Here is a 50660-nt window from a genome sequence, read left to right on the forward strand (position 1 = left end):
GCCTGATAATATTCAAGAATTTGCTCAGGTGGTAGGTGAATATCAGTGCTAAACAATAAAGCATTTTTGATTTTGCCCTTGGCTTGAACCTCAGAGATACAAACCAAACAAATTGGGCAATTTAAACAACAACTCCACGCAATCAATGTATATAAGGAAACTCCCGGTTTTAGGTCTTTAACAAAATTAAGACGACTCAAATCATGGCAGTCAACCTTGCCATCATATTTACGTGGAGCTCCCAGTTTCTTTTGTTCACCTGTATAGAGATAGCGTAGGGACGGCATCACTTCTTAACTTGCCAATAAAGTCTAAATTTAAGTCCCGCACAGCCTCCCAGAATTTAGAGCGATAGTAATAGCCATCAGCCACAAAATAACGTACAGAAGTTGGGAAGTAACAACGAGTATTCTTTAGATGTTGTGCATAGTCATCAACTCTTGTGATTTCAGGCGTTGAGCTTTGAGGTTCCTGTTTTTTCCGAGATTTCTTAGACCAGCAATTATTCGGATTTTGTGGGAGTTTTTTCACCGGCTTTATTTGAGTACGTGACGGAGTTTGTTGTACGCTTAAGCTATAAGATAAACGACTCTCAATTTCGACAATAGAAATCACAGAAATTTCCAACCCCTGTTCCGATTTGCCAGATAGACCCTTATAAAAATAAGCTTTGCCGTCAGTTTTTTTGCCACTTTTTCTTAAAAAAAAACAATCAATAACAGCAATGATTGTGTGTTCAGGATTTAAGGCAACACGCGAGAAAATATTGATTAAATTGTGGAAAGTTGAAGCTTTTGAGAAAGTGACGACGGTAGGTTTTTTCGCTCAAATAACTATAACGACTGAGATTCGTGAAGTTGATCTTGCCATAGGCTAGCAAAATAGTTGAGAATAAAGTGATTAAAAACTTCTTTTGGGGTTGACTAATCCCTGGCATTTGTTGTAAGATGGATTCCATAATTTTCATAAGGCAATCTGTTGAGCTTGTGTTTTTTTTATAGCTTATTTTATAGCTTAACCTAAAAGAGCGCCTTTTTTTTCTGTTCATTTTGGGTTCCGATTGCACTCACTTTTTTCACTTCTCTATTTTATTGCGATCACATTCCTCTTTAAAAACTGTCCGGAGTATTGTTATGACCTAGACTAGAATTATTCCCGAATCCTAGGAGCGATAGAGTACATCCTAGGCTTACCATCCTAACTGTCCTGACTGTTGCTATAAGTTTGAATTAAACGGAGATTTTTATTGATGAAGTATAATCGATTTCAAGAATTAGATATGATGAGAGGCTTTGCCGCCTGTTGGGTACTGGGCATTCATTATTGGTCTTTCAATATCATCCCTCCATTTTTTGGATACACCAACTTTTTGGAGTATCTAAAAGTAGTGGGTCGAGCCTCGACGCTAGCCAAATTTTTTCCCCTCCCATTTAATGGTGTGGGCAATATAGTTTTTGATTTACTGAATATATTTTTCTTGCTTGGATATCAGGGAGTTCATATTTTTTTCATTCTCAGTGGTTTTGGACTGGCTTATTCAAGGATTTTAAAACCTGATGAAAGCTGGAGCATTTTTATGAAAAAAAAGTTTTTCCGGCTCTACCCTACTTACTGGATACTTTTAGTTGTATCTTTGATAATTCCTCGGTTAAGGTCTGATTTATTTTTCGGCTATTTTGATTGGTTCTCCTTGTGGAGAAGTTTTCTCATTCTCGATAAAGCAATACCATTTTCTTGGTTTATGTTTCCACTAATTCAATTTTATTTGTGTTTCTTTTTGCTCTTTAAATTTTTACAAAAATTTTCTGTCTCACAGTTTATTTGGGCTGCTTTGTTAATTAAATTAACCTATGCATTTTTAATCTTAATGATAGGCTTTAACCTATTTTTTCCAATAATAGGCGATTTCGGTTATCCCGGCTATTTAGCAATTTCAAGGTTATTTGAGTTTTGTTTGGGAATGGCAATGGCAAAGGTTTATGTAACTAATCCTAATCTATTAATTAATTACCTAACGAAACCAATCACAATAGCCCTAGCAATAATTTGTGAAATAGTGGGTATTATGGGTTCGTTAAAGTTTGCTAATCAGATAAAAATTTTAGGCGTAGCTTTTCCTTTTGGAATGTCTTTTTATGATGCATTTATTGGATTTGGCATATTTGTGATTGTGTTTAATGTGTGTAGAAACTTGAGCAAACTATCTGACTTAACAACGAGATTTTTAACATGGATTTCTCATATTTCCTATGAACTATACTTGACGCAGTTTATAGGCTTAATTATTATAAAAAAGTTTTTTATTGTGCTTGTTCAAGGTGAACCTCCTCTTTTGAGTGCTAGTCGTGCTATTTTAGTTTATGTATTAATGATTCAAATTTGTATAGTTATGGCTTTTTTATTACAATACCTAACAAACTCGATCACAAGTCGATTTAGATTAGCGATGGGTTCCTTTACCTCGGTCATAAAATAACCTAAATTAGTAGTTAATAATCACGTGTTATCAAAAACTAGACTTCTGAATTTGTTGCTCGGGTTTTTAATTGCCCTCAGCCTAGAGTTGTTCAGCGGAACGACAACTTTTGCTCAAAACATCGAAACAATTAAAATTTCCGGTACTGCTGCGGGTGTCAGCACTCGCTACATCGGTGCAGTCGAGGGCAATATCAATTTCGACATCAAAGATTTGCAAGATTTGGGAATTAATACCTACCGCATTTACGGCGGGATGTCCCGGTGGGAAGCCGAAGACGACGACGGTAAATACGGTTGGCCATCTATTGACGAAATTAAGACAAATCCAAATATAATTAATTCGGCGCATTGGGATCAGATTATGACTAATCCGCCCCAGGGTAGCGATTATTGGTGGTCGGGCCAACCCGGTACTGTTTGGCAAGGCAATGCCAGGACGATTTTTAATACTCTAAAAGAAACAAATATTCGCCCAGTTGTCAGTATTCGTAATGTTGATAATAACTGGCGGCCGAGTTGGGCGTTGCAACTGAATCCGCCGCGCACAGGAGAAGATTGGAACGAGTGGTGGGAACAGGTTTTTGCTACGGTTTATTGGCTGAATGTTCGCAATGATTACCGCGTTGATGATTGGGAAATTCACAACGAACCGGATAATCGCGATCAGGGTTGGGGCGGGACTAGGGCTGACTATTTTGAATTGGTTAAGGTGGCAAAAGATGCGCTCGACTTTGTTTATAAAACTTATTTGCCTTCGCGCACTTACCGCATCCACGGCCCGAAAACCGTAGGCGGCCGCAATTGGCCGGCTAGTGCTTTGCAGGAAATACCGAATTATTTCGATACAGTCAATGTCCACAACTACGATGCAGATATTTCTAACTACACCCGCAAAGTGCGCGGCTGGATGAACGGTACTGTCCGCGCTAACTCGCAGCTTTGGGTAGGATAATGGGGAACTTACGAAATTAGCTACGGCGATTTATCTTTAGCTTTAAATTTGATTAAGAATTTGATTCGAGGTTCCCAACCGGGGGATAATTATATTTACGGCAGTCACATATTCTGTTTGTACGACTGGGGAAAGCCGGGACTGCCAGAAGGTTTGCTAGGGGACGGGGGAAAACGGCGCGCGGGCTACTATGCTTTGCGGATGGGAATTAGGGCTTTGCAGGGCGGGAGAGCTAGCTTTTTTCCTATCACTAACAGTTCGGATTTAATGGCAGTTGCAACTCTTGATGCTAGCAAGAATGTTTACTTGCTGGTTGTGAATGACCGACCAACATCTTACACTGTTAATGCTGATATTTCGGAGCTGATAAAAACTGGTAATGGCACGGTGCGGGAGTTCAGTTCTCAAAGAATGGATGAGGTTGTTGGTAGCTTAAGGCTCAAGGGTGGCAATGCGAGTTTTGCACTGGCAGGGAACAGCGCTATTCTCATCAAGTTCGATCGCCAGAATTGAAGATCAAATCCTCTGGGTCATAATTGGGATAAGATAGAATTAGTTATGCTCAGAATTATTTATTTTCTGCCTGTTGGGCCCTGGAACCCTGGAACCCTTGAAGCCTCGAACCCCTAATTGCACAGTTGCAATACCTAAGTCGTCCTGTTGTGATTCCCCTCCTGTCGCTGGTAAATTGGTAGCGTGCAGGTATCTTGCCTCAAACAGAATGCGAGCGAGAGTTCCGTTGAGGGGCAGAAAGTAGGGTGCAGTCTAGACAATCGCAGAAATTCTTGCTCGTAAACCCGCAGCAGTTAGGCTAGGCGAGGAATTACCCGCCCGCTTTCATCTGGGCCCTTTGGCAGATAGCATTGGTTCTGAAAGTCAGAAGCCGTCAACGATCAGGATATGGCACGGAATTAATTTTAAATGCCAAGATGCTGGAAGTAGGGGTGAGTTGAATCGTACAGAAACTTTGAGCGCGCTTGGAAATCTCGCGGGTAAAGCCTCTCAATCAACCTGCTGCCCGCGATCGGGTTTTTCCAACAAATATCACTTTTATGCCCCCTGATGTTTATTCCCTCCCTCAGTCAGGTCATCAACCGCAACCCCCTCACTGTCACGCCTGAGACGCCCGTAGAAAAGGCGATCGAGCTGATGAGTAGCACAGGAGCCAGTTACGTCCTCGTGGTAGAACCGCGCGGGAATTCTCAACTCGGAAATCCCATGAACGGGATTTCCCCACAATCGCGGGAACAGTCGGGTTTCTACAACGGCATACGGCCTGCGCTACACGCAGGAGGCAACGGGCTGCGTCTCAACGGCTCAAAAGCTCCCTATCCGAGCAGCCAGACAGTGCTGGGGATTTTTACAACGCGAGATGTCGTACAGCTAAATTCGATCGGCGCTGCTTTGAGCGGATTTGCGATCGAGCAAATCATGATCAGAACCGTAACTGTAGCCCGAGAATCGGAAATTCCCGACTTTTTTGCCTTAGCTAATCTGCTGGAGAAAAATCAGATCAGCCATTTGCCCGTCGTCAGCGAGGCTGAAGAACTTGTCGGTTTAATTAGCTCTCAAAGCTTGGTGCTTTTGTTGCAGGGAATTGGGGAACCGACACCAAAAGCAATTAGCAGCGCTTCGCCACCTGCGGCTTTCGCGTTCCCTCCGCCGCTGCCAATTGTGCATCAGAAAGTAGAGCTACCCGCAAGTTTAATTAAACTTTATCAAATCCCTCAAATAGCAGGCTCACGAATAATTCACGCTCCTGCTAATTCTTCGGTTCGCTATTTGGCGCAACTGATGTTTAGACACAATGTTAGTTATGTATTAATCACTGAAACCCCCGATCAACACTCGACTGGTGCTGCTCACAATTCCAAATTTACAAATCCCAACATTCACAAACTGGTTGGGGTGGTAAGTTCGCGGGATATCGTGCAGTTACAGGCCCTGGGAAGAGACTCTAACAAAATTAAAGCGGGAGCAATTTGCAGCAGTTCGCCGCCACTGGTGCGATCGCACTCTAGCCTCGAAGCAGCCGTCGCGCTGCTGCAAAAACACTACTGCCAGTTGCCTTTATTAGTCATCAACGAAACAAATCACCCGATCGGGATTGTCAATCCTAAAACTATCCTTTTACAAGCGCTGGATTCAAAATCTCTGCATTCTGGCTTAATCGCTTTGCAGCGCCAGCTAGAATCTAGCAACGCTCAATACAAAAAACTCTCAGCAGAAATACAGCGGACAGCAGCAAATAGCCACGAGATGGCTGAAATTTCTCACCACAGTTTCGTAGAGCGGCAAAATCTCCCCCCTGCAGTCAACAATCAGGGGATTTGGGACTGGAATCTCGAAACAGATGAGTTTTTTTATTCGGCGCGGTGGCAAGAAATGCTGGGCTACCAAGAAGGGGAAATCTCGAATCGCCGATCGGAATGGTGGAGTCGCATCCACCGAGATGATATTGACTCCGTAAAGGCAGCTTTAGAAGAACACTTCGCCCAAAAGACACCGGATTTTGCGGCAGAATATCGGATGTACTGTAAAGACGGCAGCACTGTCTGGGTGCTGAACCGAGGTCAAGTTTTACGCAGCGCTACTGGCAAACCGCTGCGGGTAGTAGGAACTCATACAGATATTACTGTAAACAAGCAGTTTGAAGTCAAAAACCGCGAGCATGATCGAGAACAATTCCATCTATTTGACTCTTTGAAAGCAACAGTAATTTTCCACATAGATGCGGCGGGACTTTGGAAATTTCTCAACCGCGCTTGGACGGAAATTACGAATTATGCGGTTTCCGAAAGTTTGCAAACTAATTTTTTAGAGTGGGTGCATCCAGATGAGCGCGAGCAATGTGCAAATTTATTGGAGTCTTTGCTGTCCGGGAAGTCGGAATTTGAACGGCGAGAACTGCGATTTAAGTCTAAGTCGGTTTCGGAGAAAAACTCCTTGGGAATTCACAGTAATTCCGGCTTTGTTTCCGTGGAACTATTTGCCCAAGTCCGGCGGAATTCCCAAGGCGAAATAGCGGGAATTTTCGGGACTTTGCACGATGTCTACAACCGCCTCGAAGGAGTTGAGGAACTCCGGGAAAGCGAGCGGGCAATTCGATCGCTCTACGAGGTAATGGTGAGCTCGGAAGGCTCTTTTGACGATCGAACGATGCGGTTGCTGGCAATGGGCTGTAGTCAGTTTGGGATGGATATCGGGCTGTTGGGCAGGGTTTTGGGCGATCGCTACGAAGTGATTGCGGCTTATGTACCGGAAGATTTTCCCTTTGGATTTGCTAAAGGAGACGGTTTTGCTTTGAGCAGAACCTTTGAGCGAGAGGTTTTGCGATCGAGCGAACCTATTTCTGTCGAATCAGCCGGCACTACTCAGTGGCGCAACCACCCTGCTTACAGCGTCCGCAAGTTGGAGGCTTTTGTGGGGACGAGGGTAATAGTGCAAGGGCGAGTTTATGGTACTTTGAGCTTTACCTCCCGCACCACTAAATCTCCTTTTAAACCGCTGAATTTTGAAATTTTAAAGTTGATGGGCAATTACATCGGCGCTGAAATTGCCCGCGAAGAGCGAGAGCGAACTTTGCAACGTCAGTACCAGCGTGTTTTACTACTCAAACAAATTACTCAAAAAGTGCGATCGACCTTAGACACTCAAGAAATTTTTCAAACTACCGCCACCCAAATCGGCCGCGTATTTGGTGTCAATCGCTGTACAATTCACACCTATCTTTCCGAACCTTATCCCCATCTTCCTTGCGTCGCGGAATACTTAGAACCCGGTCACGAATCCGCTTTAGATTTAGAACTTTCTGTCACTTATAACCCCTACACAGAAAAACTCCTCGCTGAAGATATAGCCCTGGCATCTCCCGATGTTTTTGCCGATCCTTTGCTGGAATCTTCGGGGCCGATGTGCCGCCGCATCGGATTAAAATCCATGTTGGCTGTTCGCACTTCCTATCAAGGAGAACCGAATGGAATTATTACTTTGCACCAGTGCGATGCAACTCGCCAGTGGAATCCAGACGAAATTGAACTATTAGAAGATGTTGCCGCTCAAGTTGGCATTACCTTAGCTCAAGCACAACTTTTAGAAACCGAAGTGCAGCGACAGCGACAGTTAGCAGAGCAAAATGAAGCTTTGGATCAAGCGCGACAAGCGGCGGAAGTTGCTAATAGAGCTAAGAGCGAATTTTTAGCGACTATGAGTCACGAAATCCGCACTCCGATGAATGCGGTCATCGGGATGACGGGGTTGCTGCTGGATATGGAACTAACTCCTGAACAGCGGGATTTTGTGGAGACCATTCGTACCAGCGGCGATGCTTTACTGACTATTATTAACGATATTCTCGACTTTTCTAAGATTGAATCTGGAAAATTGGATTTGGAACGCAGCCCCTTCGAGCTGCAAAACTGTATAGAAGAATCTCTGGAATTACTGGCTCCGAGAGCCTCAGAAAAAGGTTTAGAGCTGGCTTACTTTATTGATGATTCTGTTCCGAAAAACATTTTAGGAGATGTCACGAGACTGCGCCAAATTTTGGTAAATCTGCTGGGCAATGCAGTTAAGTTTACAGAATCTGGAGAAATAGTTGTGTGCTGTACGGCTAGGCAAATTGAACCGGTAGCTGCTAACAGTTCGCCCGATAAAATTAATATTCTAGCGCCACAACCCCTAGCAATTAACCAGGGAGAGTTGGCACGTAGCAAACAATACGAGATTCAATTTGCTGTCCAAGATACGGGAATTGGTATTCCGCCAGACCGGATGGATCGCCTGTTTAAAGCTTTTTCGCAGGTGGATGCTTCGACAACGCGACATTACGGCGGGACGGGTTTGGGACTGGCTATCAGCCAGCGTTTGAGCGATATGATGGGCGGTACAATGTGGGTTGTCAGCCAGGTTGATCCCCGAAGTTCTAAGTCTCAACCGGGAGTTTCTGCGATCGGACAAAGTATCGCTGGAAGGTCGCCTGCAGAATTTACTCCGCCGTCGATATCGGGTTCGGGTTCGATTTTTTATTTCACAGTGACTGCTGAAGCCAATGACATCGTGGCTGAGGAAAAAAGACCCGAATTTGCCGCTGGTAAGCGCTTGTTAATTGTTGAGCATCATGCCATTAACCGGCAAGTTTTGATCCGGCAGGCAGAGTCTTGGGGAATGATACCCGTGGCTGTAACTTCTGGTGCTGAGGCTTTGGAAATCATCAAAGGCAACTCGCCACTCGATTTAGCTATTTTGGCGATGAATCTACCAGATATCGACGGTGTGGCTTTGGCTGTGGAGATTCGGAAATTTGAGCTGAGCAATTTGTCGGGCGAGGAGGGTCTAAATCCGAATGTCATCAAAGTTAAAAACCCTCGCAAAATAGCACTACCTTTGGTGCTGTTTACTTATTTAAGTAAGGCGGAAGTTTGGAAAAAACTTGAAACTACAGAAGTACATTTTTCTGCTTTTTTAACTAAGCCTTTAAAACAGTCCCAGTTTTATAATGTGTTGCTGCAAGTTTTTGGATATGTTACTGGCAGAAGTAGCAGGGGAGAAGTTTCAAATGTGGTGACTTTGACTTCGGGATTGAAGTATTTTGAAAATTCTCAAGAACAACACCGCGTGCAGCGGACGCCTGCTGTTTTGAGGCAGGCTGCGGGGAATTCTGCTGGACAGGATGGAACTAATTCTAGTCAGATTCGGATTTTGCTGGCTGAGGATAATGTGGTGAATCAAAAAGTCGCTACGCATTTACTCGACAGGATAGGATATCGGGCTGATATTGCGGGTAATGGGTTGGAGGTTTTGGAGGCGCTGAAGCGGCAATCTTACGATGTTGTGCTGATGGATGTGCAGATGCCGAACATGGACGGGTTGGAAGCGACGCGCCGCATTTGTCAGGAATGGCCTGCTAACAAGAAGCCGAGAATTATTGCGATGACTGCTAATGCGATGCAGGGCGATCGCGAAAAGTGTCTGGAAGCAGGTATGGACGATTATATTACTAAGCCGGTACGCCGGGAAGAGTTGGCGATCGCCTTGAGCAAGTGCTCACCTCTGAATCGGGATGAATTGGATGCGGTAACAGAGGAAAACAATCAAGATATTTCTGATGACATTGACAGTGATACTGCGGCATCTTCGAGCGTTCAACCGGGAGCAGATTCGCCGATTGATTTTCATATTTTGCAAAATCTCCGCGAGCTAGACGATGATGAAGACCCCGATTTTTTGGGGGAGCTGATTAAGATATATTTGGTAGACGCACCGCAACATTTAGAAACTATTAAAGAGGCTATTTTTCTCGGCGATGCTGATAGTTTGAAGCTGGCTTCTCACACGCTGAAGTCGAGCAGCGCCAATTTAGGAGCCGTGTCTTTTTCTGCTGTTTGCAAGGAGTTGGAGTATATGGGTCGCGCGGCGGTTGAGTCTGGAGGGGAACAGGTTTTTGATGTGAGTACGGCGCGCGATCGCCTGTTGGAAGCCCAAGCGGAGTGGGAAAAGGTGCGGGCGGCTTTTGAGACGGAATTGGAAACGGGGAAGTTGCGATCGCAAATAGGGTAATTTGTTATATCAATTCCGGTTGTACTCCTCCGGAATTGTTGACTGTTGACTGTTGACTGTTGACTGTTGACTGTTTGAACAATACCGATGCAACCGAAAACGATATTATTTGTTATTTGTTGGTTTTTGGTTGTTAGTTGTCAGTTTCAATGCCCAATGCCCTGTTTGGCCAATGCCCTGTTTGGCCAATGCCCAATGCCCATATTTAACTTTCACCTAAATATGCTTTGCGAACAGTTTCATTTGACTGCAAATCGCTAGCAGTACCAGCGACTACAACCTGACCGGTTTGGATGACATAGCCGCGGTGGGCTACACTTAAAGCCATGCGGGCGTTTTGTTCCACCAGCAAAATAGTTGTTCCTTCAGCATTAATATCGCGGACGATCGCAAAAATTTGACTGACTAACATCGGTGCCAATCCCATACTCGGCTCGTCCAATAATAACAAGCGGGGGCGCGACATCAAAGCGCGGGCGATCGCCAACATTTGCTGTTCCCCGCCGCTGAGAGTTCCTCCTTTTTGACTAATTCTTTCTCGCAAACGAGGAAATAAATTTAATGCTTTTTCCATATCGGACTTGATACCGAGAGTATCGTTGCGGAGATAAGCACCCATTTCTAGGTTTTCTTGCACCGTCATGCGCGGAAAAATCAACCGCCCTTCGGGACTTTGAGAAATTCCCAAACGGACGATCGCCTCTGTAGATAGTGCTTCTAAAGGCTTTCCCTCAAATAATACAGTGCCTTGGCGCGGGCGCAGCAGTCCTTGAATCGTGCGGAGAGTGGTCGTTTTCCCCGCCCCGTTGCTGCCGATTAATGTCACAACTTCTCCCTGCGAGACTGTTAGCGATACCCCTTTGAGAGCGTGGATATTTCCGTAGTAGGTGTGTATGTCTTTAATTTCTAACATGATTACTCTTTCTGCTTTGTGCCTTTTTATATTATCCAGACTAATTATAAATTTTTATTGCATTTAGTGAAAATTAACTTTTTTAGAGTAAGCAGTAATTTTACTTAGAAGAAGACTCAGCGTTAGCTCCCATACCATCTATTTTTAGTAGTGGGGCGATCGACTTTACATAATTTTTACTTAAACACAAGCTTTCTTGACAGTAGCTTTACAAAAATCTCTAAGTATATAGCTAGTATTGATACGTAAGCGCAACCAACCGCTACAAGTTACCAATAACAGCACTTAAAATTTTAAAAATTTAAGGAGATTTACCATGAAATTACATCACAGTACCGGAGCGATCGCATTTTTATTAGCTACTCCTTTAGTAACCGGCTTGACTATAGGTATAGCGCCCAGCCGTGCTGCCATAATAGCAGGTTCTGCCGCCGAAGTAACCATGTACAACTTCAGTCACAGACCGAATGAGAATGGTACATTTACTAACACTTACACTCAGACAATAGCTAACAGCGGTTTAGTCATTAGCAAAGCGAAAGCTGAGGCATTTTTTATATCTAACTGTCACGAATTGCTTGCAGAAAATCTCTCGCAAAGTAAAGTGCAAGGTGACGGCAATAACTATTCTGGTTTAGCCCAAAGTCAAGCAGCAGTGATCGGTGACTTCTCTATCAATGCGGAAGAAACTTTTTCCTTCACAGTTGAGACTATTTTACATCTTTTTACATCTGTTAGTAATCGGCAATCAGAACGGGCTAGCGCCAAAGGAGGTATATCTTTTTCATTGATTGACACTGTTTCTAACATTCTTTTAGACTCATTTCAACTTGCGCTCGGTTTACACTCTTTTAAAGCCCCGGAATTAAGTTCGTCATACAACCTCGCGGGAAACTTTAATCCCACACAAATTAACTTTGGTTTTCTGGATCAAGGTAATACAAAAAGCCTGAGCTTGTATACTTCCGGAGTGTATTCGCGGACTTTTGATAACGCCACTAACTTAAGATTAGTAGAAGTTAAGAACAATATAGTATTGGCAGAAGCAGAACCAGTTCCAGAACCGACTACTATATTAGGGACGGCCATGTTTTTCGGTTTCTTGGCAAAGGGGAGAAAACTTAAGAATCCATTGTCGGAAGTTAAATCCAAAGTTGAGAAATGATGCCAAACATCTAAGTAGGTCAACTATCACTGTTGGATACCCGACTTCTTAAAAAAGTCGGGTATCGGGTTATTCTATATTATCCATTGCCATCTTCTTCTTTTCCCAAATATGCCTCAATCACCCGAGGATTTGCGCGAACTTCTGCCGGAGTTCCCTCGGCAATTTTAGTACCGTACTCCATAACACTCACGCGATCGCTAATTCCCATCACCACTTTCATATCATGTTCAATCAGCAAAATACTCAACTTCAACTCATCGCGAATCCGGTAAATAAAGCGAGTTAAATCAGCCGTTTCGTTCGGGTTCATCCCGGCAGTCGGTTCGTCCAAAAGCAACACTTTCGGATCGGAAGCCAAAGCCCTGGCAATTTCCAATCTCCGCTGGTCGCCGTAGGAAAGGTTTTTTGCCAACTCCGGCGCTTTAGAAGCACCTAAACCGACAAAATCAAGCATAGTGAGCGCTTTTATTTTAGCTTCCCGCTCCTCCAGATTCGCAGTGGGAGGGCGGAGGATTGCACCCAACAAACCTGTTTTCAATCGGCAGTGTCTACCTACTAAAACATTATCCAGCACAGTCATGTTATTAAACAAGCGGATATTTTGAAAAGTTCTAGCAATGCCGAAAGTTGTCAGGCGATCCGGAGGTAAACCCGTGATATTCTTCTGTTCCAAAAGCAACTGGCCACCACTCGGTTTGTAGATACCTGTCAGCATATTAAAAAAAGTAGTTTTGCCCGCACCGTTGGGGCCGATCAAACTGGCGATCGAGCCTTTTTCCAATGTTAAACTAACCTGGTTGACGGCAGTCAAACCGCCGAATCGCATTGTAAGTTGCTGTGCTTCTAATAATGACATTTTGGTTATGTTTCCTAATATTTTAGAGGAGTGCAAGCGGGATACTCGCGAGCTTTCACGCACGCGAGTCAATTTGGGATATTTTAGGACATATTCTCTAGGGTACAGACAAAATAGAACTTAAAAAGATTAGATTCTAGCGAACGGCCAGGGCGATATTGTGCGTGTAAATCGGCAGTCGAAAAGTTTTCAATAACATTGAGATTGAGTTCGTCAGCCAAAGTTGCAATGTTTTCAAACCCAGTAATCCACGGTGCATACATACTTTCGTATTTATCTATGTAATCATTGATATCTTGGTAGCCCGTCGTTCTCAAAATCACCTTTTCCGACATATAATCAAAGGACACTCGAAAATTAGGAACCTTGTCCCGAATTTGTTCTAATACAAATATTACATCTTTTTTGTCAAGCAAGGTAGTGTTGCCTTCCCACAAAAAATATGTCGGTCGCTCGAAATCAACTTCGCTCTGTTTCAGCAAGGAGATTAAACCGTCTTTTACGTAATCGCCGGGAAGGTAGCGAACATTGGCAGTAACTTTGTTAGCTTTGAGAGTTTCTTCTTTTAATTGAAGAGTAGCGCGATCGTCTATTTCAAAATAAGTGACTTTTTCGCCATTAATTCTAGCAGCGCGAGTATCCAAACCCGAACCTAAAATAACTACTTGCTTGCAACCTCCTAAAATTTGATTAGACAAAACATCATCAAAATATTTAGTCCGCAACTTAACCATTTCTTTGGCTGCGGGAGAGTTTTGAGATATTTTGGCAGCTATTTCTTTTGTTTCCTCATTCAGCCAGATTTTTACTACATGATCAGTGTAAAGAGGAATTGCCTCTTCATTCTCTTCTGCTCTAAATTCCGCAACGATAAAAGCAGTACCAGTTACATTTTTCATGGCTAATCTTTCACCCTTACTAAGTAGTTGGTTACAAATAAACATTAGATGGGGACGGGGTTTTTACACCCCTAAACTCCCTTGCATCCTAGATTCTTAGCTAAACCCGCCTACAAAATACTAGGGTTTTTGCCCTTACCTACTTATTGACTTCTCGCATCTGCTAAAGACTCATTGCTCGCTTCAGCATCCGAATGCAGTTCAGCTTGGTGTATTTTATCAGGAATCAGTCCCTCCGGCCGCACGAGCATCATGACAACAAGAGTTAGGCCGAATAGAAATAAGCGCATTTGAATCGGGTCTAAACTGGTTGCCAGAAAGTCTCGCAACTGGGGAATTGCAATCCTGGGGAGTACAAAAGTATTCAGAAAACCCTTGAGGACTTGCGCTAATTGTGGCAGATAAAGTCGATCGGCAGACATGATAATGATAGCCCCCAAAATCACCCCGGTCATGTTGCCCAAACCGCCTAAAATCACCATACACAGGATGATTACCGACACAGAGAAATCGAAAACGCTGGGAAAAATTGCGCTGATATAGGCGGCGTAAAACGCGCCTGCAAAGCCCGAAAACGTCGCTCCCATCGCAAAAGCCGAAAGTTTGGTTTTGACGAGGTTAATGCCCATCGCACTAGCCGCTAATTCATCTTCGCGCATGGCATTCCACGCCCTCCCCAAGCGGGAATCTCGCAGCCGCGAGATCATGAAGTAAGCGAAGACAACTAACAGTAAAATTAGGTAGTACCAGGGAAAGTAGTTGCCTGTGCTGAAAGTGCCGACGATGGGGAGAGATGGACGCCCGATCGGGTTTATTCCCGCTTCGCCGCCGGTGAGGTTAAAAGGTCGATCGCACCCAACCAGACACAGCACCAATTCGGGTTTACCCAAAACAGCAGCAACAATCTTCGAGACGGGTTCGTCGATGCGAATCGCAGTTAAATTCCTAAAGACAACCGGGATAATTTCGCCAAAACCGAGGGTAACAATCGCCAAATAATCGCCCTTGAGCCGCAGTGTCGGAATACCCAGGATTACGCCCGCGATCGCAGCTACACCGGCGGCGATCGGCAGTACCACCCAAAAGTTCCAAGCAATATTTAACTGTCCAGAAGATAGCAAAGCTGTCGTGTAAGCGCCGATCGCAAAAAACGCCGCATATCCCAAATCCAACAAACCCGCAAAACCCACAGTAATATTCAAACCCAGCGCCAGCATAATAAAGATTTGAATCTGTACTACAGTAGCAATCCAGCCAGTCTGAGCCTGAATGTCGATAAACGGAAACAGAATTAGAATAAAAGCTAATGTCACCAGAGTTGCCAGCCGCTGGCGTTCCCCCTGCAAACCCTGCAAAGCACCCATTAACGTAGCTGTCAAAATTGCGATCGTCAAACTGCAAATCCCGTACAGCAGCGTCGTCGGCAAAGCAACAGCAGATTGACCAGACAAAGGTCTAATCAAAACCCCTTCTACCACACTTGCAATTAATAGCCAAACTCCCAATCCTAATCCCCCTAAACTGCCGATAGTTGCACCCATTTTCGGGCTGTACACCTTCTGCTCCCGACAGCTAATAAAGCCCGCCGCCGTACCCATTAGCCAGCCGATCACGGTGCCGCTCCAACCGCCGAATAACAAAACAGTGAAAGAGGCTATCGCCCCTAAAATACCAGTCGATTTTATCGCATTAATTATTTTTTTTGACATAGGAAGAAATTATTAGTCATTAGTTATTAGTCAGCAGTCAGTAGTTAGATGCAAGAATGCTAGGAATTGCAGTTATAGATGCGACTGACACAGGCAGTGCCAATTTCTGCCTCAAGCAACTCGATCGACGGCAGGTTCGGGAAACTGCTGAGCGGGCTAGCTACAGTTTAGAGTCTTTTGAGAGCGATTGTTTCACCACAGCGATCAAAACTTCTAATATACTGGAACTGTTACCGGAACACACTTCAAACGGGCGATCGCTATATGGTACAAGCACCTCAAAAAACTATCACCCTCGACGAGTTTTTGCAACTCCCAGAAACCAAACCCGCTAGCGAATACGTCAACGGTGCGATTTTACAAAAACCTATGCCACAAGGAAAACACAGTACAATTCAGGGAGAACTCATCACGAGGGTTAATGCAGCGGGCCAACCTCACCGGATTGCTTGGGCATTTCCAGAACTTCGCTGCACCTTTGGCGGACGTTCTATTGTTCCCGATGTCGCAATTTTTGTTTGGAATCGCATTCCCCTAGACGCTGACGGGGAAATTGCCAATACATTTAATGCTCACCCAGACTGGACAATAGAAATTTTGTCCCCAGCCCAAAGTCAAACCAAAGTCACAAACAATATTTTGCACTTTTTGAATGCCGGTTGCCAGATGGGGTGGTTGCTCGATCCCGATGAAAAAAACATTTTAGCCTATCCCGCCAGGCAGCAGCCTATTTCCTTGCAAGAACCAACAGATATACTTCCGATGCCCAATATTATGCCGGAAATGCAGTTGACTTTAGGCGAAGTTTTTGGCTGGCTCAAACCAGGGAATATTTAATTTGGCGTACAGTATTGCAGTCAATTGAGAAGCACTATCTTATTACTTGAAAATAAAAATTTACTGCTACCGATCGCCCCATTAAGTATTTTTTCAGTAGTATGATGACGGCGAAGGCTGACTATTTTTCATCCTTAACATATAGTTTAAGCTTTTGCAGCAGGGGTAGTCGGCTTCCTCTCCTTACATAATTCTTCACCCTAGTATGCACGACAATCAACCAATTATGGCGTTGCTTAATCAGGGTATGAAAAAAATAAGTTGAAAATCCAGAAGCTTTGTGGATACTGGTTTCTATGATTGGCATATTTAGTCTTTCATACCGTAAATCAGCAACGCCGAATTTTCAAGCACAAGTCGAGATCAGACAATTAAAACAAGAATTATGCAGGAGAGAACCTGCAACCTTTTGGGGGAGCAGGCTGTGAAGGCTCCCCCTCTTTGCTGGTTAGCGTACTCCACTTGACCAAGATATCTTCCAAGATGTACAGTTAATTAGCTAGCGCTGCCCTTGTCTAGGTTCCACTAGCTTACCGCGTAGTTTTACAGGTCAGAGATTTTTTTATCTCATCACAGCCAACATGAAAATTCCAATTTATAGGAACACCACTTATCTCCTGATATCAATTCTTGTAGTGGCAGCTATTTTCCGATTGATTAATATCAATCAGCCATTTATTGATAGCTTTAGTTGGCGGCAGTCAAGCACAGCCATGATGGCCGAAAATTTCTATCGCAGAAATGGGAATATCTTCTACCCTGAAGTTAGCTGGGATGGGCCAGGGCCTAGCTATAATGGACGGGAATTTCAAACAGTTACTTATATTACAGCCCTTCTCTATACTTTATTGGGACAGCATGATTGGGTGGGACGCAGCGTCGTTGTCCTGTTTAGCTTGTGGGGAATATTTGCCTTCTATCAGTTAGTTTATCGTATTTGGGATCGGGATCGCGCTCTTATGAGTGCCGCAATTCTCGCAATTTTTCCAGGCCATATATATGTGGATCGGTCTTTCCTTCCCGACCCGGCAATGGTGGCATTAGTTGTAACAAGCTTCTGGATGCTGATTGCTTACCTACAAACTGACCGCTGGTACTATTTATTGCTTGCCACCCTCTTTGCAACTTGGGGCTTTTTAACCAAACTACCAGGTTTAATCATTGGCATTCCGATGCTCTATACAATATTTGTTGTCCTGGGTAATCGAGGATTACTGCGTCCGAAAAAGCTGATAGTAATTGGAGTAGCTGCCATTTCCATCCTCCTGCCCGTAGCTGCCTATTATTTGTGGGCGAGGCATCTTGCTCTCACCTATCCGCCTTACCACTTTGCTGGCAGCGGGAACTGGCTTTGGGATCATGGGTTACGGGAATGGTTACAAAAGAAATATTTTATCCCTGAACTTTATCATCTTATTTCTCGGCGGATTTGGACATATCCCATCATGCTCCTTGTTGCTATTGGTTTATTCGTTCCCCCTAATTATAAAGTTTCTACCCAAGAATCAGAGCAGCAGCCAAGTAATGTAGCCGCACGAGTACCAGGGATGTTTCATTGGTGGATACTTGCTTTTGCGATTTATTACTTCATTGGCGCTCAACAGCTCGTCACAAATTACTCGAATTTAAATATTGTTAACCCAGCCGCCGCCGCTTTAGCAGGAAATGGCCTGATAGCACTTGCTTCATTCGCCAAGCGAGCCGGAGGTTCATCTTCAGCATTAGCACTCATAACGGCAATACTACTAATCATTTCTGGAATTGGTTATAGACAGTTAAACGTATGGTGCTATTCTCCTGTGGCAAAAGATGGCTACGAACTAGGGATAGCTTTGCAGCAAATAACTCAACCAAGTGACCTTGTTGTTACTATAGCTAATCGTGGAGGTGGCGATCCCGTCGCTATCTATTATAGTCGCCGACGTGGCTGGGTTTTTCCTCCGGCTATTTATTGGGGTTCTCCTCCTTCGAGTCCTCAAGAGAGCAGGATAAAGAATAGTATTTATTGGAAATATCCCATAACAGATGATACTTTAATTGCCATCTTGGAAGATTTGATTACCCAGGGAGCCGATTGGATGGGAATTGTTAAATATGGCAATAATCAAATTGCCAAAGATAACCCTAAATTGGTTGCCTACATTCAAAAAACATTGGAACTCTATCAAGAAACACCCAACTGGGTTATTTATCGAAGGCCTCCCAAAATTAAAACAACCAAGCGCTCGAACCAGGGTACTTTGGGGTCTTATTTGTCGGGAGTAGATTATTGAAATGGCATGAGTGAGTGGGTCACTGGACAATCCATATAAGCTGTTTTGCATTTAAAGTGTGATACAAGCATTACCGCTGAGGGGGTGACAACTAGAGTCAAAACATTGATAGAATTAATGACATAGCCCTCATACCCCTCGGAAAAAATCGTAGTTTATTGCGCCTAATTCCGATTAATGAGCGTAATAATGTATTGACTTGCATTCCACGCCAACTCCCTCCGCTTCGCTGCGCCCCACATTTACCCTATAATCCCATCCAAAAACTACTATGGCGAGGTATCGAGCGCCCGTATTCAGTTAACCTACCCACATATTTTTGACTTCCCATTGCCTTGATTTTTTGACCTTGAATCCCAGCACAACTTTAAGCAACGGCGTTTGGCGCCATCTGCGAGGGGTTTTTTCGCTCCCGATATCCCAATAATCCGCCTAAATAGTTCCTAACTCCCGTTTTTGAGCTTGATGACCAAAGATATCGTCAAATCTTTGACACCATTTATCAAAGCAGGGGGGCATCGCGGCGGGGGTCGTCTCTTTCATTGCTCATTATTTAACGTTATATGCTTGCTGATACTTTTAATTCAGACAATCCCCGACAATCGGCGAAAATCTTCAGATAGCACACTCATCAGATACGTCTGAGAGTATGGTGGTATCCCACAAAGCTTTAAGAAAAATTCCTAAAGCGCCATTGAAATCGCGAGGTATTTCATAACCGCAGTTGGGACATCTCAAAGTTTTAGAGCCACCTAACTTTCTCTGAATATGACCGCATTTTGTACAAGTTTTGGAAGTATATTCTTCCGTCACTCTAACCAATCTCGAACCGTAACGATTACAGAGATGTTCTAAGGTTTGCGAGAACTGATAAAATGCCCAAGTCATCATCGCCCTCGCCGACTTGGAATTAAGTTTGCGACTACCTCTTGCCACCATTTGAGAAGTTTCAAAAGTAGGTAGGTAAATAACATCGTAATTCCGTGCTAAATAGCTCGCTACCTGCTTGTGAATTTCCGACCGCAGGTTTTTGATTTTAGTTCTAACTTTCTCCATTGCTTGTTTTAGCCGATAACGCAATCGAGAAAACTGACCGCCCTTTGAGCATCCAAATTTTGACTGCATCTTATCCAAATGCTGGCACAATCGCGCAATCTTCCCAAAGTCATGCTTTCCAAATTCAGTAAAAGAATTGCCATCAAATCCAGTCAGGAAACAGCGCAGTCCGGGGTCGAGTGCGATGGTCTTGCCGCCATTTTTGGGTTCTGGAACGTCCATATCTATAGGCATATTTACGAACCAGCGTCCCTTATTGTAGGTGACTTCTACTGCCTTGTCATAGTTGATTAAGCAGGAATCCTGCCCAGTCCAGAGAGGTTTTTCTAGACCTTTGCTAGCATTGAGCATTAGATGACCGTTCTTATAGTCACCCGGAGCGAACTGAATAGTCTGTTTTTGGGCTCGAATTGACCTGAATCGAGCTAATTTCAATCCGACTAAAGGATTGGGTTTTGCCTTTTTTCCTTTACCTAACTGAGCTGGCTGTTTGTCGGTTTTCTTCCAAGCTGTATAAGCCTCGAAAAGGGCGTTGTCCAAACTATGTGCTATTCCCAATTCTTTGCACCATTCCGGGATGATCTCGCAACAAGCGAGTTTTACAGTAACTCCGAAAAGCTTGCTTACCAGAAGTTTTTGAGACTGGCTGATTAGTCTTTTTGTCTACAGTGTAGTAGGTGAACTTTCCTTGATGCTGATTCAGGTAAGCGATTGCATTGTTATACACTTTGCGATTGGCGTGAATTCTCAACATCCAGACTTTCTTCGTCTCCCCCTTTGGGTAAACTCGGTACGTCAAAGTCTTCAATGATTTGCTTTTTATACTTTCTGAGTCCGTACAATCGGCAACGGTCGCCGTGGATGATGGCGAGTATATCTTCAACCATTTCTCTTTCTGGACTAAGTGAACTATTGTTGAGAACCAAAATCTTACACCCGCCCCGCTCTGCGAACCATGAGATAATATCGAATCCGAACCGGCATAATCTATCTTTTGAGGCAACGACAACCATTCCGATGTCGCCCGTGTAAATGTATTCCAGTAGGGTGATAAGACCTTTTCTTTTGAAGTTAAGACCGCTCCCAATGTTTTGGATAATTTCACATCCGGGGTAGCGAGACAGAAGAAAGTCAGCCTGTCGGAGAAGGTCGGCTTTTTGACTTCGACTGCTAACTCTGGCGTAGAGGATGGTTGGTTTAGTAGATGGAATATTGACAACTGAGTCTCCGTCGTAGCGTCGCTGTCCTGACGGCGTTCGGTATGCTTTGATTTTCCCTTCTTTTTCCCACCTTTCAAGGGTTTTTGAACATACTCCAAGTCGTTGAATAGCGATTCTTGGTGGTACATATGTGGACATATTGGGTTTTTTGAGTGAATTATCTCAGTCTCTATCAATTGTCTGCCTTATGGCGGGAAATGTCTAAGAAAAACTCGTCCTGGAGATTACTCTTCAAGCATTAGAACTCATTTAGCTCGTATTTTTTGTTTAAGTCCCGATAAGTATCTCTTGCCATTATTTCAACCGTGCCACTTCAAACCTTCTCCTGAACATTCTCGCCCAACAAACCCCCTGGCCGAAAAGCCAAAATCACCACTAAAACCCCAAACACCCAAGCATTAGTCCAGCGGCTCGACAAATACTGATCGCTTAAAGACGACAGCAACCCAATCAAAACCCCTCCTAACATCGCCCCCACAATATTGCCAATTCCCCCCAAAACCGCCGCCGTAAAAGCCCTCAAACCCGCCGTAAACCCCATCGTAAAAACAATAGTATTGTTGTACAGACCAACCAGAATTCCAGCCGAACCCGCCAAAGCTCCCCCAATCAAAAAAGTCAGAGCAATAATCTGATCCACATTAATTCCCATAATTTTAGCAGCATCGCGGCTTTGAGCCGTTGCCCGCATCGCCTTTCCCAGACGAGTGTATTGCACAAAAACATGAAGCAAAACCATCAATACCACCGCCACCACCAACACAATTAAATCTTTCGTAGTAAATACAATACTCGTTTGAATTCCCAAAGCTTTGAAAATATCCACTCGCGGTAACAAATCGGGAAAACTTTTCGGCGCCGCCGAATTAGAACCCATCACTGGAATAAAAGCTTTCAATCCTCCCCAAAATAACCCCATATTTTGGAAAATAAAAGAAACTCCGATAGCCGAAATTAAAGGAGCTAAACGGGGAGCATTTCGCAAAGGTCGATAAGCATACTTTTCCACAACAATATTCAGCCCAGCACAAAACACCGAACATACAATTAAAGCAACTAACATCACCGGTATAGCAACAGCTAAAGGTGCGCCATCTTGAATCCCAAAAGCTCCGAACACGGTTAGGGAAGCAAAAGCACCCAACATATACAAATCGCCGTGAGCAAAATTGATTAACTCAATAATGCCATAAACCATAGTGTAACCCAAGGCAATAATTGCAATCAGCGCGCCGTTGACCAGACCAACTAATAATTGTTGAATCAAAACTTCAGGATTGCTGAGTATTTCTCCAACGATTTTTGGCAAATCAAATCCTGCGATCGGGCCTAATAGCAAAACTATATAAACTACACCTAGATATAAGAGAATACTTTTCCAGTTCTTCATGTTTTTGAGTAATTGGGAATTGGGAATTGGGAATTGGGAATTGGGAATCGGGCATCGGGCATGGGACATTGGAGGGAGAAGGAAAAAGGCATAATTTTTTATTATCCCTTCTTCCTTCTTCCTTCTTTCCGAGATCCGTTACAGCCGTTATAAAATCCGTTGCCTAACTTCCCTCTGCCCTCTAATTAATTATTCGGTCTTGAGCGCATTCACGAACTCCCACTTGCCACCTTTAACCACATTTCCTGACATTGTAGTCAAGCTTGTGTCGCCGTTGGTGTCAAAACTCCAAGTGCCGAGTACCCCGTTAAAATCTTTAGTTGCCAACACAGCTTCGCGGATAGCAGCGCGGTCATTTTTGCAAACTTTATTAATTGCGCCGATCGCAACTTTAGCAGCTTCATAGGCATAAGCTGCATAAGCTTCCGGTTCAGCATTATATTTTGCCTTGTAACTTTCGTACCACTTCGCACCCACACCCGTCAATTCTTGAGGAGGCAAGCCGCCAAAAGTAGCGTAAATTCCTTCGGCATCTTTGCCCGCCGCGTCAATTAAAGCTTGCTCTTTAATGCCGTCGGGCCCCATGAACTTAACTGCATCAGCCGCCATCCCAACATTTCTCATGTCTTTAATTATTTGTCCGGCATTGCTCTGAGTAGTGCCACCGAAGTAAATCATGTCGGGATTTAAAGCTTTGATTTTATTCATTAACGCCTTATAGTCGCTAGCTTTAATATCAATTCCCTCTCTTCCGAGGACTTGAATTCCCAACTTTTTAGCAGTGGCTTCAAAAACATCAGCGATGCCTTTGCCGTAGAGTTCTTGGTCGTCGAGAATGTAAACTTTTTGCACCCCTAAAGATTTCGCCCAGTTGCCAGCTACAGCACCTTGAAGGTCGTCAGCGGGGACAACGCGGGTGAAATTACGAGTGCCAGCGGGATAATAAACGTTGGGTTCTTTGGCTTCGCCTTTTCCTGGTTTAGTCAGTCCCGGATAAGTGTTGGCCGGACTGATCATGACAATGTTAGCTTGGTTGAGCACGGGAATGGAAAGTTTGGCTGCACCGGAGTTATAGTGACCGATGACGGCAACTACCGAACCGTCAGCGACGGCTTTGTTAGAGTTCGAGGTTACTTGGGCCGGGTCCCATTTGCCGGCGGCGGCGGTGGCGTCATCGAAAACTTCGTATTGGATTTGGATTTTGCCGTCGCAAGCTTTCGAGTTGGTTTCGGCGAGGGCTTGTTGGATGCCGTTGACCATTGTTTGAGCTTGACCCAAGGCGCTGCCTGTCATCGGGAGCATGGAGACAATCTTGACAGTATTTGGGTCGCCGGGGCTGCTGACTGCGACGGGAGTGGCTGCGGGACTGGTTCCGGGGCTGCCTCCGGGAGTTGTGGCGGTGGGTGCTTCAGGATTTTGACAGCTAGCGCACAGAGAGGCTATTCCGGCGGCAAAAAGTAATTTCCGCAATCCTACGACGGCGAGATTGTGTGTTGAGTTGATTTTTGGGGGTGTGGCACTTTTGCCGCCTGACTTCTGGGAAAAGTTCATAGGTTGGTTCGTTTGTTGGTTGCGTTTTAGCATATTTCCACTCTCTAAGTCTGTAAGTCAAGAGTTAGCACAGATTTTCAAGTTTTACGTGAACTCTTAAAGATACACCGCTGCAACAAGCTTCTTCTCTCGTTCCCGTGCTCTTGGTGGGAAGGCGTACTGGGCCAGCAAACGAGGCAGAGCCTCGGTCAATGGGTTTCCAGGATCTTCCGGAGAACCAGTTAAAACCTGTTCAACCAGTTAAAAACTAAAAGGGAAAGGAAAATACAGATTTCCTTTCCCTTTCTCAAAGCTCCAGCGTCAAATCAGCTTGATTGCGAAATCAAATCCGAATCGCTTTTTTCTTTTGAGCGATCGACACTAAAATCTTCATAGTACGATCGCTCAGTATTCACATCCCACAAATCGTGCTTTTCGCCGAGAATATTTCTCACAGCCAGGATTCCCGTCAGCATGGAATGGTCTTGGTTGTTGTATCGGTGCATACCGTTTCGCCCGATCGTCTGCAAATTCTCAAATCCCTTCAAAAAACCTTCAAGTACCTGCAAGTGTGCTCGATATTCCCCATCATAAACTGGATAAGCTTTAAGTTGCCGTATGACAACTCCATCTTCAACCTCCGCAGTTGTTGCTAAACCCAAACCAACCAACTCGCGAGTTGCTAATTCGATAAGTTCCGCGTCCGACATTTCCCAAATCTCGTCGCCTACGCTACAGAAATATTCCATTCCTAAACAACTTTTGCTGACATCTGGAACTAAAGCCGCGCTCCAATTTTTAAAGTTTTGAATTCGTCCAACTTTGACTTCGGGGGAGTGAATGTAAATCCAGTTGTCAGGAAACAAATCCTTGCGATCGACAATCAGCGATACAATCAAAAAATCTCGATATTTTAGCGATCGCGCCGCGTGCAATACCTCTTCTGGCGGCTGCGGTTTCATTCTTGCTACCAGCGCCGATATCGGCATACTCGTAATGAAATTATCAGCCGAATATTGAACTAATTCTCCGTTTTGCTCTGCAGTAATACTTTTAATCTTATTACCTTCACGCTCAAAGCTAATCACTTTAGTATCGAGATAAACTTTGCCGTCTTTATTCTCCACAGCTTCCGCGAACTTTTCCCACATCATCCCCGGCCCCAAAGCCGGATAATCAAATTCTTTGATTAATGTTTTAGTGTCGTTGCTGCCAAACAAAGCATTAATAATTGCAGTCGTCAGCGACAATCCTTTAATCCGCTGCGCTGCCCAATCTGCTTGAATTTCCGAACAAGGAATGCCCCAAACTTTTTCAGTGTAAGTCTTAAAAAATGTTTTATACAAGCGTTCGCCAAAACGATTGATCACCCACTGTTCAAAAGTTTTTTCTTCCGTAAGTGGCCTAATTCTCACTTTCAGATAACTCAAAATAATCAGCGTACTCTCAATTATGCCCAAGTTAAAGAGAGTATTGAAGGCACTAATCGGATAGTTAAAAAATTTCCCTCGATAAAAAATTCGCGACAATCGTGGCACTTTAATAAACTCATTTCCCAGCACCTCTTGCCACAACTGCTGCACGGCTTCAACTTTAGTATAAAAGCGGTGGCCGCCAATGTCGAAACGATAGCCTTTGTAGGTTTCGGTGCGAGCTATTCCCCCAACTTTATCACCTTTTTCTAGTACAACAGGGATGATGCCTTGTTTGACTAGCTCGTAAGCTGCCGTCAAACCCGCCGGGCCTGCACCGACGATCGCCACAGGATAATGTTTCACTCAGCCTACCTCCAGCTTTTTTATCCAAACTATACAGTTATTTATAACTTGTTAAAGGGATAGATGCACCCGTGAATACCCTGAGAAACTATCGATCTACCTGATGTTTAAGCACAAATTACCTTGATTTATTGAGCGGATACCGGCAAGCTAACTTTGCCAGTCACAGGCTTTTTTTGGTATAAGTAGCGACCAGTGCCGATCGCGAATGCCAGTCCGCTGTAAAAGTAGAAAAGCCAGTGCCAAGGAATTGTTTTCAGGGCAAATACGATACCGTGTTTACGGTAAAAAAATCTGTAAAGTGGTGCATTAATTGCTACCAGGGGTATTGCCAGCAAACCAGCCAGTAGCAGAAAGTTCAGCGACCAGCACGTCCCCAAAATTGCCAGCAGCACTGCATAAGTTAAAATCACGCTGATGCGGTTTGAAACTTGCAAGTTGAGGTCGTTATTCAATTTGCGATCGCGCCAAATCAGTTCTGTCCAAGGCAGTGCTCGGTAGAAAAAGTCAGCTTTCACCATACCCATAGGTTTCCACTGCTTTAAATGTTTCACCTGCAATGTTTTGCACAGCCGAATGTTATAACCTGCTTGTTTCAAACGGTAGCCGAACTCAATATCTTCGATCGAAGCTTGGCGGTAACTCTCATTAAAGCCACCCATCTGCAAAAAAATTTCCCGGCGAATCACTCCGCAAGCGCCCCAAAAAGTCGAAGCTTCTTCGTTACCTGTTTGGTGCACGTAGTGGTGCAGCAAGTTCCTGTACTGCGATAGAAAATCAGGATCTCCCGGATCATCGTCGTAAGAGCCAATGAAAGCAGCTAAGTAGGGATTATTTTTGAACACCGATATCGCATAGCCCACAGCTTCTGGACAAACAGCGACATCAGCATCCACAAAAAACAGAATATCTCCCTTTGCAGCTTGGGCACCCAAATTCCTTGCCCGCGCTGGGCCCCCGCATTCTGGAATTCTGATCACTTTGGCGCCGAATTCCTTGGCCAGACGCCAAGAACCGTCGCTTTCGCCATCTGCTACTACAATAATCTCGATCGGCCTGGGCACAGCTTGAGCCAGTTTTGACAAACAGGTGCGGAAGTAAGAGCCCCCGTTGTGGACTGGGATAATAACGGATACAGTGGGGTCGGCGGTAGAAATCATTACCTAAAGTGTTTAAATTGCAGGGGCTACAATTTGCTGGAATTTTATTGATGCTACTTTACGAGGGGTAAAATCAGCTCTACTTTTTTATTTATAACTCGATTTCTGTTTGTCTTCAACTAGATTTTTTCTGGTATTCTCGATTTGATTTTCCCCATTCTTACCTTTATTTTACGCCATATCTTGCTGAGAATGACCTGATTTAGACAACCGCTTTACAAAATCTTTAAATATATCATTGTTTGTGTAAACTTGGGAAAAAGCCCCAGCAGCATTTTGGTGAGGCTGTGTTGCAATGCACAAGACTTTGATTTTATAAGTAGGTACACCGTATAAAATCAAACATCGTTTATACGGACACCCGGAAACTGTCAGGACTTGCGCGGTACAATTGCTTTTACAGACCTCATCCGCGAGTGACTTTTGCACCAAGTCTCGATCGCGACTGCGGGCTAAATGCACATTTTATGACTTTTGGCAATATATTTTAAATATACCTCTTAAAATTTCCGACGCTGTACGATCGAGCTTTAGTAATTTGCTAACATACCCTTAGCTAGCTCCCTTTGAACCAAAACTTTTACATAAACCCTTTTTTATATTACATGAACACCTCCCAAAACACTTTAAATCAGCCATTAGTTTCAGTCATCATACCAGCTTTCAACGCTGAAAATTTTATTGCTAAAACCTTAGAGTCTGTCTTATCTCAAACTTATCAAAACATAGAAGTTTTAGTAGTTGATGACGGCTCTACAGATACAACAGCCGAAATCGTCCAATCTTTGGCTCAAAAAGATAGCCGAGTCAGCTTATTCCACCAATCAAATGCCGGCGTCGCCGTCGCCCGCAACCTAGCCATTGAAAAATCAAAAGGCGAATATATTGCTCCCATCGATGCCGACGATATTTGGTATCCGCAAAACCTAGAAAAACAAGTTAAATGCCTGAATTCCTCAGCACCATCTGTCGGAGTTGTCTATTCCTGGTCAGTTGATATAAATGAAAAAGACTTGCTCACAGGTGGATTTTATAACTCCACCATCGAAGGAGAAGTTTACACAGCATTAATTTATAAATATTTTATAGGCAATGCCAGCTCATCTCTAATCCGCCGCGTTTGTTTTGCCAAAGTCGGCGGTTACAACGGCCAACTTAAACTAGAAAACGCTCAAGGCTGTGAAGACTGGGAACTTCACCTCCGCATAGCCGAACATTATCAATTTAAAGTCGTACCAGAATACTTAGTTGGCTATCGGCAGATTGCCAGCAGTATGTCTAGCAACTATGCAGCAATGGCCAAATCTCACTCTTTAATTATGGCAGATGTTCGACAGCAACATCCCGAAATTCCCAGCAGCATTTATCGCTGGTCTAGCAGCAATTTTTACATTTACTTAGCTGTTAAAAGCAACCGCAGCGGCAATCACCGCAGTACATTATCTTGGCTTTATAGAGCTTTCAAAGAAGATTTATCAATGGCACTTTTGCGACACAATTTGTATCTGCTGTCAATAGAAAGTATATTAAAAATAATAGTTACACCGCGACCTGCATCAGGGTTAGAGTTAAAACCAGCATCTGAATCGAGTGAAGGAACGACACTGGCTAGGATTGAGACGCGGACGAAGGCTCACAGAATGTTACCCTCGCAAGTATATGAAAGAATGCGATTCAACAGTTTAGAAAATCTAAAATCTAAATAAACCCAACATTGAAAAACCCGGTTTTTTGAATAAACCGGGTTTTAGAGGAAGCTAGAGGGTGTTTAATTGTGCGTGCTTGGTCGATCCACAATTAGGAAAGAGGGTTAAATAAAAAAATCTAAATTTTCCATTCTTCCTTCTTCCTTCTTCCTTCTTCCGACTGCCATCGGACTGACATCCGTTACATCCGTTACATCCGTTACAGCATCCGTTGCCGAACTTTCTTCTTCCTTCTACTTAATCTTTCTAAGCGTGAGAAGCTGTAGGAGTTTTAGCTTGTGGCTGCTGGCCGTCTGGCGACAGGGATTCCCCTTCAATAAACGAGCGCAACATCCAAGCCATTTGCTCGTGCTGTTCCATCAAACCAGTCAAAAAGTCTGCGGTTCCATCATCCTTAAACTCTTCACCGCACTGTTCAACGTGTTTGCGGAGATTGCGAATAATCAGTTCGTGGTCATCAACTAAACGCGCTACCATTTCCGTAGCCAAAGGCAAATCGCCGATATGTTCTTGAATCGAGCCGTACTTCAGAAAACCCTCAGCAGTACCAATTGGATAGCCACCTAAAGTTCTCACCCGTTCAGCCATAGCATCGATATTTAGTGTTAACGCCTGATAGTGTTCTTCCCACAACTGGTGGAGCGATCGAAACTGCGGGCCCACTACATCCCAGTGATACTTTTTGGTTTTGATTAACAGCAGATAAGCATCTGCCAGGTCGTGATTCAATAGTTCGATAACGCCTGCACGTTGCTCGTCAGATAGACCTATGTTTAACTTACGCATTGAAAATTGTTCCTTCAACTCTAACTTTACTATTAGAACAAATTTCGGCAGCCACTTACATCAACCCAGAGGACGATCGAAGACGATCGCACTTTAGTAAAATATCTGCTTTTCAGGTGAAAGTAATAGCAATATTGATACCCTTAGATAGATGCAATGAAACTTCTTGTTCCGCAGCGCCTTTGTTTGGCGATCACACCGATTGGGCAGCAGGGGAGCCCCCGCTCAATCCGGCTATAAAAAGGCTGCACTCTGATTGTTAGTAATAATAAAGGAATTTATGCCGAAGTTAACGAACATCACACACACTTAATTGTGCGATCGGGTTTAAATGACGGTATAAGGGACTTGCAATTAAATATAACCCCATTTATCCTAGAAGGCTAGGAAACAGATTTTGGGACATGAGGGGTTCTGATCTGTGTGATTGGGATGCTAGAAATGATATTGAGTCAAACCGTTAAATCGACGTTGAAGGATGCTGCCAAGAAACAGACGGGCTCGCGCAGTCGAAACTTTATGGCAAAAGTGGCGGAAGACCCAGCTCAAATACAGCCGTGAAACCCTTTGTCCCATCTGGTAGACCGCCGGAAGAAGTTGTGTGCTCGCTTCACCTTCAGAAAGACTTGCGCTGCTGTGACCACCACAGCACGCTTGCCCAAGGTATCAACGGCAGTTTAGCGTTTTAGGCCCCCATGAAGGCTTTATCAAATCCGACACTCTGATGAACCATCGTTGCAATGGCAACTGTTTAAACCTGGTTTGTGGCCGATGGCGCCTCCAGGACAGATAAAAAAAGCAGTCCTCTGTGTTGGCGCGAAGGAGGAGAAAGAGGGCATTGCAGTTTGTCCTATCTGGGGAATACGGGGTAAAGTAGCAGTAGGAAAGATTTATCCATACTTTGACTAACTGTGGTACTTTCATTGTTAGCTGTAAACCATCATGCGGGAAATCTGCCAGAGCGTGGAAACCATATTTCAACTGCTGTTAGACGAACTTAAAAAGTCCACTCGCGCGTCTGAGCAGAACTGCCAAGATGTAGCAGGGCGACTCGCAGCAGAAGTCAACAGGATATGCACTGAAAGCCAGCGGATTCAAGCCTCTGGAGATATAGAAGGTTCAGCCCAGAGCCTCGCTCAGCACCGCTTGCAACAATGCCTCCACTATTACAATTTAGGCTCCGGGCCCGGGCGAGTAGAATTGCACAGTACCCTCAGCGCGATCGTCTATCGCTACATCACCCCTCCGCAGGTGCAGTCTAGCTATCAGGCGCGAGTAGAACTGATCAAAGATTTTTTGCAAGGATTTTATCTGGAAGCTTTAAAGGCATTCCGGCGCGAAACCCAACTGCCACCCACCTACAGTCCCCGCACTCGCTTAGAACTAGCAGAGTACATGGCCTTTGTAGAGCGCTTTGGCAAGCGGCGCATTCCTTTACCTCGGAACCGCAGCCAGCAACTAATTATTTTACGGGCCCAAACCTTTTCCCAGCAGCAGCCGAAAGAAACCTCCGTAGATATGGAACAAGCCGCCGACGGAGGGGCTTCAGATTCCGATCAAACTTGGAACGACACCTCGGTGTACTCAGTGCGGGAAGCGATGGCCGGACAGGGTTCGGCGGCAATTCGCCCCCAAGGCGACGAGTCAGAATCTCTGCGGCAAACCGTGATTGACGAATTAGTAGCTTATTTGAAAGAGCGCAACCAACAAGACTGCGCCGATTACTTCGTGCTGCGCTTGCAAGACTTGCCGACTAATGAAATAGAGTCGCTTCTGGGCATAACTCCCCGCCAAAGAGACTATTTGCAGCAGCGCTTCAAGTACCATTTGCTCAGGTTCGCCATGTCGCACCGCTGGGAACTTGTTCACCAGTGGCTGGAAGCAGACTTAGACCGCAATTTGGGTTTGCTGCCTTCTCAGTGGCAGGCGTTTGGTGAGCAAATTGGCCCAGAAGGACAGCGTTTGCTAAAGTTGAAACAACAAGGTCTGTCAGAGTCAGCGATCGCGCAAACCCTCGGCAGCACGGTAGCCCAGGTACAGAAACGGTGGTTTAAATTGCTGGAACTTGCCTGGGAATTGCGAAATCGTTCAGATTCCGGAGAAGGGGCATCTAGTGATGAATAACGAAACGAACAGGGATGCAGAGGCTTTCGATCGCCATTTTTTAGACTGGATATTGCAGGCGCCGATCGCGAATGCCTCTAGCGAAGATGAGGAAAACCTCAATCCATCCCCTCGCTCAGAAGAGTGGGGCGACACAGAAGACAATTCCGGGGTGGAATACTGGGAATGGGACGAACCAGACCCGCTGGACTATCAAGTGGGGGCGCACAGCAATGCACCCGCACAACCGCAGACAATTGGAGAAATACCGACCGTGCAAGACCGTTTTCAGACCTTGTTAAAACAAAGGCTTAGAGCCGAAATTGAATCTAACCCGCCGCTGTTCCCCTGGGAAACAGAATTCAAAAGCTACGACCACGATTACCCAGACGATGTAGCCCCGCAATGGGTTCCCCCCCTACACCTCTGGACTCCCCAACTACAAAATATCAGGTGGGGCCGCCTGCCAATTCCGATCGCCCAAGGGGTTTTTGCTCAACTGCTAGAACCTTGTCAGGAACTGGTAATGTCGTCGCTGCGGCAAGGATCGAAGTTAGTTCGCGCTGTAGATAGCTTATTTCCGGGCCAGTCTCACGAACTCAACGAGTTAGCTGGTTTAGTGCTCCGAGGTGCTTTACGGGGACTTCTAGATTTAGAAGATTTCCCGAATTACGAAGCAGCGAGTACCGATCAACAAATGGTGCTGTCGCTGTTGGCCGCCAAGGAAATCATTGAGTCTCTAACTTTGGATTGTCCTGTAAATCAACCGCCGGTTTCGCGGGAGTGGCTGACTGCTTTGGGTGCGCTGACTCTGGAGGCTCAATACCTGTCGAACCCCAACAGAGAACAGCCAATGCCGTGTTTAAGAGTTGAGTGCCAATTTCCGGGGGCAGGAAGTTTGGAACTCAAGGGAGGAGATGCCGAAGCAACTGCACATCGTCCGAATTCCGGGCATTTAAGTGTGGAGTTGTTTGACCCACAACCTAACAAGACTTATGCCCTAGAAGTTCGATTCCAAAACTTCGAGACCAGACCTTTGATGTTTGCTATTCGTCCAATTTTGGCCGGACAAGATAGCAACTAGAAAGGTGTAATTAGAGTAAATAAGGTAGGTGTTTACTCTCTGGTGTGACCTCACACAAAAACAGATGCAATTTCGCGACTTCTGTCGTGGAAAACCAAAAAAATTAGATATTAGGTAAAACCCAGATTCATCTGTGAAGTTAATCTGTGGATTCAGTCTAAAATCTAATGAGAGAGAAATAAGATTTAGATATTTAGGTAAAACCCAGATTTATCTGTGGAGTCAATCTAAAATCTAAAATCTAAAATCTACAATCTACAATCGTTTGACAGGGAAATAAGATTTAGATATTTAGGTAAAACCCAGATTTATCTGTGGATTTAATCTAAAATCTAAAATCTAAAATCTAAAATAGTTGGATGGGTGCACATGACAACTGATAACCTGCGAAATATACCTGTGTTGGGTAAGCTGTGGGAGCAGATTGAGGCGATGCCTCCGCCGGTGATTGAGGATTCTTTACTGCTGCGAATCCTAGTTCAGTTGTTGGTAATTGTGGGGATTGTAGCTACTGACGTTGCTGCTGAAGAAGCCCAGAACCTGTGGGCTGTGCCTGTTAGTATTGTGGGAGCAACTTGGAGTTGGTACCGCCGCCGCGATCGCAATGTAGCTGCTAAGTTCTGCATAGCTATTGGAATGCTGGTGGCGCTGTTCGCTTTTTTTAGCCGCTTGGTGGGAGAATTGAACGATACGCGGTTAGTTTTGGCGCAACTGTTAATCCAACTTCAAGTGCTGCACAGTTTCGATTTGCCTCGCCGCAAGGATTTGGGCTATTCGATGGTAATCGGGCTAATTTTGTTAGGGGTAGCAGCGACTCTCAGCCAAACCTTGACTTTTGCGCCGCTGTTGTTGGTGTTTTTGGCTTTAGCGCTTCCGACTTTGGTTTTGGATTATCGATCGCGCTTGGGATTTGTGAAGCCAGAAGCCATTGGCGAAAAAGCACAAGGTAAAGGAAAAAATGATAGCCTGTCGCTATTTGCGGCTACTTTATCACCAAAGAATTTTGCTTGGCTGCTGCTGATAACTGTCGGGTTGGGGCTGACTATTTTTGCGTTTTTGCCACGCCTCCCTGGCTATCAGTTGCGGACTTTTCCGGTGAGTGCTCCTATTGAATATCAGGGGGACTTTGACTCCCGCAGCATTCTGAATCCGGGGTATGTTAGAGGGGGAAATGAAAAAGGAACTGGCGGAGGAACGGGGAGAAACCCAGACTCTGGGCCAGGAGAGGTGGACTCTACTTTTTATTACGGTTTCAACCAGCGCATCAATCAAAATTTGCGGGGGGAAATGAAACCTCAAGTGGTGATGCGGGTGCGATCGCAGGCTGCGGGTTTTTGGCGGGTGTTAGGCTTTGACAAATACACCGGTCAGGGTTGGGAAATTTCTCGCAACGAACAAGCTCAAAAGCTTACTCGGCCTAGGTGGTCTTATCAATTTTATCTGAATCCTTTTCCCAATGCGCCTCGGACTCAAGAGGTGATTCAAAGTTATACTATTGTTGCTCCATTGCCGAATTTGATTCCGGCTTTAAACAAGGCGAAAGAGCTTTATTTTCCGAGTCCAGAGGTGGCGATTGATGCGGAGGGGGGTTTGCGAGCGCCTGCGGAATTGGGAGAGGGTGTGACTTATACGGTGATTTCTAATGTGCCTTTTCGAGATCGCTCTTTGTTGGGGAAAACTGGTACTAATTACCCGAAAAATATTCGCAACTTCTATTTGGATGTGCCGCCGAAAATTGCCCAGAAGGTGCGAGAAAAAACTGAAGAAATCTTGGCGGCAAGAACTAGAGTATCTCAGTCGGACAGACCGATCGATTCTCCTTACGAAAAAGCTTTGTACTTAGCTCAATATTTGAAGCAAAACCCTAATTACAAAATTGAAAAAGCTTTGCCTTACTTAGAGGAAAGTGAAGATTTAGTCGAGGGTTTTCTGTTTGGCTATAAAAACACCCAGGGCGGCAAAAAAGTTACAGGGGGATATCCCGACCACTTTTCGACGGTATTGACCATTATGCTAAGGTCGATCGGGATTCCGGCCCGAATGGTGGGGGGTTTCGATACGGGAGAATTTAACCCGTTTACTGGTTACTATGTTGTGAAAAATACCGACGCTTTTTTGATGACGGAGGTATATTTTCCCAATAATGGCTGGTTTGCTTTTAATCCGATTCCCGGTTATCCGCTGATTCCGGCTTCGGTGGAGGACAACCAGACTTTTAGTGCGCTGGAATCGTTTTGGAAGTGGATCGCGGGTTGGCTACCGACTCCTGTCAGAAGCGGGCTCGATTCAGTCATAGGTTTTGTAATTGGCTGGATAACTTTGATTGTGGGCTGGTTTATGGGACAGTTTTCTAGGGGCTGGGTAGGGTTATTTACTGGCTTGATTGCTGCGATCGCCTTTGGCTTTATTGGCTGGTTAATTTGGCAAGTGTGGCGCAAGTGGCGCCACCGCCGCTGGCTGGCGAAGTTGCCGCCGGTGGAGGGGGTTTATCAGGAAATGCTGAAGGATTTGGCGAGTAGGGGTTTTGTGAAACCTCGCGCTCAAACGCCTTTGGAGTATGCTGAGGCTATGCGCGGTAATCATGCAACTGATGAAGCTGAGGTGATTGATGAGGTTTCGCAGGCTTACGTGCGCTGGAAGTATGGCGGCGAAGTGGGTAATTTGAACCAGTTGCGGGGGTTGGTGGAAAATTTGAGGCGATCGCACTTGCAGAAACTCAAAAAGCGGTGGTTTTAGGCGATACCGATCGCTTAGATGCGGTGATTAAGCGGGATGAACAGGTTTATAACCGCTTTCGGTCAAGTCATCGGTTTGGTAAGTTGTCGGGGGAGGAGTTTAAGCGGAGGGTGGAAGTTTGGGAAAAGAAGGTTTTGCAGTTACCAGTGGCTTCTAATCTTTCTAGTAAGGCGATGCTGAAGACTTTGGGGGAGGCGACTGGGGGTTATGTGGGGCTATTGGATATGATTCTTAGGGAGACGGCGATTCGGGCTTTGAAGAGGGGATTATCAAGGATTGATTTGGAGACTCTCAAGGAAGTTGCGGCGGAGTACAAGTGATGGAAGCGATCGATATCCAGCCTTGGCTGTTTCGGGTGGAACCGTTGGAGGGTGAGAGTTTGAGCCATTTTTGGGGGCGGTTTCGACGGGCGAATAAGTTAACGCCGACTCGGTTGGGTAAGATGGCGGGGCTGGGAGGTGCGATCGCCCGTTGGGAAAAGTTTCGGTTTAATCCGCCTCCTTCTCTTCAGCAGGAAATGTTACCGCCTCCTGGTGTGGGCATGAAGTTAGAGCCTCCAAGGTTGTGTGGGGCTTGTTATGCCCAGTCGCCTTGTTATAAGATTGAGTGGCAGTTTAAGACGGCAACGGGGTGCGATCGGCACAAGTTACGCTTGCTGTCGGAGTGTCCCAACTGCGGGGCTAGGTTTAAAATTCCGGCTTTGTGGGTGGATGGGTGGTGTCAGCGTTGCTTTATGGCGTTTGAAGAAATGGCTAAATATCAAAAACTTACCCAATAAGCTGTTAAATAGTATTCAATAAGCTGTTAAATAGTATTGATGTACCAATGCAATAGGCTTCAAGTTGGTCAATCTCGTGTTGTCAATTGAAGCCCCGATCGAGAACCAAGACCCGTGAGCAACTTCCAAGCAACAGCCGACTTTATCTGGAAAATCGCTGACCTCCTCAGAGGGAACTATCTGCGGCGGGAGTACCCTGACGTAATTCTGCCGATGGTGGTTTTGCGTCGGCTCGATCAGGCAATGGAGAAAACGCGCCAAGCGGTGCGCGACGAATGGAATAAGTATCAGGGCCAGCTAGATAATTTATACCCCAGGCTGAAATTGGCTGCTGGAGATTCGCCTATTTACAACACATCGGAGTATTACTGGAAGCGTTTGCTCGGCGATCGCCCTAACCTAGCACAAAACCTGATTAACTACTTAAATGGCTTCAGTCCAGATGTGCAGGACATTATTGAAAAGTTCGATTTCCGCCGTCAAGTGTCTCGTTTAAACACAGCAAATCTGCTGCCCAATCTGTTTGATGAATTTAATAAGATCGATCTACACCCGCCGAGAGAGGACGGTACTGGAGTTGACAACCTGGAAATGGGGCGTATTTTTGAACACCTGATTTATCGCTTCAATCAAGACAACAACGAAACAGCAGGAGAACACTTTACGCCCCGTGAAGTAATCCGACTGATGGTAAGGTTGCTGTTTCCTGAAGATGACCCGACGCTTCATCCTGATAACATTCTGACAATTTACGATCCTGCCTGCGGAACTGGTGGGATGTTGACTGAGGCAAAGGAATACATTCACGATATCCAGATAAGAAAGTATCAGAAAATTGGGCAAGTTCATCTTTTTGGACAGGAAATTAACCCGACTGCTTTTGCGGTAGCTAAATCAGATTTTTTGTTGAAAGGTGAAGACCCGCGCCGGATTACTTTTGGAAACAGTTTTAGTGAGGATGGGTATCCTGCAAGCCGTTTCCGCTATATGCTCTCAAACCCCCCTTTTGGTGTGGATTGGAAGAAGGTAGAATACATCATCAAACGAGAGTACGAAACTCAGGGGTTTGATGGTCGTTTTGGAGCAGGATTACCGCGTATTAATGATGGCTCACTGCTGTTTCTTCAGCATATCTTGAGTAAGCGCTCAAAGGAAGAACCCAGTCGCATTGTAATTGTCTTTAATGGATCGCCTTTATTCACGGGTGATGCGGGGAGTGGAGAGAGCAATATTCGTCGCTGGATTATTGAAAATGATTGGTTAGAGGGTATTGTCGCCTTGCCGGATCAGTTGTTTTACAACACGGGCATCAGTACCTATCTTTGGGTACTCAATAACCGCAAGAGTAACAAGCGGAAAGGAAAGATTCAGCTTGTAAATGCGGTAAATTTTTATCAAAAAATGCGGAAAAGCTTGGGTAACAAGCGTAATGAAATTACGGAAGAACAGTATAACGAGATTGCTAACATCTATCATGCCTTTTCAACGGGTGATAATTGCCTGATTTTTGATAATGAGGACTTTGGTTATCGGCGCATTAAAGTAGAACGTCCTCTACGATTGAATTTTAGTGCTGCGCCAGAAAGACTTGCCCGTTTGCCGGAACAGTCTGGTTTTGCAGCATTGGCAGAAAGCAAGAAGAAGAAAGAGGAAGACCAAAAAGCAGATATTGAAGCTGGTAAAGCTTTGCAGGAAAGGATTATTAATGCACTAAAGCAATTACCAGGAAAGGTGAGTACCGATCCGAAACAGTTTTTACCGCTACTGGAGAAAACGCTAAAACCTTTCAAGTTAAAAGAATCTGTTAAAAATGCCATTCTTAAGGCTTTGACAGAACGGGATGAGAATGCTGAACCCGTGCCAGCGAAAAAAGGTGAGGGATATGAACCAGATCCAGAATTAAGGGATTATGAAAATGTACCTCTGCAATGGGCACCGTCTATCTATGACGAAAATGTCCCGCTTAAGGAGAATGTGTACGATTACTTTGCCCGTGAGGTGAAGCCATATATATCGGATGCGTGGATTGATGAGAAATTTAAGGATGAAAAGGATGGAAAAACGGGTTTAATAGGCTATGAAATTAGTTTTAATCGTTATTTTTATAAATATCAGCCGCCAGAACCCCTAGAAGTAATTGAGGAAAAAATACTCAAGCTAGAAGAGGAAATTGCTGCTTTATTGAAGGTGCGGGTATGACAAGGTACAAACCCTATTCAACTTATAAGCCTTCGAGTGTGGAATGGTTAGGCGAGATACCGCTTCATTGGGAAGTTATCCGTCTCAAGCATATTTGTTGGCGTGCAGCTAATTATGGCGCTAATAAATCTTCTGAAAGTTATCTAGAGGAGGGTGTACGTTTTTTACGAACAACCGATATTGATGACTTTGGCAACCTATCATCTGATGGAGCAGTCTTTTTAGAGCATTCTCAAGTTGCAGATTATAAACTAGATGATGGAGATATTTTAATTTCTAGAAGTGGAACTATAGGACGTTCTTTTCTTTACTCAAAAGACAAACATGGGGAGTGTGCTTTTGCTGGGTATTTAGTCCGTTTCTCTTTAAGAGCCAAATATCTGCCAAAATTTATTTTTTATTTTACAAAATCACGGGCTTTTATAGATTATATTGGTATATCAATTATTCAATCTACTATTGGTAATGTAAATGGGCAGAAGTATGCAAATATATCTCTTCCTATTCCCAGTTTTAAAGAGCAAGAATACATAGTTTCTTTCCTCGAACGCGAAACCAGCCGCATCGATACCCTCATCACCCAAAAAGGTGAACTAATCAACTTACTTGAGAAAAAACGCAACGCTGTAATTGCCCATGCTGTGACTAAAGGGCTTAACTCTAATGCTTCTATGACAGAGAGTAAAATAGAGTGGCTAGGGAAAATCCCAGAACATTGGAAAATAACTCGTTTAAAATTTATCAGTCCTCAAATTACTGTAGGCATTGTAGTTACCCCAGCCAAGTATTACGTTGATAATGGGGTTCCTTGCCTGAGATCGCTCAACGTTAAACAAGGTAAATTAATCTATGCAAATATCGTTTTTATTAGCTCAGAGAGTAATGATCTTCATAGAAAGTCTATGATTTTTGAGGGTGACTTAGTAGTTGTTAGAACCGGACAACCAGGAGCTACAGCAGTGGTAGATAAGCGATTTCATGGTGCTAACTGTATCGATTTAATCATAGTCCGGCAATCACCATACTTTAACTCACATTATTTGTCTTATTTAGCAAACTCTAATTTCGCTCAAACTCAATTTGAACTAGGTTCGGGTGGTGCAATCCAACAACACTTCAACGTTGGGACAGCAGCAAATCTTCAAGTTTTAGCTCCTCCTCTTTTCGAACAACAAGAGATTGTGAATTTTCTTAATAATAAAGTAAACCAAATGAATAATTTAATCAATAAAGTTCAAGAGAGCATAAATTTACTTCAACAGCAACGATCCGCTCTAGTTACTGCTGCTGTTACCGGCAAAATTGATGTGCGTGAAGAAGTAGAACGAGGTGCAGCATAAATATGTCTAGACTGGATGATATTATCGAACTTATTCAAACGACTAATGAAGTCTACTTCATCACTGCACCTGGGCGGGTACGCACTGCTTATATTTTAGTCGATGACATTTTAGAGCTTGCGCTTAAAACTTTTTTGCAGGAAAAAACAATTGAACGCCGCGAGCAATGTCGAGAGGAATTAGTCAATGACGGAATTATTGCATCTCAAGCCCATCACAAAGCACTCACCCGATTTTTTGAAGATGAAATCGACTCCACTGAATTATGTTCAAAACTAGGTCGTACAAGTAATCCTGCTAGTGTCGAATCTTGTCTCAATAGTCACCGCGATCTAAATCATTGGAGTGCAAACGATCCTGAAGCAAGAAAAGAATTTCAGGACGTGATTAACGAAGTAAAACAAGAATTTCTACTTTCAGCCGGACAAACCACCTCTACTGTACTCACCTTGCTTGATGAGGCATTTAAAAGACATAGAACTCGTAATAAATTTTACCACGATCATCATCAAGCAGGCTTAACAATTAATGATGAAGAATGTCTTCGTGCTTTGTGTAATATGTTCGATTTAATGGAATATGTATTTCCTAATATTGCAGACGAAATCAAGAAAAATCATACAGTCCGCTGTCAAATAGGGGTACTGCGCCTCAAGCAAACTGCGTCACTTGGACATCGAGAACTCAGCCAGCCTTATGAGGCAGCCCTAAAACTTCTTAAGAAAGGGCATAAATATGATTTTGAAAGGCGTTCAGTAGAACACAGCCTTGTTCATACTGTTAGCGATCGTTTTTTCGACTCGTTACGCGAACAATTCAAAAATACAATTGCAAAACTTCAGGTACGGGTCAACAAAATTGATACTATGGCACGTCCAAAACAAGACCATATTGATGAAAAAAATGACAAAGAAAAATTAATTCAAATTCTGCAAAAACAGTTAGACCAAATTAACGCCCTGCTAGGCACTCCTTAGTATGGATATCTCCGAAAAAGCCTTTGAAGCCTATATTGACGATTATCTATGTAATGTACATAGTTATCGTTTTCGTACCTCTAAATCAAAAGGTAAAGATTCTCATTACGATAAAAATCTATGCCTTGATTGGGAATTGCTACTTGAATTTATCACCGCTACTCAACCTGACACTTGGGAAAAACTAACAGAACAACACGGACAAGCCACTGTTCGACAGAAATTTCTTAACCGACTGAACCGTGAAATTGATCGGCGAGGCACTCTAGACGTTCTCCGACGTGGTATCAAAGACTATGGCTGCTACTTCCAGCTTGCCTATTTTGCTCCTGTCAGTACCCTCAATTCCGAACATCAGGCACTCTACCGCAAAAACATTCTCAGTGTCGTGCGTCAGTGCCATTACAGCGCAATTGAAACCAAAGATGCGATCAATCTGGTGCTGTTTCTCAATGGTTTACCCATCTTCACCATTGAACTGAAGAACAAACAGACCAGACAAACTGTAGAAAATGCCCGCGAACAGTATAAGCGCGATCGCGACCCCAAACACGAACCTTTACTACAATTCAAACGCTGCCTCGCCCACTTTGCCGTAGACGATGACGAAGTATGGATGACTACTCGCCTAGAAGGAAAAAGCACCTACTTTTTGCCCTTCAACCGAGGTTATAACGGCGCAGCAGGCAACCCACCTAACCCCAATGGTTATGCTAGTGCCTACCTATGGGAAGATGTTTTCTCTCACGATAGCGTATTGGATATCATCGGTAATTTCATTCATCTAGCCGTTGAAGATCGAAATGGTACACGGCGCGAACAACTGATATTTCCTCGCTACCACCAGCGCGATACAGTTAAGAAATTAGCGGCTCATGCTCGCGAATATGGAACTGGACAGCATTACTTAATACAGCACAGTGCTGGAAGCGGCAAAAGCAACACGATCGCTTGGTTAGCGCACCGTTTAGCATTTCTGCATAACGCCGAAAATCAGCGCATTTTTGATTCCGTAATTGTGATTACCGATCGGCGGGTACTCGATCGCCAACTACAAACCACTGTCCGTCAATTTGAGCAATCTCCAGGTTCGGTGGTAGTTATTGATAAGCACAGTGATCAATTAGTCGAAGCCCTCACCAGTGGGGCAGCAATTATTGTCTGTACGTTACAAAAGTTTCCTGTAATTGTAAAGAAAATAAATCAACTTACAGGGCAACATTTTGCCATTATTGTTGATGAAGCTCACTCTTCTCAATCTGGTGAAGCCAGCAAGAGTCTAAAAGAAGTGTTGCGCGCTCAAAGTTTAGACGAAGCCGAACAGCTAGAATTAGAAGAATCCCAAACAGGAGAAGACCTAATTAACCAAAGCCTCGAAGCAAGGCAGAAACAGCCTAATTTGAGCTTTTTTGCCTTCACAGCTACGCCTAAACAGAAAACTCTAGAAATTTTCGGACAACCTCAACCTGATGGCAGTTTTCAACCTTTTCATCTCTACACGATGCAGCAGGCGATCGAGGAAGGCTTCATCCTAGACGTTTTGCAAAATTACACCACTTTTGAAACATATTTCAATTTACTCAAAATTGCTGCCGACGATCCTCGCTACGAAAAAGGCAAAGCCATCAGTTTACTGCGTCGCTATGTGGAATTACATCAGTACACAATTGCCCGTAAAACAGCCCTCATGGTGGAACATTTTTTGGAAAATACCCGCCACCAGATACCCGATGAAAGCGGCAATGGGCAGGCAAAAGCCATGATTGTTACTCGTAGTCGCCTCCATGCCGTTTTCTACAAACAGGCATTTGACGATTATCTGAAACAGCAGAGTTATCCTATCAAAGCATTAGTTGCCTTTTCTGGCACAGTGAATTACAACAATCTGGACTATACCGAAGCTCAGATGAATGGCTTTTCCGACAAACAAACCGCAGAACAATTCAAAAAGCCAGAGTACCGCTTTTTGATCGTGGCAGAAAAATTTCAAACTGGCTTCGATCAACCCCTTTTACACACGATGTATGTCGATAAAATCTTGAGTAGTGTTGCGGCTGTCCAAACCCTCAGTAGGCTCAATCGCACCCATCCTCACAAAACAGAAACAATGGTGCTAGATTTCGCCAATCATGTTGATGATATCCAAAGTGCCTTTAAACCCTATTTTGAGGCAACCATCCTCAGCGAAGGTACTAACCCTAACAAGCTCTACGATTTACAGGCAGCGCTAGAAACATTTAACCTTTACACTACTGAGCAAGTGGCGGAGATTGCTGAACTTTATCTACGCCAAGGTGAAAAAGCGACTAAACTTCAACCTCTCCTCCGAGTAATTGTCGGTCGATACGCCTACATACCAGACCTGGAAAAGCGTAGGGAATTTAAACATAGATTGCGATCGTTCATCCAGCTATACGCATTTCTATCCCAGGTTATCACCTTCAAAGATGCCGACTTAGAAAGGTTGTATTTGTTTGCACGTCTTCTATTACGAGCATTACCTTCTGAAAGCCAGAAATCATCTCTAAACGTTGCTGAGTATGCCGATTTGGAGAGCTACCGCATTCAAAAATCTTTTAGCGGTAAAATTTCACCCAAATCTGGAGCTAGTCAGCTAGATCCCTTTGCCGAGCTAGAACCTGCTGGATTAACCGAGCCAGAGAAAGCGGCTCTATCCGAAATTATTGCCGACATTAATCGACGTTTTGGCACAGATTTTACTGAAGGCGATCTGATCTTTTTTGCCGAATTAAAGACTAGGCTTGCTGCGAATGAAAGCTTACAAGCTAGTGCAAAAGTTAACACCCGTGAGAATGTTCAGCTTTTCCACGACGCATTATTTGATGCAGTGCTTCAAACCATGATTGATAGCAATTTTGAAATGTTCAAGCGTATTAATGATAATGAAGAGTTTGGAAGATTAGTGCGTGAAAAGATATTTGGGCAAGTGTATCAAGAAATTATAAAGAAAATGAGATTAAGATAATTAAGTTTAGTTTCATTCTATGTGTTAATGCTTGCTAATAATTTAACTCACCCTCAATTCCCTAATTTATTAGCTATGGTACGGTGAATCCGATCCAACCATATCGGAATCACAGGCTCAGTAGATTTTAAGGAATCAATGGTCTTTTCCCTCTCAAACTCTACCACTTGGAGCGATCGCGATGAATGAATCCCAGCAAAACATAAACCGCCCCAGCGAAACCGAGTTCGTAAACCCCGGTTCGTTCTCCCTCAGCCGTTGTAGCGTCATGGCCGCCTGTACAATGACAAATAATTTGTTACTGTACAGTTTTTGCTTTGGGAATACAATTTGCTATGCGGATAAAAGGACTTGAATTAACACTTAGGCTTCAAATTACGATTTTCCGCCGTCCTAGCGCTTTTCTCTACTCACCCTGAAAGTCCTGTCTTACACTTGAGCGAAGACTGAGCTACTTGATGTATGGTCTATATAGCAAGCAAACTCAACACTTTAGAGCTGGGAGCGAAAGATGAGCGAAAAGTTTAATTCAGTCACAACGAACACTACCGCCGACTACCTTATCGGCTACGAGCGGATTTTGGACTATTTCAAACAAGCCCAGAAGGAATGCCCTAAAGGAGTAGGCCTCAAAAGAGATAGCAAAGCTAGTGGGGGTTACATAACGCTTCAGTTCAAGTTAGGTAACAAGCGGGTCAACAAAACCTGCGGGTGCTATCTGACGATGCAGGGTATTACTGACGCTACGAGAAAAGCTCATTTAGTCGCTAATGCTCTAAGCTCGTTCTCTAGTGAGTCTCAGTTTTTAGCGTGGTACGATGATACGATTTTAGAAAAAAACATCATCAAAAATGATTTGATGACGTTTGGTGATGCGATAGCAAAAGTAGAGAAAGATTACTGGAATGGACGTACTAAACGCCGTCAACAGCGCGACAAAAGTAGTATTAGTCAGCAGAATACTTGGGATGCCGTTTACGGTCACGATTATAAGCTATTGCCACGGAATACGGTTGTCAACTTAAGGGATATTCTGTCGGTAGTCAATAGTAAGAAACAAGGCAGTAAATGTTTTAAAAACTGCTTGTGTGCCATGAAAAAGTTAGCTGAAGTTATCGGCAATACTGATATACTCGCTCATCTGAAGGAGATTGACGGAAGACAAACGGAGTTCAGAAAAGACCTGCAATCAGTATCTATTGACGAATTTCTTAAATTCTGTGAAGATGTTTTAGATGTCCCTCTTGGTAATAAACGATACGATTTAGAGCAGCGACGCTGTTGGTTATGGGTGTTCTCAATGCAAGTTGTGTATGGTTTTCGAGTACACGAAGTCTTTGCTGTTCAAAACATTGACAAATCATTTAAGACTGAGGATGGAATTACTATTCAGGCACTGACCGAGCCAGACAACGTGAGAATGATTGCTGTAGTAGGCGACAAAACATCACTAGATACAACAACCAAGACTGGCTACCGACTGTGCGTACCGATGTTAGCGCCGACTCATCCTGACTTAATAGAGCGTTTAGGAATTAAGTCTGGTAAACCACCTGAAATCTGTTTATTGTCAGATAGTCCCAAAACAATTGCTGGCATATACAGTCGCCGTGCTTGGACTACTTTGAAAAGATGGAATAAAGGTTTTACTCAGTCTCACGCTTTACGTCACTTGGCTAATCTTAATGGTCAGATGGCTGGGATGTCTCAGGAGACGAGAGCCAAAAATTTGGGACATTCAACACAGATGAACGAAGGCACTTACAAGAAGCGAGCTAATACCAAAACGACAATTGATTTGTTGACTCGATTTACAAAGGAAGCTATTCCTTTGAGTAGCGCTATTCAGGTACTCAAGCAAATAGGAAGCGACACACAATGTATTAGATTATTGGCTGCTATTTACGGCATTACGCCCCACGAAGTGATGGAGTTACTTGCCGAATAATTTGAAACAAAACTTTACAGTCTCTGTGTTGACAAGGAACTGTAAGTCTGCAATCGTGAGTAACTAAGGAAGATTGATGCGCGACTGACTAGCGTACCACCGCTAACCAAGTCACGACTTCCCCAAACGTTCAGGTACAACGGTTGGAGCCGATAAATTATGACATTTTTAGACGGTTGTCTTTGCGGACGATCGCAACTCTTAATGATTGAGTTGACGGGGTTTTGCCATGACTAAACCTACCGTCAGCTACCGTCGCATTGACCAACTTAAGGCGATCGCCTATGACCGTGGCTTCACCAATGAAGACGCCAGACAGTTTGGGAAATTATCCAAAACTGCTACGTGGGAAGCGCTGCTAGAACTGTACCTCGTTGATGATGAATCGCTTGACACAGTGAATGTAGACACTGTAGACACATTGTTAGACAGTGTAGACAGTTTAAATGTAGACAGTGTAGACGCGACATCTGAACTGCTTGACACAGAGGGTGTAGACACTGTAGACAGCCTTGATTGGACTAACGACGGTTCGTTCCCTGTGTGCGGTTTCACCCGCCAGACTTCCACCAGCTTTTTAGACTGGGTTGACCTCTCTCAACTCATCGCACTCGTACTCGCATCGGCGGGAGTGTTTGTGTTGGCGATGTCCATGTGGCGACAAATCAATCCCCTAAATCTTTTTCCCCCAGTCCGCGTAAACATCCAAATTGGGACAAAAATATGAGCTTACAACTACGCCTATTCGGTGGTAATTCCGATGCCGAAAAACTCACTGCCAGCAATGACGGTGGACACGCAGTCGACAAATCTAAGGTTTTAGCAAGCACTGACGCAAGTGTCATCACACCGCTAAATCCCGGTAACTTTTCCAGCATTCGTAGTGTTCCCGTTGTGCCAGCACCGCGCTACTTCACTAAGGAAGAAGCGGACGCTATGAAAGACTTGGCAAAGGAAAAAACAGACGGTGCAAAACAATCTAAACGTGCCTATGAAGCACTGGCAAAAGTTGAAGAAGCCGATGCTAAAGTTCACCGTCATCACCGCAAATATGAAGGTGCTGTGGCTGATAACGAACTGAGTAAAAAGCGCTCAGATACTCGACTGGCTAAGCACTTGCACAGTTTGCGTCCCGGTTATGCACGACTGGGTTTAGGGATTGATAAAGCTGACAGCGATGCCCGCACTCGGATTGATGAAATTAAAGCCAAGTTGACGAGAGGGACTAACTAAATGAAAGCGATGTATCTGGCAAATTACTTTGTTGCTGGATGCGTCGCTTTCTCCCTTTTGGGGTGGATAGCGAGCCTGCATCCGATGGCAATGAAAGCGGTTTTATTCTTATTAGCAGCGATTGCAATTGCTTGGGGGTTGAGCTGGTTGCTTGACTACTCCCTGAGCCAGTTGCTCAAGATTTCAGTGGCTGACTTACAGGCAGTTTTAATCGGCGGTTTGGCGATGCTGCTGATTGGTTTGGGGGTGTTTCTATGCAGCTAAAACTGTTTGTGTTGAGTGCGTCCTCTGTCGTGCTGTGGTTGGTTCCACTAGCAGCACTAGACAAAAAACTAGACATCCACAAAGCGGCGCAAGGGGTGAGCCTGTGTGCTGCGATTGCTTGTGCGGTGTCGGCGGGTAACATCGCTCGCAAACTGTCAGAACAGGGTGAGATTGAGGCAATTAAAGAGCGGGCAATCACCGCCGATGTGGTAGATGAAATCTCGACAAGCGTATACATTTCTCAGAAACAAAGACAGCAGGAAGCAGAACAAATTCTGGCAACAAACGAACGAACCGACGAACAAGAGGCAGAACTCGATTCGATAAGAGAATCATTAGAACTGCTACTGAATCAGACTTCTGGCGATTCTGGCGAACTGGCAGTAGTGAATTTATCCACCAAGCAGCGCGAACAAATCGAACTGATTCTCCAATGTCACGCCAAAGGCATCACCGGCAAAAATAAAATTCTCAAAGAAGTTTGGGGAGTCAGTGCAGGTAGTAGTCAAGCCTACCGGGACGCGAAGGCTGAATATGAATTCTTGATGCCGTTTGTGAAGGGGGAAGGTGATGACTAGACAGCCGAATATACCAACTACAGCAGCCTTAAGATTGACTGGCACTAAGTCAGAAATAGAGTTAGTATTGGCGGTTTTGCGAGGCAAGGATTTCTTCTGGAAAACTAACGGCAAGTTCTACCCGCAACGGGGGGAAGAGAATCAGTACGCTTACTACCTCAACGACTTGCAATTGCCTCAACTGGGTGCAGCAGTCCCGCCGCCAACACCAGGGGAGCCACAACCTCGACATTGGGATGCGGTTTTGGGTGGTCAGGGCGATCGGTAGCGGTCAGACAAAGGGGAGTGAAAATCAGTGGGGTTGCGTCACGTCGATGTTATACATCGACGAAATATTTCCGAGCTGAAACCCGCTCTACGAGCCAGTCGTCTAATGCTTTTACCTTTAAACCCGACGAGCGAGTTTTTTTACGTTTCTGGTTCGTGTTTGTTTCGTGTTCAGATGCGAAAACCAGTTTTTGAGTAGTATTTAAAGATGGACATGAACATCAAAGCGTATGCAGACAGGATGAGTGTAATAGCGTGCCAACCCGCAGAGGGCGACACGCCTATTTCCCTTTGGCGTCGCATCCGAATGATGAAAAGCAGAAATTGGAGTTGTTGGCGGGCAATACTTTATGCGTTAAAAGAGGCAATGGTAGCCGTACTGCGAGTCTCGCTTAAAACATCTTGGCTAGCAGCTTTCTTTGTCGCATTGTCCCTGACTCATGCTTTCGTCCACGCACTAACGTACATTTACGAACCTGTTGCGGTAGAAGACCCTCTACGGCGTGAAATTAGTCGGGGCCCGCCCAAACCCTTTATTCCTATTCCCAAGATTGAAGCTGGTGGCTGCGCTCGCAGCGACTCACTCGTCCGCTCGCTGATTTTTTAGCGGGGCGGTTCCACCTGCATTCTGTTTTTTTTTAAACCTGTAAACGCCAAAAAACCGCTGCTCTCTAATTGGAACCTAGCTTGCAACGGCTTTTTGGATTCACACTCACCAGGCGGTGAGCCGTAAACTCGTGAATACATCATACCCCACTGGGGAAAATTCTGCATTTCCAAAATTTAATCCTTTCATCCGCAAGCACCTGACTGAATGGGTTGAAGGCTCAGCCGTATCAGAAGTGATCGCCTCTCTCAACATCGAATCTCTGACCGTCAAAGAACTCAACGAACGCATCCTTCCAAAGGAACCCATCAAAACAGGGGGCTGGTGGTGTCGTGGCGTTAACTGGCGGACAGGCGTATTCATGGGTACGCGGTACGGACAAGGCAAGCCAGACAAGCCACACCAACCAGAAGGTTCTAAACCGCGCAAATACCTCACAGGTAGCGGCATGGAACCCGACGCAATCTTCCTAGCCATGCCCGATAAAGATTATTGGGCAAAGGTTCACACTGACAAATCCATCCCCCGTCATTGGACAGAGGGAACCAAAAAAGCGGGCGCGGGTTTAAGTATTGACCTAGCTGTCATCGCTCTAACGGGTGTTTGGAATTGGGGTAAAGATGGGGAACTGGCGCGCCGTGTGAAGGAGTGGGCACAACCCGACACCCTCCACTACATAGATTTTGACTCCGACTATGCGGCTAACCCATCTTGCCGTGCAGCCATTTTGAAGTTTGGCCGATTACTGGAACAGGAGGGCTGCGAGGTACACGTAACTGTTTGGGATACCAAGTTTAAGGGGATGGATGACTTTATCAAGGCTAACGGCGGTGACGCCTTCAAAGAGGCTGTAGCGAACGCGCCAACTCTAGCCAAGTGGGAGAAACAGCTTAAGAAAGGCGATCGCAAAAATGACACAAACCCTAGTAATTCTCTAACTCCTCACCCGCGCACGTATGAGAATGTAGTATCTTTGTCATCTTCTAGTAGTGAGAGCGACTACATCCCAGATACTGCACCCGTTCCAGGGCAAAACTTCATACAAAAGGCAGAGGCTGCGTTATTCACGGAGGGGCATTGGAGGTCGATAGGCGGTATTCTTTACCGCTTCACAGGGGAGCTTTATGAGGAGCGCCCTGAAGAAGCAGAAAAAAGTCGCATTGGCGATTGGCTAAATACTTACTCAGAGAAGGTAAAGGGTGTTTACGTCTGCAATCGAGCTAACTCAGCTAGCATCGATCAGGTTTACGACTGGGTAGTCAAGCGGCGCGCTGTAAGTATCAAAAACATCAACCCGCCTGGTTTGAATTGCTCTAACGGGGTAGTAATAGTCAATCGTGACGGCTCCCATACTCTTATACCGCATAGTCCTGACAAGATTTACACCTATGTGGGGTGCAAATATGACCCTGATATTGACACCACAGATTGCGATCGCCTTTTAGAGTGTCTTGAGCCAGAGCAGCGGGAAATTTTTATGAGGACGGTTGCTGCTGCATTATGCCTCCCCCTTGCTCGGCTCAGGATGTCCCGTGTCAAAGGACTGCTGTGTCACGGGGATGGGAGTAACGGTAAGGATACCTTGAGGACTGTGTTGGTGAAAGTTCTGGGGCGGGGTGTCACGAGTAAAACTCTAAAGGATTTCCAGGTCTATGATGCTGGCCGGAAATTTCCACTGGCCGGTCTTGAGAATTCTCTGTGCAACTGGTCTAGTGAGAATTCTGACACAACAAAATTAGACAAGCTGCAAAGCCTCAAGCAGTTCATCAGCGGGGATGTGTTGACAATTGAGCATAAGGGTCGCGGGGAATATCCCTATGAACCGCAAGCCATCTTTTTGGCGAATTGCAACATCCTGCCGTCTATCAGTACCGACTCTAAAGCCATCACTAGCCGCTACTGCATCTTAAGTTTCAAGAAGATATACGACATGAACCCGGACTTGAGCAAGGGTGAGTTACAAGCTGACCCCAGATTTAAGCTAGACCCAGATTTTATTGCTGACCAAATTGCCCCAGCTTTTCTTAAAAGAATGTTGGAGCGGATACCTCTGATACTGGAAGAGGGTATTAACTATGGCTCAGGCGACGCAGCTTTGCGGGAAGCTCAGGAAAAATCACAGCACCTTTGGCAGTTTGTCAGGGATGTTGGGTATGAAGCTGGCAAGGGTGAGCGGGTTTACGCAAAAGACCTGTGGCAAGAGCTGAAAGATTGGTAAGTAGTTAAGCAAAATTAATTACATAATTATCTCCAAATTCTTTAAGAATTTTTTCTACAGATGAAACAAGAGA

The 50660-nt window shown here is 44.6% G+C and carries 41 protein-coding genes and 2 pseudogenes; 28 read left to right on the forward strand and 15 right to left on the reverse strand.

Features of this window, described 5'->3' with window-relative positions; all coding sequences use genetic code 11:
* A pseudogene (locus tag QUB10_RS22260) lies at nt 1-287 on the reverse strand (transposase); the annotation flags it as partial.
* Nucleotides 256-771 carry a transposase gene (locus QUB10_RS22265; protein ID WP_333205494.1) on the reverse strand — a complete coding sequence of 172 codons (516 nt, stop codon included), beginning with the start codon at nt 769-771 and terminating at the stop codon, nt 256-258. The gene QUB10_RS22265 and the pseudogene QUB10_RS22260, both read right to left, overlap by 32 nt.
* A 478-nt stretch (nt 772-1249) precedes the next feature.
* Between QUB10_RS22265 and QUB10_RS22270 the strand changes: the two genes are divergently transcribed.
* The 4 genes from QUB10_RS22270 to QUB10_RS22285 all read left to right on the forward strand — a co-directional run bounded on the left by QUB10_RS22270 (nt 1250) and on the right by QUB10_RS22285 (nt 9988).
* Complete coding sequence (locus QUB10_RS22270) at nt 1250-2476, forward strand: acyltransferase family protein (RefSeq protein WP_333205495.1); 1227 nt, start codon at nt 1250-1252, stop codon at nt 2474-2476.
* A 24-nt stretch (nt 2477-2500) separates the two neighbouring features.
* Entirely contained in the window at nt 2501-3430 is a 930-nt protein-coding gene (locus QUB10_RS22275) for a hypothetical protein (protein WP_333205456.1), read from the forward strand.
* A gap of 48 nt (nt 3431-3478) precedes the next feature.
* Nucleotides 3479-3943, forward strand: a complete 465-nt coding sequence (locus QUB10_RS22280; RefSeq protein ID WP_333205457.1) for a hypothetical protein — start codon at nt 3479-3481, stop codon at nt 3941-3943.
* Between the two features lie 549 nt (nt 3944-4492).
* The gene (locus QUB10_RS22285) at nt 4493-9988 is read left to right on the forward strand and encodes a response regulator (protein ID WP_333205458.1); all 5496 of its coding nucleotides are present in this window, start codon (nt 4493-4495) and stop codon (nt 9986-9988) included.
* Nucleotides 9989-10193: 205 nt separating this feature from the next.
* Here the strand turns inward: QUB10_RS22285 and QUB10_RS22290 are convergent, their stop codons facing one another.
* Nucleotides 10194-10901, reverse strand: a complete 708-nt coding sequence (locus tag QUB10_RS22290) for an ABC transporter ATP-binding protein (protein ID WP_006631855.1) — start codon at nt 10899-10901, stop codon at nt 10194-10196.
* Nucleotides 10902-11217: 316 nt separating this feature from the next.
* On the opposite strand from QUB10_RS22290, the gene QUB10_RS22295 reads away from it, so the two are divergent.
* Nucleotides 11218-12066, forward strand: coding sequence for a PEP-CTERM sorting domain-containing protein (locus QUB10_RS22295; protein ID WP_333205459.1), 849 nt, complete (start codon nt 11218-11220; stop codon nt 12064-12066).
* Nucleotides 12067-12145: 79 nt separating this feature from the next.
* Here QUB10_RS22295 and QUB10_RS22300 read toward each other — a convergent pair whose 3' ends face one another.
* The 3 genes from QUB10_RS22300 to QUB10_RS22310 form a co-directional block, all read right to left on the reverse strand.
* Nucleotides 12146-12925: an ABC transporter ATP-binding protein gene (locus tag QUB10_RS22300; RefSeq protein ID WP_333205460.1), complete on the reverse strand. Its 780-nt coding sequence runs from the start codon at nt 12923-12925 to the stop codon at nt 12146-12148.
* Nucleotides 12926-13008: 83 nt separating this feature from the next.
* Nucleotides 13009-13824: a class I SAM-dependent methyltransferase gene (locus QUB10_RS22305; RefSeq protein ID WP_333205461.1), complete on the reverse strand. Its 816-nt coding sequence runs from the start codon at nt 13822-13824 to the stop codon at nt 13009-13011.
* A 143-nt stretch (nt 13825-13967) separates the two neighbouring features.
* A complete protein-coding gene (locus QUB10_RS22310) occupies nt 13968-15533 on the reverse strand; it encodes an ABC transporter permease subunit (protein WP_333205462.1) in 1566 nt (521 codons plus the stop codon).
* Nucleotides 15534-15589: 56 nt separating this feature from the next.
* Here QUB10_RS22310 and QUB10_RS22315 point away from each other — a divergent pair, with 56 nt between their 5' ends.
* The 3 genes from QUB10_RS22315 (at nt 15590) to QUB10_RS22325 (ending at nt 18643) form a co-directional block, all read left to right on the forward strand.
* A complete protein-coding gene (locus tag QUB10_RS22315; RefSeq protein WP_333205463.1) occupies nt 15590-15868 on the forward strand; it encodes a hypothetical protein in 279 nt (92 codons plus the stop codon).
* Nucleotides 15798-16370, forward strand: coding sequence for a Uma2 family endonuclease (locus tag QUB10_RS22320; protein ID WP_333205464.1), 573 nt, complete (start codon nt 15798-15800; stop codon nt 16368-16370). Before QUB10_RS22315 ends, QUB10_RS22320 begins: the two co-directional genes overlap by 71 nt.
* A 581-nt stretch (nt 16371-16951) precedes the next feature.
* On the forward strand, nt 16952-18643 hold the full coding sequence (locus QUB10_RS22325; protein WP_333205465.1) for a glycosyltransferase family 39 protein: 1692 nt from the start codon (nt 16952-16954) through the stop codon (nt 18641-18643).
* A 373-nt stretch (nt 18644-19016) separates the two neighbouring features.
* Here the strand turns inward: QUB10_RS22325 and QUB10_RS22330 are convergent.
* The 8 genes and pseudogenes from QUB10_RS22330 to QUB10_RS22365 form a co-directional block, all read right to left on the reverse strand.
* A pseudogene (locus QUB10_RS22330) lies at nt 19017-19186 on the reverse strand (IS701 family transposase); the annotation flags it as partial.
* Between the two features lie 72 nt (nt 19187-19258).
* Nucleotides 19259-20239, reverse strand: a complete 981-nt coding sequence (locus tag QUB10_RS22335) for a transposase (RefSeq protein WP_333205466.1) — start codon at nt 20237-20239, stop codon at nt 19259-19261.
* A 1-nt stretch (nt 20240) separates the two neighbouring features.
* Complete coding sequence (locus QUB10_RS22340; protein WP_333205467.1) at nt 20241-20426, reverse strand: hypothetical protein; 186 nt, start codon at nt 20424-20426, stop codon at nt 20241-20243.
* Nucleotides 20419-21057: an IS607 family transposase gene (locus QUB10_RS22345; RefSeq protein ID WP_333205468.1), complete on the reverse strand. Its 639-nt coding sequence runs from the start codon at nt 21055-21057 to the stop codon at nt 20419-20421. Before QUB10_RS22345 ends, QUB10_RS22340 begins: the two co-directional genes overlap by 8 nt.
* Before the next feature lie 175 nt (nt 21058-21232).
* Nucleotides 21233-22309, reverse strand: coding sequence for a branched-chain amino acid ABC transporter permease (locus tag QUB10_RS22350; RefSeq protein WP_333205469.1), 1077 nt, complete (start codon nt 22307-22309; stop codon nt 21233-21235).
* 189 nt (nt 22310-22498) lie between these two features.
* The gene (locus QUB10_RS22355; RefSeq protein ID WP_333205470.1) at nt 22499-23893 is read right to left on the reverse strand and encodes a branched-chain amino acid ABC transporter substrate-binding protein; all 1395 of its coding nucleotides are present in this window, start codon (nt 23891-23893) and stop codon (nt 22499-22501) included.
* Nucleotides 23894-24165: 272 nt separating this feature from the next.
* Nucleotides 24166-25617 carry an NAD(P)/FAD-dependent oxidoreductase gene (locus QUB10_RS22360; RefSeq protein WP_333205471.1) on the reverse strand — a complete coding sequence of 484 codons (1452 nt, stop codon included), beginning with the start codon at nt 25615-25617 and terminating at the stop codon, nt 24166-24168.
* Between the two features lie 128 nt (nt 25618-25745).
* Nucleotides 25746-26777 (reverse strand): glycosyltransferase family 2 protein, encoded by a 1032-nt coding sequence (locus tag QUB10_RS22365; RefSeq protein WP_333205472.1) that lies wholly within the window; start codon nt 26775-26777, stop codon nt 25746-25748.
* A 605-nt stretch (nt 26778-27382) separates the two neighbouring features.
* On the opposite strand from QUB10_RS22365, the gene QUB10_RS22370 reads away from it, so the two are divergent.
* Nucleotides 27383-28483: a glycosyltransferase family A protein gene (locus QUB10_RS22370; RefSeq protein ID WP_333205473.1), complete on the forward strand. Its 1101-nt coding sequence runs from the start codon at nt 27383-27385 to the stop codon at nt 28481-28483.
* Nucleotides 28484-28729: 246 nt separating this feature from the next.
* Here QUB10_RS22370 and QUB10_RS22375 read toward each other — a convergent pair whose 3' ends face one another.
* Nucleotides 28730-29269 carry a Dps family protein gene (locus tag QUB10_RS22375; protein WP_333205474.1) on the reverse strand — a complete coding sequence of 180 codons (540 nt, stop codon included), beginning with the start codon at nt 29267-29269 and terminating at the stop codon, nt 28730-28732.
* On the opposite strand from QUB10_RS22375, the gene QUB10_RS22380 reads away from it, so the two are divergent.
* The 19 genes from QUB10_RS22380 (at nt 29269) to QUB10_RS22470 (ending at nt 50587) form a co-directional block, all read left to right on the forward strand.
* Nucleotides 29269-29532, forward strand: a complete 264-nt coding sequence (locus QUB10_RS22380; protein WP_333205475.1) for a hypothetical protein — start codon at nt 29269-29271, stop codon at nt 29530-29532. The genes QUB10_RS22375 and QUB10_RS22380 overlap by 1 nt on opposite strands.
* A gap of 294 nt (nt 29533-29826) precedes the next feature.
* Nucleotides 29827-29958 carry a hypothetical protein gene (locus tag QUB10_RS22385; RefSeq protein ID WP_333205476.1) on the forward strand — a complete coding sequence of 44 codons (132 nt, stop codon included), beginning with the start codon at nt 29827-29829 and terminating at the stop codon, nt 29956-29958.
* A 253-nt stretch (nt 29959-30211) separates the two neighbouring features.
* A complete protein-coding gene (gene hetZ, locus QUB10_RS22390; protein WP_333205477.1) occupies nt 30212-31393 on the forward strand; it encodes a heterocyst differentiation protein HetZ in 1182 nt (393 codons plus the stop codon).
* Nucleotides 31386-32456, forward strand: coding sequence for a hypothetical protein (locus QUB10_RS22395; RefSeq protein ID WP_333205478.1), 1071 nt, complete (start codon nt 31386-31388; stop codon nt 32454-32456). The genes hetZ and QUB10_RS22395 overlap by 8 nt, the downstream gene beginning before the upstream one ends.
* A gap of 369 nt (nt 32457-32825) precedes the next feature.
* On the forward strand, nt 32826-35192 hold the full coding sequence (locus QUB10_RS22400) for a transglutaminaseTgpA domain-containing protein (RefSeq protein WP_333205479.1): 2367 nt from the start codon (nt 32826-32828) through the stop codon (nt 35190-35192).
* Nucleotides 35183-35512 (forward strand): hypothetical protein, encoded by a 330-nt coding sequence (locus QUB10_RS22405; RefSeq protein WP_333205480.1) that lies wholly within the window; start codon nt 35183-35185, stop codon nt 35510-35512. Before QUB10_RS22400 ends, QUB10_RS22405 begins: the two co-directional genes overlap by 10 nt.
* On the forward strand, nt 35512-35970 hold the full coding sequence (locus QUB10_RS22410; protein ID WP_333205481.1) for a hypothetical protein: 459 nt from the start codon (nt 35512-35514) through the stop codon (nt 35968-35970). The genes QUB10_RS22405 and QUB10_RS22410 overlap by 1 nt, the downstream gene beginning before the upstream one ends.
* Nucleotides 35971-36084: 114 nt before the next feature.
* A complete protein-coding gene (locus QUB10_RS22415) occupies nt 36085-38169 on the forward strand; it encodes a class I SAM-dependent DNA methyltransferase (RefSeq protein ID WP_333205482.1) in 2085 nt (694 codons plus the stop codon).
* The gene (locus QUB10_RS22420; protein WP_333205483.1) at nt 38166-39509 is read left to right on the forward strand and encodes a restriction endonuclease subunit S; all 1344 of its coding nucleotides are present in this window, start codon (nt 38166-38168) and stop codon (nt 39507-39509) included. Before QUB10_RS22415 ends, QUB10_RS22420 begins: the two co-directional genes overlap by 4 nt.
* A 2-nt stretch (nt 39510-39511) precedes the next feature.
* Nucleotides 39512-40486 carry a hypothetical protein gene (locus QUB10_RS22425; RefSeq protein ID WP_333205484.1) on the forward strand — a complete coding sequence of 325 codons (975 nt, stop codon included), beginning with the start codon at nt 39512-39514 and terminating at the stop codon, nt 40484-40486.
* Nucleotide 40487: 1 nt separating this feature from the next.
* Complete coding sequence (locus tag QUB10_RS22430; protein WP_333205485.1) at nt 40488-43472, forward strand: DEAD/DEAH box helicase family protein; 2985 nt, start codon at nt 40488-40490, stop codon at nt 43470-43472.
* 511 nt (nt 43473-43983) lie between these two features.
* Nucleotides 43984-45420: a hypothetical protein gene (locus tag QUB10_RS22435; protein WP_333205486.1), complete on the forward strand. Its 1437-nt coding sequence runs from the start codon at nt 43984-43986 to the stop codon at nt 45418-45420.
* A 229-nt stretch (nt 45421-45649) separates the two neighbouring features.
* Nucleotides 45650-46147, forward strand: a complete 498-nt coding sequence (locus QUB10_RS22440) for a hypothetical protein (protein ID WP_333205487.1) — start codon at nt 45650-45652, stop codon at nt 46145-46147.
* Complete coding sequence (locus QUB10_RS22445; RefSeq protein ID WP_333205488.1) at nt 46144-46653, forward strand: hypothetical protein; 510 nt, start codon at nt 46144-46146, stop codon at nt 46651-46653. Before QUB10_RS22440 ends, QUB10_RS22445 begins: the two co-directional genes overlap by 4 nt.
* Nucleotides 46654-46917 carry a hypothetical protein gene (locus QUB10_RS22450; protein ID WP_333205489.1) on the forward strand — a complete coding sequence of 88 codons (264 nt, stop codon included), beginning with the start codon at nt 46654-46656 and terminating at the stop codon, nt 46915-46917.
* On the forward strand, nt 46908-47495 hold the full coding sequence (locus QUB10_RS22455; protein WP_333205490.1) for a hypothetical protein: 588 nt from the start codon (nt 46908-46910) through the stop codon (nt 47493-47495). The genes QUB10_RS22450 and QUB10_RS22455 overlap by 10 nt, the downstream gene beginning before the upstream one ends.
* Nucleotides 47488-47763, forward strand: coding sequence for a hypothetical protein (locus QUB10_RS22460; protein ID WP_333205491.1), 276 nt, complete (start codon nt 47488-47490; stop codon nt 47761-47763). Before QUB10_RS22455 ends, QUB10_RS22460 begins: the two co-directional genes overlap by 8 nt.
* A gap of 207 nt (nt 47764-47970) precedes the next feature.
* Nucleotides 47971-48369, forward strand: a complete 399-nt coding sequence (locus QUB10_RS22465; protein WP_333205492.1) for a hypothetical protein — start codon at nt 47971-47973, stop codon at nt 48367-48369.
* 130 nt (nt 48370-48499) lie between these two features.
* A complete protein-coding gene (locus tag QUB10_RS22470; RefSeq protein WP_333205493.1) occupies nt 48500-50587 on the forward strand; it encodes a DUF3854 domain-containing protein in 2088 nt (695 codons plus the stop codon).
* Nucleotides 50588-50660: the final 73 nt, after the last annotated feature.

The organism is Microcoleus sp. B5-D4, assembly GCF_036705145.1.
GTDB lineage: Bacteria > Cyanobacteriota > Cyanobacteriia > Cyanobacteriales > Microcoleaceae > Microcoleus.

Bases quoted from the DNA above. Each gene is read 5' to 3' on its own strand.
- QUB10_RS22320 (WP_333205464.1), top strand. From the start codon at position 15,798: ATGGTACAAGCACCTCAAAAAACTATCACCCTCGACGAGTTTTTGCAA.
- QUB10_RS22290 (WP_006631855.1), bottom strand. From the start codon at position 10,901: ATGTTAGAAATTAAAGACATACACACCTACTACGGAAATATCCACGCT.
- QUB10_RS22440 (WP_333205487.1), top strand. From the start codon at position 45,650: ATGACTAAACCTACCGTCAGCTACCGTCGCATTGACCAACTTAAGGCG.
- QUB10_RS22420 (WP_333205483.1), top strand. From the start codon at position 38,166: ATGACAAGGTACAAACCCTATTCAACTTATAAGCCTTCGAGTGTGGAA.
- QUB10_RS22270 (WP_333205495.1), top strand. From the start codon at position 1,250: ATGAAGTATAATCGATTTCAAGAATTAGATATGATGAGAGGCTTTGCC.
- QUB10_RS22325 (WP_333205465.1), top strand. From the start codon at position 16,952: ATGAAAATTCCAATTTATAGGAACACCACTTATCTCCTGATATCAATT.
- QUB10_RS22395 (WP_333205478.1), top strand. From the start codon at position 31,386: ATGAATAACGAAACGAACAGGGATGCAGAGGCTTTCGATCGCCATTTT.
- QUB10_RS22365 (WP_333205472.1), bottom strand. From the start codon at position 26,777: ATGATTTCTACCGCCGACCCCACTGTATCCGTTATTATCCCAGTCCAC.
- QUB10_RS22370 (WP_333205473.1), top strand. From the start codon at position 27,383: ATGAACACCTCCCAAAACACTTTAAATCAGCCATTAGTTTCAGTCATC.
- QUB10_RS22300 (WP_333205460.1), bottom strand. From the start codon at position 12,925: ATGTCATTATTAGAAGCACAGCAACTTACAATGCGATTCGGCGGTTTG.
- QUB10_RS22400 (WP_333205479.1), top strand. From the start codon at position 32,826: ATGACAACTGATAACCTGCGAAATATACCTGTGTTGGGTAAGCTGTGG.
- QUB10_RS22455 (WP_333205490.1), top strand. From the start codon at position 46,908: ATGCAGCTAAAACTGTTTGTGTTGAGTGCGTCCTCTGTCGTGCTGTGG.
- hetZ (WP_333205477.1), top strand. From the start codon at position 30,212: ATGCGGGAAATCTGCCAGAGCGTGGAAACCATATTTCAACTGCTGTTA.
- QUB10_RS22305 (WP_333205461.1), bottom strand. From the start codon at position 13,824: ATGAAAAATGTAACTGGTACTGCTTTTATCGTTGCGGAATTTAGAGCA.
- QUB10_RS22425 (WP_333205484.1), top strand. From the start codon at position 39,512: ATGTCTAGACTGGATGATATTATCGAACTTATTCAAACGACTAATGAA.
- QUB10_RS22460 (WP_333205491.1), top strand. From the start codon at position 47,488: ATGACTAGACAGCCGAATATACCAACTACAGCAGCCTTAAGATTGACT.
- QUB10_RS22375 (WP_333205474.1), bottom strand. From the start codon at position 29,269: ATGCGTAAGTTAAACATAGGTCTATCTGACGAGCAACGTGCAGGCGTT.
- QUB10_RS22355 (WP_333205470.1), bottom strand. From the start codon at position 23,893: ATGCTAAAACGCAACCAACAAACGAACCAACCTATGAACTTTTCCCAG.
- QUB10_RS22345 (WP_333205468.1), bottom strand. From the start codon at position 21,057: ATGTCCACATATGTACCACCAAGAATCGCTATTCAACGACTTGGAGTA.
- QUB10_RS22445 (WP_333205488.1), top strand. From the start codon at position 46,144: ATGAGCTTACAACTACGCCTATTCGGTGGTAATTCCGATGCCGAAAAA.
- QUB10_RS22295 (WP_333205459.1), top strand. From the start codon at position 11,218: ATGAAATTACATCACAGTACCGGAGCGATCGCATTTTTATTAGCTACT.
- QUB10_RS22450 (WP_333205489.1), top strand. From the start codon at position 46,654: ATGAAAGCGATGTATCTGGCAAATTACTTTGTTGCTGGATGCGTCGCT.
- QUB10_RS22310 (WP_333205462.1), bottom strand. From the start codon at position 15,533: ATGTCAAAAAAAATAATTAATGCGATAAAATCGACTGGTATTTTAGGG.
- QUB10_RS22435 (WP_333205486.1), top strand. From the start codon at position 43,984: ATGAGCGAAAAGTTTAATTCAGTCACAACGAACACTACCGCCGACTAC.
- QUB10_RS22410 (WP_333205481.1), top strand. From the start codon at position 35,512: ATGGAAGCGATCGATATCCAGCCTTGGCTGTTTCGGGTGGAACCGTTG.
- QUB10_RS22430 (WP_333205485.1), top strand. From the start codon at position 40,488: ATGGATATCTCCGAAAAAGCCTTTGAAGCCTATATTGACGATTATCTA.
- QUB10_RS22315 (WP_333205463.1), top strand. From the start codon at position 15,590: ATGCTAGGAATTGCAGTTATAGATGCGACTGACACAGGCAGTGCCAAT.
- QUB10_RS22350 (WP_333205469.1), bottom strand. From the start codon at position 22,309: ATGAAGAACTGGAAAAGTATTCTCTTATATCTAGGTGTAGTTTATATA.
- QUB10_RS22465 (WP_333205492.1), top strand. From the start codon at position 47,971: ATGGACATGAACATCAAAGCGTATGCAGACAGGATGAGTGTAATAGCG.
- QUB10_RS22285 (WP_333205458.1), top strand. From the start codon at position 4,493: ATGTTTATTCCCTCCCTCAGTCAGGTCATCAACCGCAACCCCCTCACT.